Below are 57,262 nucleotides of genomic sequence, written 5' to 3'. Positions count from 1 at the left end.
AGGCTAGCCGCCTGTTGCCGCCGCCGGGGCGCTCATCCAGACTGTGCCCATGATTCGATTTCCTACTGCCTTCGCTGCGTCCCTCGTGCTGGTCTCCAGCCTCACCGCCTGCGGCTTCCATTTGCGCAATTCGCTTGCGTTGCCTCCCGACACCCCGGCAGTGAAGGTGCAGTCCGCAGTGCAGTACAGCGAACTGGCCAAGTTGCTGCGGCGCGGCCTCAAGGCGGCTGGCGCCACGCTGGCCGATGAAGATGCCAAGACCGGCTTTGCGCAGGTGCAGGTGCTGTCCGAGCGGTGGGGCGACCTGCCGATCGCCATCGACAGTCAGGGCCGTGCCCAGGAATACAGCCTGCGCTATGCCGCCATCTTCACCGTCACCACGGCCAACGGCTCGGTGCTGGTGCCGCAGCAGGTGATCGAACTCTCGCGCGACTACGTGTCGCCACCGGTGGATGCCACCGGTACCGCCACCGAGCGCGAGATCCTGGCCGACGAACTGCGCAAGGACATGTCCGCATCGATCCTGCGTCGCATCGACAGCGTGGTGCGTGCGCGTATCCAGCGCGGCGAAAGTCTGGAGAGCACCCCGACCGCGCCGCTGCCGCAGGCCACTACGCCGCCGGTGCAGCCGTCCACGCCCGAGTCGAGCGTGCCGGCGTCGCTGCCACCGGCGCCGACCTCGAACAACTGAGCGCGTGGGTATCGATACGACGACGCAGTGGCCAGGCAGGCACCGCCGACTGGCGCCGGCTCGCGCGCTGGCGGCGGCGCGACTGCTGACTCAGCGGGCCATGACGCGCCAGCGGCGCCTAGTCGCTGCCAGTCTGCACGCGCGGTCGTAGCCCATGGAACTTCGCCCAGAACAGCTGGCCGGCCAGTCCAGCCAGCCCTTGCAGCCGGCCTATCTGATCGCCGGCCCGGAAACCTTGCGTGTGCTCGAAGCCGCCGACGCCATTCGTGCGCGCGCGCGCGCCGAAGGCATCGGCGAGCGTGAGGTGTTCGATGCCGATGGCCGTGATTTCGACTGGAACCAGCTGGATGCCAGCTTCAACGCGCCCAGCCTGTTCAGCCCGCGCCGTCTGGTCGAGGTGCGCCTGCCCAGCGGCAAGCCCGGCAAGGACGGCGCCGAGGTCATCACCCGTTTCTGCGCCAATCCGCCGCCGGACGTGGTGCTGCTGATCACCGCCAACGACTGGAGCAAGGCGCACCAGGGCAAGTGGGCCGAGGCCGTGGGCCGCATCGGCACCATCGCGGTGGCCTGGGCGATCAAGCCGCACGAATTGTCCGACTGGATCGAGCGCCGCCTGCGTGCACACGGCCTGCGTGCCGACGCGGCCGCCGTGCAGCGGCTGAGCGAGCGGATGGAAGGCAATCTGCTGGCCGCCGCGCAGGAAATCGACAAGCTCGCCCTGCTGGCCGACGGCAAGACGCTGGATCTGGAGGCGATGGAATCGCTGGTGGCCGATGCCGCGCGTTACGACGTGTTCCGCCTGGCCGAAACCACCTTCTCCGGCCAGCCGGTTGCGGTAGTCCGCATGCTGGCCGGGTTGCGCGCCGAAGGCGAGGCAGTGGCCGCGCTGATGCCGATCCTGATCAAGGAACTGCTGCGCACCGCCGCGCTGGCCAAGGTGCAGGCCAACGGCGGCAACCTGGCCGCCGAGATGAAGTCGCAAGGCATCTGGGAAGCGCGCCAGGCCCCGTTCAAGCGCGCGCTGCAGCGCCACCCCGAACCGCGCCGCTGGGAGCGTTTCGTCGCCGAGGCCGGCCTGGTCGACCGCATGGCCAAGGGGCGCGCCGACGGCGATGCCTGGGTCGGCCTGGAACGCCTGCTGGTGGCGGTCGCCGAAGCGCGTGCGGTGAGATTGCTGGCGTGAAGGTCGGGAGAGCCGGGACCCGGGACCCGGGACCCGGGTCCCGGGAAGGGCACGGGCAGCGAGCGCATTCCGATCACCTTGTGCAGCCCAGCCTTGTAACCGGCTCTCCCGGGTCCCGGGTCCCGGGTCCCGAGTCCCGGCTCCACCTCTACTACGGCGGCACCTTTGACCCGATCCACCTGGGCCATCTCGCGATCGCCTGTGCGGCGCGCGACGAGCTGCAGACGCGCGTGCAGCTGATCCCGGTGGCCGATCCACCGCACCGCCCGGCGCCCGGCGCCACCGCCGTGCAGCGCGCGCACATGCTGGAGCTGGCGCTTGCCGATCGCCCGGGGCTGCTGCTGGATACCCGCGAACTACAGCGCGCCGCGCATAGCGGTGCGCCGTCCTACACCGTGGACACCTTGCGCGACCTACGTGCCGAACTTGGCCCCGGCGCGCCGATCGCCTGGCTGCTCGGCGCCGATGCGTTTGTCGGGCTTGAGCATTGGCACGAGTGGGAGGCCTTGTTCGGGCTGGCTCACCTTGTGGTGGCCGCACGTCCGGGCACCGCGCTGGAGCTGGCCGAAGCGCCGCAGCTGGCTGCGGCGGTGCAGGGCCGCTGGGTCGCCAGCGCCGACGACCTGGTCACTGCGCCGGCGGGTCGCCTGTATCTGCTGCATCAACCGTTGCGCGGCGAATCGGCCAGCGCCGTGCGCTCGCGTATTGCTGCGGGCGGCGCCTGGCAGGCGCTGGTGCCGCCGTCGGTGGCCGGAGTGATCCAGCGCGAGGGCCTATATGGCAGCGCCCGGCCGGCTAGCTGAACACGCGTCCGCCCGGACCGGCCTATAATTCACGCCAATTCCATCGAGTCGCCGCTTTGACCAGCCAAGCCCAAGTCATCAAGACCTCCCTTCCGAATCCGCCGCCGTCGGTGCCGGCCCTGTTGGCCACCGTGCGCGAAGCCGTCGAGGAACTGAAAGCCAAGGACGTGGTCGAGATCGATGTGCGCGGCAAGTCCAGCGTCTGCGATTACATGGTGATCGCCTCCGGCACCTCGACCCGCCACGTCAAATCGATCGCCGACGAAGTGGTCAAGTTCGCCAAGCGTCTGGACGTGATGCCGCTGGGTGTGGAAGGCGAGCGCGAAGCCGAGTGGGTGCTGGTCGACCTGGGCGATGTGGTGGTGCATGTGATGCTGCCGCGCGTGCGCGAGTTCTACGCACTGGAACGTCTGTGGACCGTGGGCGATCAACGCCCGTCCGACGAAGACGAGTCCGGCGCAGTCCAAGACTGACAACGCCCGGCATGCCGAAAAAAGCCCGCGTATCGCCGGCTTTGCCCGATTCGCAGGCATTACGGCAACTGCGCGGCCAGCCTGCGCAGGCGGGCGGTGCGCCGCTATCGCCGGCGCGCAAACGCTTCGACCGGCTGCTGCACGATCTGCAGGGCCACCGGTCCCAATTGCAGGCCTGGCAGGTGGCGCTCGCCCAGTGGCGCGAGCGCTATCACGGCGAACTGCAGCCCTTGTTCGACCTCCGCCGCGAGGCCGACGTTGCCCTGGTCGAACAACTCGACCGCGCGTCTGTCGCCATCAAGTTGGGCAAGGCCGAACGGCAATTCCTGTCCGAGCTGTTGTGCGATATCGCCGCCCCGTTGATCGAGGCCGGGCACGAGGCGCTGCGGCCGATTTACGATCGCCATAGCGCGGTGAGCTATGCGCAGGAAGTGTCCGAATCCGACGCGCTGATGAGGCAGATTCTTGGCGACGCCTACGGGCTGGATGCCGACGAACTGGATGGCATCGATTCGCCCGAGGAGCTCTACGAACGCGTCAGCGAGCGCTTGCAGCAGGAACACGCGCAGCAACAGCAACGCGAGACGCAACGTCGCACGCGCGCCGAAAAGAAAGCGGTGGCCGGCAATGCCGAACCGCCTCCGCTGCGCGAGCTATACCGCAAGCTGGCCGGCAATCTGCATCCCGACCGCGCCAAGGACAGCGACGATCACGCATCGCGCACCATCCTGATGCAGCGGCTCAATGCCGCCTACAAGGCCGGCGATCTGCTGGGCCTGCTCGAATTGCAGGCAGAAATCGGCCTGCTGGATGCGCAAGGCGTGGACGCAATGAGCCCGGCACGCTTGCAGGACTACAACCGCGAACTGGATCGGCAGTGCAAGGCGTTGCAACAGCAGGTCGCGCAGCAGGCGACGCAGTTCTGCCAGGAGTACGGACTGGAGCTGCCATCGCGTCCCAAGCCTGAGCGGCTGTCCCGGTTGATGGCGCAACTCAAGCGCGATGTCGAGGAGGATCTGTGGGATGCCCAGCAGAGCCTGCGCGAGCTCGCCGACCCGTCGGCGTTCAAGCGCTGGCTCAAGCTGCAGCGCGCCATGGCGGGCATGCCCGACGTGCCCTGGTTCTGACGGACGCGCATTCGCCAACCAGCGGAAGTCGGCCGATCCCGCAGCTCACCTGAGCGATGCCGGACGCAACACCTTGTCCGCCCGGCATCGCTGGTTTTGCAACACGCTCATGAATACGCGTATAGCAGCCTTCGCAAGGCGGCTGGGCAACGTCAACCGCCGACTGCCGCTTTCCGCCAATGACCGGCCAATCATGGCCGGACATTCACGACCGGCCATGATCGCGCGGGTCCACCGCGACGTTTACAACGGGCCGCGTTCCCACGGCCCGGTGATCGCCAGGGTGATGCCCGGGGTCTGGATATTGACGAACAAGGTGCGCGCCAACGGGTCCCAGCACGCACCGCAGAACTCGGTGTCGCGGTAGTCGCCTTCGGCAATGGTCTTGCCGGCATCGGCGATCTGCTGCGAGGTGAGTTGCACGTTGTTCTTGGCCAGATAAAACGATTCGCCGTTGCGGGTCAGGCCCAACAAGCGTGCGCCGGGGCCGTATTCGTCCGGGCTTTCGCCGCCGTCTTCGCACAGCACCACGCCGCCGCGCGCGCTGACCGTCACGTTGTCCGGGTTATGTGCGGCCAGCTGGTTGCCGCTGACGAATAGTGCGCTCAGGCGCTGGGTAAACAGGTCCAGCACCCACACCGCGCCATTGCCGTAACCGCGACGTCCCTGTGCATCCACGCCGGTGCTGGTGTCCACGATGAACATCTTGCCGTAGCTGTACCAGATGCCTTCGCCGCGGCTCATGCGCAGCGCGCCATCGGCCCAGGCCTGTGCGAACGGCCCGCTCAAGGTGTCGTTGGCGCCGATGTCGGCAAAGCCGGCCGGTGCGGCGATGCTGTCCAGATCGGGCTCGGCGATATCCACCCACTCCAGCTGGAACTGCTGGCCGATGCTGGCCACGGTCAGGTCGGCATTGCGACGCCCGCGCACGCGTGCGGCCTGCAGCCGGCCGCCGTTTTCCAGCGAACCGTTGCGGCCGCGCCGGTCGTTGGGGATGAAGCGATACAGGCCGGCCTTGTTGCGGTCGTCTTCGGTGAGATAGACGATGCCGGTGCGCGGGTCGATCGCCACCGCTTCGTGGCTGAAACGGCCCAGGCCTACCAACGGGCGGCCGGTGGTGCGATGGCTGTCGGGGTCCACTTCGAACACGTAGCCATGCTTGCGACCGGTGCTGGACACCGCGTTGGTCTTGATTTCTTCGCAGCTCAGCCAGGTGCCCCAGGGGGTCGGGCCGCCGGCGCAGTTGACCAGGGTGCCGCCCAGGCTGGGCTCCAGGCTGCCCCAGCCGCGCCGGCCGTAACTCAGCGTGGTGGTGCCGCCGCCGGCCTGCTGGGTGCCGCTGACGATGCCGGTGTCGTACATCGCCGGCGCGCGGAACGGCGTGGTGGCGCCGCGTTCGTGGTTGCGGATCAGCACGTATTCCAGGCCGCGCAGCGGATCGCTGCCCGGGCGCCAGTCGGGCCGGCGCAGGCCGACCACGGCCATGCCGTCGTGGCGGTCGGGGCAGGGCTGCCCGTCGTCCATGCGGTCGCCGCTCCAGCCGAACGAGCGGTAGCTGAAACCGCGTGGCAATTGCAGCAATGGCAAGCCGGTGCTCTGGTCGGCCACCGGGGCGAGCGGACCGTAGCGGCTGGGAACCGGCGCAAGCCGCGACGACGGCGAGGTGGCGGCCTGGGCCTGGCGCGATTGCAGCGCACTCAGGCTGCCAAGGGCGCCAGCGGCCATGACGGCAGCACTGCCCTTGAGAACCTGGCGGCGGGCGGGATCGAAAATCGGCATCGAACGACTCCTGCGGGGCTGGGTGGTCGGGCGACACTAATTGCCGGCTGTAACGACACCATGACACGCAGCGACACATCGGCACAGACTGCCCAGGCTGTGACGCGGATATCATGTCGCCATGAAATGCCGACTCATCGCCACCGGCGAGCGCGCACCGGCCTGGGTGGCGCAAGGTTTTGCCGAATATCAAAAGCGTCTGTCGCACTGGATGCCGCTGGAGCTGGTCGAGATCGAACCCGGCCTGCGCGGCAAGGGGCGCGACGCGCAACGCGCCATCGATGACGAGGGCCGCCGCGTACTGGCCGCACTGCCCAAGAACGCGCATGTCGTGGCGCTGGATGTGCCCGGTCGCCCCTTGAGTTCAGAGCAGCTTGCCCAGCGGATGGAACATTGGCGCGGGCAGGGCCGCGATCTGGCGTTTCTGATCGGCGGCCCGGAAGGGCATGCGGCCGAGGTCTTGAAGAGCGCCAACGAAAGTTGGTCGATCGGCCCGCTCACGCTCCCGCACATGCTGGTGCGCCTGATCGTGGCCGAACAGCTGTATCGCGCCGCGGCGATGCTGGCCAATCATCCGTACCACCGCGCGTAAGCGGTGGGCGCCTGGTGGCTCTTGGCATGGCTGTATCTGTGCCGGCCCGAGGCAGGCTGCCAGCGGTCGGCCGGCACAGGAATGGCTACCGAACCTGATTGCGCACGGCCATCCGCCCCCGATTGACGGTCACGCGTCTGCATGTGACCGTACGCCCGACTGCCGGTCACAGGTATCCACTGGCTGGCAGGTAGGGCGCGTCGGCGCCGTCTCGGCATTAGACATGACGCTATCGGGCATCTTTGCTGGGAACGGTGGAGCCTGCTACGCGCGCGTCATCGACATATCGATCGCTACTTTGTCGCCAGGATTCGCGCCTGCGTGGCGCTCTGCCGTGGCTGGTTCCAGACCATGGCCTTACGCCGGAGTGGTAGGCCGATGCCCTGCGCAGCGCATCGAAGACGGTGACCCGATGCCCGGGCCACCGCATTCGACCACTCATCAATTCAACGAGAAACTCACCGGCACCAGGCCGTAGGCCTGCACCGCCTGGCCGTTCTGCATGGCCGGCTGGAAGCGCCAGCTACGCAGCACCTGGCTACGTGCGGCCAGATCGAGCACCCGATGGCCGCTGCTGGTCTGCACGCTCACTTCGGCCGGGCGTCCATCGGTGCCGACCAGTACGCGCAGCAGTACCGTGCCTTGCTGGCCGGCGCGCAATGCGGCCGCCGGGTAGCTCGGCGCTGGCGAACTCAAATACTGCAATTGGCCTGCTTCGATCGGCCCGCTGGGCGCAGTTGTCGTCGGGGTGCCTTCTGCGACCACGTCGGAGACCGTTGCCGGAACTGCAAACGCTGGGTTATCGACAACGGGCTCCTGACTGACCACCGCGGTCTGCACCGGTACCGTTAGCGTTTTGGTGGGCGAATGTGTTTTCGGCTTGAACGTCACTTCGACCGGAAACACCGGTGGCGGTGGCGTCGGGATGCTCATCGGCATCACCCACCTCTCCTTCGGCACGGTCTGCTGCGGAATCGCCCGATGCGAGAGCGGAATCAACAATAGGCCACCGGCCAGGAGATGCAGTGCCACGGCGGTGCTCATCGCCAGGACGCGCGAGCTGTCGATGCCAAGGGGACGGGAAGAAACCTGCGATTGCGTGCGAACCATCATCCACCTCCAGAACGGAACTGCGGAAAGGACCAGCGCGGCCCGGACGCCATACACCATCCGGTAGCGTAGGTTTACCGCAGCGCGCACACCGGCACAAGCACGGCGCAGACATTCGTCTGGCGCAACGGATCGGCACGGGCCTGCGGATGCACTCCATCAAGGTCGCGGCGTCAATCCGCCGGCATTCTTCGAGGTGCCAGCTTTGATCATGTCGCCACTGAAAACGCCCAGCCGACGCCGGGCGTTCTGGCAGAAAAGCCCGGCCCCTTGCAGGGCCGGGGGAAACGACAGTGACGGGAGAGGGCGTCAGTAGTCGTAAGACACCGAGAACATGGCGTAGCGCGGCTGGGTGAAAAACCGGCCCATGTTGTAGGTGTTGGACAGCGTGAACGTGTCGTCTTCCCAGGTGGAATCAACCTGCAGCGGCTTGCGCTCATGTTGAAGGCCTGCAGGGCCACCGCAAGCTTGTTGTCTGCAAAGGCAGGCGGTAGGTCAGGCCCAGGTCGACGATCTTGGTCCAGGGCAAGTTACCGACCCTCACATTCGAACGAATTTGATCGCCGGCAGCGAGCGGCTGCGATGGTCCTTGGCCGATGACCCGTTCACGCCCACAAACGACACTGCCCTCCGAAGAGGCAGCGAGGAACGGCGATTGGCGGGAGTCCGTTTTCTTAGCGACCGAGCTCGAACGTCACGTCCAGAGTGATCGAGAGCGTGCTTTCGCCGGGGGCCACCGGGGTATCCATTTCGGCCTTGGCCGAGCGCATCGAGGCGGCCATCATCATCGGGCGCACGCCGCCGCCACTGCGGCCTTCGGAAATGCTGACGATGCGGCGCACCTTCAGACCCAGCGATTTGGCGTAGGTCTCGGCGCGGGTCTGCGCCTTCTTCAGTGCGGCGACGCGGGCTTCGTCATACACCGGTTCGGGCTGGTCGATCGAGAAGCTGGGACCATTGATGTCGTTGGCGCCGTGAGCGACCAGGGCGTCGAGCACCTTGCCGAGCTTGGCGATGTCGCGGACCTTGAGGCTGACCGTGTTGCTGGCCTGGTAGCCGTTGATCTTGGGCGCCTCGTTTTCCTTGTAGGTGTACTGCGGGCTCAGGTTGATGCCGCTGGTCTGCACGTCCTTGTCGGCGATGCCGGCCGCCTTCACGGCGCTCATGACCTTGCTCATCTGCTCGGCGTTCTGGCGCATGGCGGCGTTGCCGTCGGCGGCCTGGGTGACGACGCCGGCGGACAGCGTGGCGATGTCCGGCACGCGCTTGGCCTCGGCCTCGGCCGACACGTTGAGCAGGGTGCCGTCGTTGGGAATGGTGTAGCTCGGGGCAGTCTGGGCGTGGGCGGTCATGGCGGTTCCGGCGGCGATGGACAGGGCCAGCAACAACGGCTTGAGGGTGGTACGCATGGGATCTCCTTGTCTGTGGCAAGAGCGTGTTGGGAGGTCGATGAATATGTTGTGAGCCGGACGCCACCGCGCAGCGCGGACGCGCGTGCCGAGTCAGCGGGCGGGCACGGGCAACAGGTATGCTGGGCGGATGCTCTATCTCGCCTCCCGCTCGCCGCGCCGACAAGAACTCCTGCAACGCCTGGAGGTGCCGTTCCAGACACTGGAGCTGGACGTGCCCGAGCTGCGCGCGCCGGACGAATCGCCCGAACACTACGTGCAGCGCGTCGCGCTGGACAAGGCGCGCGCCGGGCTTGCGCAGGTGCGCGCGCGCGACCCCGACGCCATCGTGCTGGGCTCCGACACCGAGGTGGTGTTGGGCGATCGGGTATTCGGCAAGCCGGTCGATGGCGACGATGCGATCGCGATGCTGCGCGTTCTGTCCGGGCGCACCCACCAGGTACTCACGGCGGTGGCTCTAGTCTGCACGCAGCGGACGCCGGCGCAGGCCTTGGTGGTGTCGGAGGTGACCTTCGACACGCTCGATGACGCGCAGATCGCTGCCTACGTCGCCTGTGGCGAGCCGATGGGCAAGGCCGGCGCGTATGCGATCCAGGGGCGCGCGGAGCGTTTCATTCGCCATCTGTCCGGGAGCTATTCCGGCGTGATGGGATTGCCGCTGTATCACACCTCGCAGTTGCTCACAGCCTTCGGAGCGCATTGATGTCGGAAGAGATCCTGGTCAACGTCACCCCGCGCGAAACCCGCGTGGCGGTGATCGAGAACGGCATGCTGCAGGAGCTGCATATCGAGCGCGGTTGGCGTCGAGGCGTGGTGGGCAACATCTACAAGGGCAAGGTGCAGCGGGTGATGCCGGGCATGCAGGCCGCGTTCGTCGAGGTGGGGCTGGAGCGCGCCGCGTTCCTGCACGCCAACGACGTGGTGCGCCCGGCACCGGCGCCGGCCAGCGTGGTCGATACCGAAGAAACCCCGATCCCGCCGCCGCCGCCCGCTGCGGTGCCGATCGTGGAGCTGCTGCGCGACGGTCAGGACATCGTGGTGCAGGTGGTCAAGGATCCGATCGGCACCAAGGGCGCGCGGCTGACCACGCAGATCAGCATTCCTTCGCGCTATCTGGTGCTGCTGCCGCAGTCCAAGGTCGTCGGGGTGTCGGCACGGATCGAGGACGAGGCCGAGCGGCTGCGCCTGAAGACCATCGTCAGCGAGGTCTCGGCCCAGCACGGCGGGTTCGGCTACATCATCCGCACCAACGCCGAGGGCCAGCCGGCCGAAGCGTTGGCCGAGGACATCGCGTATCTGTCGCGGGTCTGGAATGTGGTCGAGCGGCGCGGTCGCGAAGCGCCGTCGTGCAGCATCATCTATGAAGACCTGAGCCTGCCGCTGCGGGCGGTGCGCGATTTGATCCGGCGCGACGTGGAGAAGGTCAAGGTCGATTCCAACGAGACCTTCGCGCAGCTGCAGGCGTTTGTGGCCAAGTACATGCCGGTGCTGGCCGAGCGGCTGGAGCTGTACACCGGCGACCGGCCGATCTTCGACCTGTACGGGGTCGAGGACGAGATCGGGCGTGCGTTGAACAAGCAGGTGCCGCTCAAGTCCGGCGGCTATCTGGTGATCGACCAGACCGAAGCGATGACCACCATCGACGTCAACACCGGCTCGTTCGTGGGGCAGCGCAATCTGGAAGAAACCGTGTTCCGCACCAACCTGGAGGCGGCGCAGGCAGTGGCGCGGCAGCTGCGGCTGCGCAACCTGGGCGGCATCATCATCATCGACTTCATCGACATGGACGACCCGGAGCACCGCCGCCAGGTGCTGCGCACGCTGGAGAAGGCGCTGGCGCGCGACCATGCCAAGACCACCGTGTACGAGTTCTCGCCGTTGGGCCTGGTGGAGATGACCCGCAAGCGCACCGTGGAAAGCCTGGAGCGTCAGCTGTCGGAAACCTGTGGCCAGTGCGGCGGGCGCGGCACCATCAAGACCGCCGAAACGGTGACCTACGAGATCTTCCGCGAGATCACCCGCGCCGTGCGCCAGTTCGACGCCGCGCGGCTGCTGGTGATTGCCTCATCCAAGGTGGTCGCGCGCATCACCGACGAGGAATCGGCGGCCGTGGCCGAGCTGGAGGAGTTCCTCGGCAAGAGCATCCGCTTCCAGTCCGACGACCAGTACCTGCAGGAGCAGTTCGATGTGGTGTTGCTGTGAATCCGGGATTCGGGAATCGAGATTCGGGATTGGTCAGCGCCCGCTCTTGTGGCGTGGCCTGGTCCGATAATGGCCGTTGAAGGCAGCGTGCGCGGCCTTGCTTTGACCAATCCCCAATCTCCAATGCCCAATCCCCGCCTCTGATGCCCACCCCGCTGCGCCGCCGTCTGCGACTTTTCCGCCGTTATGCGATCACTGCCGTTGCGCTGGCGGTGGTGGCGGTCGCGTTGTTGGTGGGCGCGGCCAGTCAGGCCTTGCCGCTGGCCGAGGAGCATCCGCAGCAGATTGCCGCGTGGCTGAGCCAGCGGGCCGGGCAGCAGATCGCCTTCGATCATCTCGATACCGAGTGGACCCGGCGCGGGCCGTTGCTGCGGCTGGACGGCCTGCGGATCGGCCCGCACGGCGAAGTGCGCGTGGGGCAGGCCGAGATTCTGCTGGCCATGTATGCGGGCCTGCTGCCCGGGCAGTCGCTGACCGAAGTGCGGCTGCGCGGGCTGGCGCTGACCCTGCAGCGCAGTGACGACGGCGTGTGGTCGGTGCAGGGCCTGCCGAGCGCCCGACGCTCCGATCCGCTGGAGGCCCTGCGCCGGCTGGGCGAGATCCAGCTGGCCGAGGCGCGCCTGCGCGTCGCCGCGCCCTCGATCGGCCTGGACGCCACCCTGCCGCGCATCGACCTGCGCCTGCGCGTCAATGGCTCGACCGTCCGGGTCGGCAGCCGGAGCTGGATCGATCTCAAGCGCGCGCCGTTGACCGGCGTGCTGGCGTTCGACCGCGACAGCGGCGATGGCAGCGTCTATGCACAGGCCGACCCGGCCGATCTGGCTGCCTGGACGTCGCTGCTCACCGTTGGTGGCCTGCGGGTGGAAGGCGGTAGCGGACGCGTGCGAGCCTGGGCGCAGTTGCGCGCGCGCCGGATCACCGGCGTCACCGTGGATGCGGACCTCACCCAGCTCGCGCTGTCCGGCGCACCGCTGGCGGAGGAGACCGCGCGCCGCACGCTGCATTGGGAGCGGCTGCAGGCGCGCGCGCGCTGGCAGACCATCGATGGCGGCTGGCGACTGGACGCGCCCCGGTTGCGGCTGGGCCAGGCCGGCACCGTGCAGCAGCTGGACGGGCTGAGCATCGCCGGTGGGCGCCGCTATGCGGTGGCCGTCGGCAAGGCGGATGTCTCCGGCCTGATCGCCGCAGCCGCGCTGAGCGACCGGCTGTCGCCCGCACTACGGCGCTGGCTGACCTTGTCCAAACCGCAACTGCGGGTGGCCGATGTGCAGATCGCCGGCGAGCAGGGCGGGCCGGTGCGCGCGCAGGGGCAGATCGAAGAACTCGGGTTTCTGCCGGTGGGCAATTCCCCCGGCATCAGCGGCCTGCGCGGCCGCGTCGACGGCGATGCGCAGGGCGGCGAGCTGGACACCGCGCCCGACGCCACGGTGCGCTTCGACTGGCCTACCGGCTTTGGCGTGGTCCACGAGATTCAGCTGGCCGGCAAGATCGTCGGCTGGCGCGACGGCGCAGGCTGGCAGGTGGCCACGCCCGCGCTGCGTGTGCAGGCCAGGGAATACGGCGCCAACGTGCGCGGCGGCTTGTGGTTCCAGAACGACGGTAGCCGCCCACGCATGCAGCTGGCCGCGCAGCTGGACGATGTCGCCCTGCCGGTAGCGCGCAAGTTCTGGATCCGCTCCAAGATGAGCAAGGCCGCCATCGACTGGCTGGACATGGCCGTGGCCGGCGGTGTCGTTACCGGCGGCACCGGCCTGGTCAGCGGCGATCTGGACGAGTGGCCGTTCGACAACAACGACGGGCGCTTCGAGGCGTTTGGGCACATCCGCGATGGCGTGATCCGCTTCCAGCCGGACTGGCCGGCGATGGAAAAGGTGCAGGCCGACCTGCGCTTCGTCGCCAACGGATTCTCCTTGCAGGGCAGCGGCGATCTGGCCGGCACCCCGATCAGGCAACTGGAGGCCGGCATCCCCAGCTTCACCACCTCCGAGCTGTACGTGCGCGCCTCCACCCAGGCCGATGCCGCGCAGCTGTTGGGCATGCTGCGCAAGAGCCCGTTGGAGCGCCGCTACGGCGACACCTTGCGCAATCTCACGGTGTCCGGCCCGGCGGCGGTGAGCTTCGATCTGCTGCGGCCGTTACGCACCCACGGGGTGGGCGGTCACCTGCAGGGCACGGTGGCACTGCAGGGTGCCAGGCTGGCCGACGCGCGCTGGAACCTGGCCTTCGACCAGGTCAGTGGCCAGGCCGAGTATCGCGACAGCGGCTTTGCGGCCGAGCAGCTGAGCGTGCAGCACCAGGGCCGCAGCGGCACGCTGGCGCTGCGCGCCGGTGGCTTCGTGCAGGACCCCGGGCAGGCGTTCGAGGCGCGGCTGGGTGCCACCCTGGATGCCAAGGAGTTGTTCGACCGCGCACCGCAGATGGAGTGGCTGCGCCCCTACGTGCATGGCAGCGCGCCATGGCAGGTGGGGGTGGATGTGCCCCTGCCGACGCCCGGCCAGCCGGATGCGCAGGCCATGCTGACGCTGCGGTCCGAGTTGGTGGGCACCACCCTGGACCTGCCCGCGCCGCTGGACAAACCCGCCGCCCGGCCGCTGGATACCCAGGTCAAGGTGGCGCTGCCGGTGGGCGATGGCGATATCGATGTGGCGTTCGGCAAGCTGGTGGCGCTCAAGGCCAGCAGTCACGGCGAGCAGACCGGCGTGCGCGTGGTGATGGGCACCGACACGGTGAGCGAGCGCCCGCCCGCGAACGGGTTGGTGGTGACCGGCCGCACCGCCTCGCTGGATGCGATCGACTGGATCAGCCTGGCGCGCGGCAGCAGCGCTGCAGACATGCCGCCGCTGCCGGGCCAGCCGGCCACACCCAAAAAAGATGCCGTTCCCCTGCAGCAGGTCGACGTGCAGGCAGACAGGTTGCTGATGATCGGCGGCGTGTTTCCGCAGACGCGGCTGCGGTTGCGGCCGACCCGCGATGCAGTGGCGGTGACGCTGGATGGCCCCTCGCTGGCCGGCCAGCTGACCGTGCCCAATGCCGACGGCGGCACCGTGCAGGGCAAGCTCGGCACTGTGCGCTGGCAGCCGGTGACCGAGGCCCCCGAGCCTGCGGCGCCGGAGCCCGGCGACCCGCTGGCCGGTGCCTTGCCAGAGCCGGCGCGACGGGCGGTGGCCGAGTTCGACCCGGTGTCGATCCCGCCGCTGGCGCTGGATATCGATGACCTGCGCGTGGGCAAGATGACCTTCGGCGCGGCCACCCTGCGCAGCAGCCGGCTCACTGATGGCATGCAGGTCGATCAGCTGCAGCTGCGCTCGGAGGACCAGAGCATCGGCCTGACCGGCGCCTGGCGCGGCAAGGGCGAGGCGGCCAGCACGCGGCTGTCGGCGCGGGTGGACAGCCGCAATCTCGGCAATCTGTTGCAGAACCTCACCCTGGGCGGCCAGCTGCGCGGGGGCGAGGGCCAGCTGGAACTCAATGCCGGCTGGCAGGGCTCGCCGACCGGCTTTGCGCTCGGCTCGCTGGACGGCAACCTCAAGGTCGATGTCCGCAATGGCCAGCTGCTGGAAGTGGAGCCGGGCGCCGGGCGCGTGCTGGGCCTGCTCAGCGTGGCGCAGCTGCCGCGCCGGCTGATGTTCGACTTCCGCGATTTCTTCTCCAAGGGGCTGGCCTTCAATACGCTGGACGGCGAGGTGCGCTTTGGCGAAGGCTTCGCGCGTACCGACGCCATCCGCATCGCCGGCCCGGCGGCGGATATCGCCATCCGTGGGCAGACCGACCTGCGCGCGCAGACCTTCGACCAGACCGTGGACGTCAACCCCAAGGCCGGCAATCTGCTGACCGTGGTCGGCGCCGTGGCTGGCGGCCCGGTCGGCGCGGCGGTGGGCGCGGCCGCCAACGCGGTGCTCGGCAAACCGCTGGGTGCGATCGGTGCCAAGACCTACCACGTCACCGGCCCATGGAAGGACCCGCAGGTGGATGTGGTCGAACGCGACGTGCGCGAGCGTGCGCCGGGCAAACCGGCTGCGCCAACGACAACCCCAGGCACCCCCGGTCGGTCGCCACGCTGACGCGCTCGATTGCGTCAGCGTCGGCGAGGATCGGTGCTGATTGTTCCAGGCCCTCAATCCGCGCGTCCATCAAATGCAGTACGCGCCAGCCGGCAAGCCATGCATGCTGACGCATTGCCGCATTTATTCGGCGGGGCTATCGCTGTCGGCGCGGCTGAACATCGGCAGGCGCAGCCGCGAGCGGTGCCCAGGCGCCGGCGGTTGCCCAGGCGCGGGCACGCCCAGAAAGTAGCCGCGTTGCCATTTTTCACGCGCCGCCGCCGATTGCGCATCCGGCAGTGCATCCAGAAAGCGCGTACGGCTGTGGGTCCAGTCGGCATGTTGCTGCGCCAGCTGCGGCGCTTCGGAAAGCGGCTTCCATTGCGGCTGCACCTGCTCGATCAACTGCCGCTGCAGCGGGAACAGATGGCAGAACGGCTCGCCCGCTTCGAAGCGCACCCGCCCGGGCCGGGTGAAGCGCCAGTTCATGGTGAAGGTGTGCGGGCTCCAGTCGGTTTCCACCAGGCCGCTCAACGCGCCGATGCCGTCCTTGGGCCGGTTCAACGGGCCGGTGACGAACAGGTCGATGCCGGTGTCGGTGCGGAACAGGCAGGGCACATGGAAGGTCAGCACGCCATAACCGAAGTGGCTGATCGCCGGCGCGACCGTCTCTGGATCAGCGTTGATGGTGATTGCCGCCAGCGCATCGCCGCCGTCCCACTCGGCGTCAAAACCGGACTGGCACAGCAGCTCCCAGCCGTGCGCATTGGCGATCGCCAGCGGCAGGCAACGGTAGGCGTAGCGCTGGTCGGTGGCATCCATCCACGCGCGCTCATGCGGGGCGGGGCGGATGTCCAGCGTGTGGCCGTCCAGAACGTGGGCGATGAGCTTCATGCGCGGGCGATCGATAACGAGCTGGCGGCGATGATAGCGGCGCCGCATGTTCAGCCGAACGACTTGTCTCCCCGGCGCGCGGGCCCCATCCTGACCGCATGACCGATCACGCACTCACTCTGGCCGAAACCCGGCTGCTGCTTCCTTCCGGCCTGGATGCCGGCCATCTTGACCGCACCTTCGGCGCCCTGCTGGGGCCGGGCATCGACTTCGGCGATCTGTATTTCCAGCATTCTCGGCGCGAGAGCTGGAGCGTGGAGGACGGCATCGTCAAGGACGGCGCGCATTCCATCGAACAGGGCGTGGGCGTGCGCGCCATTGCCGGCGAAAAGACCGGGTTTGCGTATTCCGACGACATCCAGCGCGAGACCTTGCTGGAAGCGGCGCAGTCGGCCCGTGCGATCTCGCGCGACGGCGGTGCGCAGTCCACGCGCGCGCTGGTGCGTGGCAATGGCCGGGCGTTGTACCCGGCCACCGATCCGATCGACGACATGGACAGCGCCACCAAGGTGGAGCTGCTGCGCCGCATCGACCAGTACCTGCGCGCCGCCGACCCGCGCGTCAAGCAGGTGATGGTGAGCCTGTCCGGCGGCGTGGACACGGTGTTGATCGCCCGCAGCGATGGCGTGCTGGCCGCAGACGTGCGCCCGCTGGTACGCCTGAACGTGCAGGTGATCGTCGAGCACAACGGCCGCCGCGAATCCGGTTATTCCGGCGGCGGTGGCCGGTATGGCTACGCCGAGCTGTTTGCCGAGGGCCGCCCGGAAGGGTTTGCGCGCGAAGCGCTGCGCCAGGCGCTGGTCAACCTGGAGGCGATACCGGCGCCGGCCGGCGTGATGCCGGTGGTGCTCGGCCCCGGCTGGCCCGGCGTGCTGTTGCACGAGGCGGTGGGCCACGGGCTGGAAGGCGACTTCAATCGCAAGGGCACCAGCGTCTACGCCGGTCGCATCGGCGAGCGCGTGGCGTCGCCAGGCGTGACCATCGTCGACGACGGCACGCTGGACGGACGCCGCGGCTCGCTCAACATCGACGACGAAGGCACGCCCAGCCAGTGCACCACGCTGATCGAAGACGGCGTGCTGGTGGGCTACATGCAGGACAGCCACAACGCGCGCCTGATGGGCGTGGCGCCCACCGGCAATGGCCGCCGCGAATCGTTCGCGCACCTGACCATGCCGCGCATGACCAATACCTACATGCGCGCCGGCCAGCACGACCCGGAAGAGATGATCCGCTCGGTCAAGAAGGGCATCTATGCGGTGAACTTCGGCGGCGGCCAGGTCGACATCACCAGCGGCAAGTACGTGTTCTCGGCCACCGAGGCCTACCTGATCGAAGACGGCAAGGTCACCGCGCCGGTCAAGGGCGCCACCTTGATCGGCAACGGCCCGGAGACCATGCAGAAGGTACGCATGATCGGCAACGATCTGGCGCTGGACGAAGGCGTGGGCGTGTGTGGCAAGGACGGGCAGAGCGTGCCGGTGGGTGTCGGCCAGCCGTCGCTGTTGATCGACGGCATTACGGTTGGTGGGACGCAGGCCTGAGATGCGGGGATTTGGGATTCGGGATTCGGGATTCGCAACGGCAGGAGCGCAGAGCAGTGCGTCGGGCGTTTGCGGTTTGCCGGTTCAGCAGACGGGAATCGGGAGTCGGGATTTGGGAGTGGCAACGGCCGGGATGGCCATTGCCTCGATTGATGGATCGGGCAGATCCTTATTCGTCGCCTTCCGACGCCCATTCGTCGTCGTCCAATCCCGAATCCCCACTCTCCAATCCCTGCTCTTGAGACAGCTCGCGCAGCACCTGGAACAGTTCGCGGTACGCACGCGGGGGTTTGTTCTTGGCGCGTTCGTGGATCGCGTTGCGCACCAGCTGGCGCAGTTGCTGGCGGTCGGCGGCCGGGTAGGCTTCCAGCAGTTCGGCCAGCGCGACGTCGCCTTCGGCGAGCAGGCGCTCGCGCCAACGCTCGACCCGGTGGATCGCGGCCACCTCGCGGCGCGCGGTGTCGCTGTTGGCGTCCAGCGCATCGCGGATCGCGGCCAGGGTTTCGTCGTCCTCGCGGCGCATGTGCTTGGCCAGAAACGCCAGCTGTCGCTTGTGGGCGATGTGTGAGGTGATGCGCTTGCTTTCTTCGATATGCGGGATCAGCGACTCGGGCACCGGCAGCTTGGCCAGCTGCGCCGGGGTCAGCGCCACCAGCTTTTCGCCCAGGTCGAAGATTTCCAGCGCCTCGCGCCGCTGCTGGCTGCGGCTGGCGCCGCGAAATTCACCGGTCTCTTCATCACGTCCGCGCATTGCCACTACATCCCGAAACTTGGTTAGTTGACTTTCCGGCCACGAACGGCCGGACTCCGGCGGAAGACTCCGCACCCAATTCAGACACTCCGGCCATGGATGGCCGAGCTTTCGCGGACGGATCCGCATCCAAATTCAGACAGTCCGACATGGATGGTCGGGCTTTCGCGGACGGATCCGCATCCAAAGGATAAAGCATTGAACGCACTCTCCTCCGAAACCCGTGTCGCCGACGACAGCCTGCAGCGTTTGGACGCATTGACCAATATCTCGCAGCGCCTGCTCGAGCGCGCCCGTGCAGCCGGCGCCACCCAGGCCGAAGTGAGCTGTAGCGAAGAGCGCGGCCTGGACGTCAACGTGCGCCTGGGCGAGGTGGAAACGGTCGAATCCACCCGCGACCGCGGCATTGCAGTGACCGTCTACTTCGGCAAGCGCAAGGGCAGTGCCAGCACCGCCGACCTGCAGGAGTCCAGCCTGGAAGCCACCGTCGCGCAGGCCTGTGCCATCGCGCGCTACACCGAAGACGACGTGGCCGCCGGCCTGGCCGATCCGGAGCTGATGGCGCGCGAGTTCCCCGATCTCGACAGCTGGCACCCGTGGGCGCTGGACGCCGACACTGCGGTGGATCTGGCCCTGGCCTGCGAAAGCGCCGGACGCGACGCGGACGCGCGCATCAGCAACTCCGACGGCGCCTCGGCCAGCACCGGGCTCAGCCTGTCCGTCTACGCCAACTCGCATGGGTTCATCGGCCGCGAACGCGGCACCCATCATTCGATCAGCTGCGCGTTGATTGCCGGGCAGGGCGACGGCATGCAGCGCGACGGCTGGTACAGCAGTGCCCTGGCGCGCGAGGACCTCGAAGCGCCGGAGGCCATTGGCCGCCACGCTGCCGAGCGCACCCTGGCGCGTCTGCAGCCGCGCTCCCTGCCCACCGGGCAGTTGCCGGTGCTGTTTGCGCCGGAGGTGGCGCGTTCGCTGGTCGGCCATCTGCTCGGTGCGGTGTCCGGTGGCGCGCTGTATCGCCGCGCCAGCTTCCTGCTCGACAGCGTCGGCACCAGGCTGTTCCCGGACTGGTTCAACATCGAAGAGCTGCCGCATCTGCGCCGCGGGCTGCGTTCGGCCGCGTTCGATGGCGAAGGCGTGGCCACGCGGCAGTCGGCGCTGATCACCGACGGTGTGCTGCAGCGCTACGTGCTGGGCAGCTATTCGGCCCGCAAGCTGGGTCTGCAGACCACCGCCAACGCCGGCGGCGTGCATAACCTGCAGGTCAGCGCCAACGCCGGCGATCTGGCCTCGCTGATCGGCGGCTTGTCGCGCGGGCTGTTGGTGACCGAGCTGATGGGCAACGGCGTCAACCCGGTGACCGGCGATTACTCGCGCGGCGCCGGCGGCTTCTGGATCGAGAACGGCGCCATCGCCTATCCGGTGGACGGGCTCACCATCGCCGGCAACCTGCGCGAGATGTTCGCCGGTATCGAAGCGGTGGGTAGCGATGTCGACCCGCGCTCGCACGTCAAGATCGGCTCGGTGCTGATCAACCGTATGACCGTGGCGGGCGATAGCTGAGCTAGGCGTTCCTCCGTTGGATCACTGCGCCGCCTGCGCTCGGGCGCAGTGACGCCTGAATCATGCAGGCGCCTGTCTCGCAAGTGGTGGGTGGGGACGTCGGGTTCGGGTGGTGCGCGCTGCACGGACCGGACCTGGCTGCCGTGAGAGACCATGTCTTCCCGCACTGGTGGCTGGCTGAATCGTTGTTATAGTCCGCCGCACCACAATCATGTTCGGGGAAACATATGAGCGAATTCGACACCCACACCGCACCGCCACCGCCGCCGATCGGCACCAGCACGCCGTCCGAAGAACGCACCCTGGCGCTGGCTGCGCATCTGCTCGGCATCCTGACGTCCTTCATCGGTGCGTTGGTGATCTGGCTGATCAGCAAGGACGCCAGCCCGTCCAAGCCGTTCGCCACCGACCAGGCCAAGGAAGCGCTGAATTTCCAGATCACCGTGATCATTGCCTATGTCCTGGCGGTGATCCTGACCATCGTCTCGTTCGGCATCCTGTTTTTCGTGCCGACGCTGGTCTGGGTGGCCAACCTGGTGTTCTGCATCCTGGCCGCGGTCAAGGCCAATAACGGCGAGCATTACCGTTACCCGTTCGCGCTGCGCCTGATCAAGTAATCGGCGCGGTGCGAACAGCAAAGGCCCGGCATCGCTGCCGGGCCTTTGTCGTTTCAGACGGTGACGCGATCAGTTCTGCGCCGGGGTGTTCTCGGCAAAGTACTCGTGGCTGTCGGCATTGGTGATGGCCTGGGCAGGATTACTCTGGGCCAGGCTGCGCGCGCCAGACTGGCCATAAACGCGGTCCTGGGTACCGGCCACCACGGTGAAGTGGCTGGTCTCGTGCACCAGCGTGCCCGCCTTGGAGTCGGTGCCGGTGGTAGACGCGCTCCAGAACGCGTTGCAGACATGGATCTCGTACGGCTGGTTCGGATAGACGTAGGCGAAGGCGTCCGCCAGATCCGCTTCGCAGCTGCAGTTGATCGTCAGCTGGCCGTTGTTCTGGTCCAGCGCGTTGTCGATGTTGACGAAGTTGGAGCTGACCCGGCTGTAGCGCGAGGCGTTATAGGCGCCGAACCAGGTGGTGTAACGCGCGCCAGTGCTGCCCGCATTGAGGTAGTTGCGCGAGTTTTGCGAGTAGTTGCGCGCGGCAGTGACGGCACTGGCGGCCTGGTTGGTGCGGGTGGTGCTGCAGTTGAGGTAGTTGATGCCGTTGACCACGGCGGTCGGGCCGACTGCGAGCTGGCGCTGCACGCCGCGGCGTGCGCCGTCCAGCCACACGGTCAGCGGGGTGCTGGTGGCCACCGCGGGCAGGCCGTTGGCGGCTTTCATCAGGCTGCCGTCGGACAGCGAGGCGTACTGCAGGGTGGAGCGCACCTGGATGGTGTAGTTGCCGCTGGTGGACAGGTCGTAGGCGCCGGCCAGATCGACCTCACCTTTCACGCTCTGGCCCGGCTGCAGGATGGTGAAGTCGGCCGCCTTGGGCAGGCCGCGCTTGACCAGGCGCCCGGTGTAGTCCACCGGCGTACCATCGCGGCGCACTTCCAGAATGCCGTTGTCCAGCGACTTCAGCGGCAGCTGATAGGTCGGCACGCGTGCGATCTGGCTGCCGTTGTTGGTGACGGTGACGGCGATCTTGCCTTGATGACGGCCAGCCTGATCGGCCACTGGCGACAGTTCGATGGTCAACGGAACCGGGCCGCGCACGGACTGCGCCTGCGCCGAACCGAGCACACCGACAACGGCGAGCGTGCCTGCTGCAAACGATGCGAGAAAAACATTTTTCACCAGTGACTCTCCTTGGTCGGGGGATGCCTGCGAGTGCGGGCCCGCCAAACCTAGGTAGCGCGAGCGGGCGCGACAAGTCATTCAATTAGCGATATTTCTGATGACAGACGATCCAGAAGTCAAAGTAGATTGCTGCTGATGTCGATTATTCAGGAATAAAGCGTGATGTCCGTCGTCTCTTGAGGCTGGGCGTGTGTCAGCGGCTGACACAAACCTCGGTGATAAAAGTTTCATTTTGTGACCTTCTTCTCCGGTCGCTTGATCGCCCTCACGGCTGCAACCGTGCGCTGGCGCACGGAGTGCGCAGATTGGGTCGCCTTCGTCAGTGCGAGCCGATCAGCCCGGCTGCCAGCGGGATGCCGGAAGTCGGCGACATGCGTGGCGGGCCGCCTGCTTCGGCGCCGTGTTGGAATGCACCCAAGCGTCACTGCGATGCTCGACGGCAACCGCGAGCAGGTCGGCCGGCCATGTCGCAGCCACCGGCGTCGGGTCGTGCCGATGCACCGGGCAGCCCCTGCGTGCGTTGACCCGCTTGTATGCGCCAGCGCTGGCTCGTGGCGCCGGCGCAGCGGTGCTCTGCGTCTGTCGGTAACGCAGTGAACGAGCAGCGCTTCGGCGCACCGTCTCTCCCGGCCGAGCACAACTGTCCAATGTGAGGAGTGTGGTCGGGCACCACCGTCGCCTGGCTGACGACAGTGGCCGTGGCGAGGTGCTTCAGTGCGCGCGGTCTACCGCGAACCGACCCAGGCTGGCCAGGGTGTCGCCCGGCTGGCCATAGGGCTGCAGGATGTCGTGCATGCGCGTCGCCAGCTCCGCCAATTTGGACTTGGCGCCGTCCATGCCAAGCAAGGCAGGGTAGGTGGACTTGGACTGTGCGGCGTCCTTGCCGGCGGTCTTGCCCAGCTGCGCCGAGCTCGATTCCACATCCAGGATGTCGTCGCGGACCTGGAAGGCCAGGCCCAGTGCGTCGGCAAAGTCGTCCACGCGCTGCTGGTCGGCCGCGCCGGCATTGCCGGCCAGCGCGCCCATGCGCACCGCCGCGCGGATCAGGGCACCGGTCTTGAGCGCATGCATGCGCTGCAAGGCGTGCAGCGATTGCAGCTGGCCGGTGGCATCGATATCCAGTGCCTGGCCCCCGCACATGCCGGCAGCACCGGCAGCAGTGGACAGGCTCTGCAGCCAGCCCACACGCAGCTCGGCACTGACAGGTGCGGCGGCCAGCAGCTCGAAGGCGCGGGTCTGCAATGCATCGCCGGCCAGGATGGCGGTTGCTTCGTCGAAGGCGATATGCACGGTGGGCTGGCCGCGGCGCAACGCGTCGTCGTCCATCGCCGGCAGGTCGTCGTGCACCAGCGAGTAGGCGTGGATCAGCTCCACGGCCACCGCCGGTGTGTCCAGCAGGTCTTCCTCGGCGCCGAACAATGCGCCGCTGGCATACACCAGCAGCGGGCGCATGCGTTTGCCGCCGCCGAGCACGGCGTGCCGCATCGCGGCGTGCAGCCGCTGCGGCGCCAGTGCGGCATCCGGCAGGCCGGCTTCGAGGCTGCGTTCGGTACGGGCGACCCAGTGTTCGAACAGCGCGGAACTCACCTCAGCCGCCGTCCAGCGACGGCGGCTCGAACGCTTCGGCAAGCTCGGGGCGGGCGGGGTCGGTCAGCAATCGCACGCGCAGTTCGGCCTGTTCCAGCGCCTGCTGGCAATCGCGGTACAAGCCGATGCCACGTTCGTAGGCGGTGAGCGATTGCTCCAGGCTCAGGTCGCCGACTTCCATTTTCTGCACCAGTTGCTCGAGTTCTTCCAGCGACTGTTCGAAGCGGGCAACCGGGGATGTTTCGTTCAAGGACTTCTTGGCCATCGCTAAAGTGTGCGGCGCGCGCGCAGGCGGGTCAATTCGCCGTGGTGTCCGCGCGCCAGACCAGACGCGCTGCATTGGCCTGCAACCAGTGGCTCAACGTGGCCGAGACGATGCAATCGCCCGCGGCCAGGACCTGGTCGCCAGCCCACAGGATCGGCAGGCGATCGCGCTCCCACGGCGGCAGATCCGAGGCCTGCAGCAGATGCTTGAGCCGATGCGAATGCGCGCGCTGCGGCAGCACGATGCGCTCGCCACCGTGTCGGCCACGCACCAGCAGCGGTTGCGCAAAGCGCAGCCCCTGCGCGCCCAGCAGCTGCAGCTGCGCGCCATCGGGCAGGCAGAGCGGCTGCGCGCCGTCCCATGGCGCAGACCAGTGCGCCGGCCATGGGACGGACGGGCGGCGCAGGTAGAGACGGTGCCGCCAACGGCGCACTTCGACCTGCTGCCACGCAAAACAGGCCTGCCGGTCGGCGGCGTGGTGCTCGATCTCCTGCTCCAGGACTGCCACGCCGTGGGCGGGCAGCGGTGGCGCGCCGGCTGCGCTTGCCCATGCGCGCAGCAACCGCGGCCGGCGTGCCGCGGGCTGTGCGCGCAGCAGCTGCAGGTCCAGGGCGCCCGTGGCCGTCTGCATATCAGGCAGCAGTCTCAGGTCCTCGTGCAGCAGCAGCTCACCGGCGTCGGCACTCAGCTGCGCGCTGCGCGCCAGTGCGTCGGCCGCCTGCGGCCAGCGTTGCTGCAGCAACGGCAGCACACGGGTCCGCAGGAAATTGCGGTCGTAGCGCGCATCGGCATTGCTCGGGTCTTCGATCCAGTGCAACCGGTGCACCTGTGCATACGCCTGCAGGTCGGCGCGTGCCCGCGTCAGCAACGGGCGCCACGCCATGCCGTCGGCGAAGCGCCGCTGCGCGCGCATGGCACCCAAGCCATCCGGGCCGGAGGCGCGCAGTGCGCGCAGCAGGAAGGTCTCGGCCTGGTCGTCGCGGTGGTGGGCCAGTGCCAACCATTCGCCGGGCGCAAGGCTTTCGGCAAAGGCGGCATGGCGGGCCTGGCGCGCGGCCGCCTCCAGGCCCAGCCCGCTGTCGCGCGCGACCTGCACCTGCACGATGCGCAGCGGCACCTGCAGCGCCGCGCAGGTGTGCTGGCAATGCAGCGCCCAGGCATCGGCGTCGGCATGCAGGCCGTGGTGCACGTGCAGCGCCCGCAGGCCGCGCGCACGGTAGGCCGGAATCGCAGCCAGCGCGTGCAGCAAGACCGCCGAATCCATGCCGCCGCTGTAGGCGATCACCACCGGGCCGGGGGGAGTGGCGGGCAGCAATGTGGTGGCGTCGGTCACCGGGTGCTCACCGAAGGCCGAACGCCGCGTCGCACGCGAGCTGCCGGTGTCTGCGAAGCAGCGGTGTGCCAGGCGGGTGTGGATCGCACCGCCTGGCCCGCGCACATGGCGGTGCCATGGCCATCGCGGTCTGCCGCGCATCGGCAAGCACAAGCCGATGCAGCCAGTCGCCCAGGCCGCTGCGCGTCATGCCCACCGCCGTCCGTTGATGCGTCAGACACGCCGGCAAGGTGAGGCTGGTCGCCGGCCCACCGGCCGTCATCGCGCCGCAAGCCGCCCATCAACGCGTGGCCGCCGCCTCGAACGTGGCCGGCTTGGGCAGCTCCACCGGCACGCCGGCGCTGTTGCAGGTACCGGCCTTGCACAGGCGCGCGCGCAGGCGCGGGGTGGCCTGCACGATGACGTGGTAGATCACGTTCTCCTCCAGGGTGCCGCGGAAAGCCGCGCTGCCCGGGCCGGTAGCCCAGATGCCGACGTCTTCGCCGCCATGGCTTTCGGACTTGGTCGGCACCAGCGACTCCTGCATGTAGCTGGGCGCCTCGGTGTCGACGTGGGTCAGGTCCGGGCGGCCGGCGGCCGGCTCGCTGTTGCTGGGTTCGTGCGGGTACTTCTTGGGGCCGGCCGGCTGCGCGTTGCTGGCGCCGGTATAGCCCGGGCCGTTGGCATAGCTGAGCGTGGTGTAGGGCTGGCCGGCCAGGTCGGTGGCCAGCTGGGTGCGGTCGCCTTCTTCGCCGCCGGTGCCGCGCACCTTGCCCAGAATCGGATTGCCGCGCACCGGGTAGCCGACGAAGTTGAGCGTGTGCGAATGGTCGGCGGTGACGATGATCAGCGTGTCCGGCGGCGCGGTCTGCACGGCAGCGCGCACCGCATCGGACAGCGACACGGTTTCATCAAGCGCGCGGTAGGCATTGCCGGCGTGATTGGCGTGATCGATCCGGCCGCCTTCGACCATCAGCACGAACCCGTTCGGGTCACGCGACAGCGACTGGATCGCGGTGCGTGTCATCTCGGTCAGGCTGGGCTCGCCCTGCGGGGTGCGGTTGCGGTCGTGGTCGAACTGCATGTGGTCCGGTTCGAACAGCCCCAGCAGCGCCGGCGCGCCGGTTGCCGCTTTCAATTGCTGCTCATTCCAAACATACGCGCCCTGCGGATGCGCCTGCTTCCATTCGGCCACCAGATCGCGGCCGTCCAGGCGCAGGCCCACCTTGTCGTCGTATTCGGGGTCGCGCTCCTGCACGGTCTGGAACTGGCTGCGTCCTCCGCCCAGCACCACCTGCGGGCCACGTCCGTAGCGGGCGGTGGACAAAAGCTGCTGGGCGATGTCCTGGCAGCCGGCGGTGCGCGCGGACTCGGGAAGATCGGTGTCGTTTTCCCAGTTGCGGTCCGGCGAATGCGCATACGTTGCCGCAGGCGTTGCATGGGTCAGCCGCGTGGTGGTGACGATGCCGGTGGCCATGCCGGCGCTGTCGGCCAGTTGCAGCCAGCTCAGCAGGCCCTTGTTCAAGCTGTCGGCGCAGTCGCTGCGATTGCCGCTGCTGACCCCGATCGCGCCCATGTGCGACTTCACACCGGTGGTGATGGAAGTCATGGTGCCGGCTGAATCCGGCGTCTGCGAATCGGTGTTGTAGGTCTTGCTGAAGGCGGTGGCCGGGAACTGCTCCCACGACAGCAGGTTCTCCTCGCCGGGCCCGCCCTTGCGTTGGCCATCGAGGATGCGTGCAGCCGCCACGGTGGTCAGGCTCATGCCATCGCCCAGGAACAGGATCACGTTGCGCGCCTTGCCGGCCATGGCGCCGTTGCCGGCGGCGCGCGCCGCACCGGAGCGATACCACCATTGCGGGGTCTCGCCGGCCGGATGGGTCACGGGTGGCACATCCACGTTGACGGCAGCGGGTGCAGAGGCGCTGCGTCCGGCAGTGGAGGCGCAGGCGGCAACGCAGAGCGTGGTGAGGGCGGCGAGGGCAGGCAGGCGGTAACGCATCGGGGTCGAACTCGTGGCTGAATCAGCGCCCATTATGCCGGCCCGCGTCCGTCGCACAGATGACACGCCGCTGTTCCAGTCGTGGCCTCGCGGGCAGGCCGGGCCTGCGATAAGGTGCATGCACTCTCCCCCGGATGATTCGACGACATGAGACTGGTTGCGGGCTGGTTGCGCATTCCGTTCTGGCAGCGCGTGGTGGCCGGCTTCGTCCTGGGCGCGCTGGCTGGCTGGGCCATGGGGCCGGCGGCCGACGTGTGGTTCGGTCCACTGGGCGATCTGTACGTCACCCTGATCAAGATGATCGCCGTGCCGCTGGTGTTCTTCGCGGTGATCAATGCGATCTCCTCGCTGCACGGGCAGAAATCGGTGGCTGCACTGGGCGGGCGCACCTTCCTGTGGTTCGTGATCACCGCGGCCTTGGCCGTCGGCGTGGGGCTGGCGGTGGGCACGCTGCTGCAGCCGGGCGCCGGCCACTTCAATCTGAGCGTGGACTCCACCTGGAAGCCGCGCGATGTGCCCAGCCCGATCAAGGTGCTGCTGGACGTGGTGCCGTCCAATCCGTTCTACGCACTCACCGGCATCGGCACCAAGACCAATGCCGCTGGCGAAACCGTGCTGGTGGCCGGGCGCGGCTCGATCCTGCCGGTGATCTTCTTTGCCGGGCTGCTGGGCTTTGCGATGGTCAAGCTCGGCGAACGGGTGGCCGAGGCGCGCAAGCTGACCGGGCAACTGAGCGACATCATGATCCAGGTCACCCGCTTCGTGCTGGAGATGACCCCGCTCGGCACCTTCGGCCTGATCGCCAGCCTGGTCGGCAGCTACGGATTCGCCAAGCTGTTGCCGTTCGGCAGTTTCGTGCTGGCGCTGTATGTGGCCTGCGCGATCCATATCCTGGTGGTCTACAGCGGCCTGTTGCTGGTGCATGGGCTCAACCCGTGGAAGTTCTTCCGCGGCGCTGCGCCGGGCATGCAGGTGGCCTTCGTCAGTTCGTCGAGCTTTGCCGCCATGCCGGTGGCGATGCGCTCGATCACCCATAACCTGGGCGTGAGCAAGGACTACGCCGCGTTTGCGGTGCCGTTGGGCGCCAGCATCAAGATGGATGGTTGCGGCGCGATCTTCCCGGCGCTGTGCGCGGTGTTCATCGCGCAATACACCGGCGTACCGCTGACCGCCAACCAGTACTTCGTGGTGCTGATCGCCTCGGTGTTGGGCAGCTTCGGCACCGCCGGCGTGCCGGGCACGGCAGTGATCATGGCCACGGTGGTGCTGAGCGCGGCCAACCTGCCATTGGAAGTGATCGGCTACCTGTACGCCATCGACCGCATCCTGGACATGATGCGCACCATGACCAACGTGACCGGGCAGATGCTGGTGCCGGTGCTGGTGGCCAAGGAAACCGGCCTGCTCGACAAGACCATCTACGAGTCCGCCTCCACCAATGTGGGGCTGGAAGATCCGCCGGCGGACAGCGCCAAGCCGCTTCGCTGAGCGCCCTCGATGACGGCAGGATTTCCCGTGCTGCGCGAGCGCCTGGCGCAAGTGACCGAGCTGGAGATGGTCGACGGTGTGTTCGTGCAGCGCAGCCTGGCGCCGGATCCGTTCGAGGACCGCTACCTGCAGGTGCGGCGCAAGGAAGGGCGCCTGTATACCGATGCGCAGGTCCGCAGCCTGCCGCGCCCCGGCGGCAAGCTCGGCGCCAGCCTGGAATGGCAGGTGCGCGCGCTGTCCAGTGACTTGCTGGTGCAACACCTGCGCGCGCGCGTAGGCGAAGGCGCCATTCTTGAACTGGGCTGCGGTAATGGTTGGCTGTCGCAACGGCTCGCCCAGTCGCTGCAACGCGACGTGTGCGGCATCGACGTCAATCGCACCGAACTTGCGCAGGCCGCACGCGTGTTCGGTCACGACCAACGCCTGAGTTTCGTTGCCGCCGATATCCACACCCTGGCACTGCCGCAGGATGTGTTCGACGTCATCGTGGTGCCGGCGTGCATCCAGTATTTCGCCGACCCTGGCGCGCTGCTGGTGCGCCTGCTGGCGCAGCTGCGCGATGGCGGCGAGCTGCACATCCTCGACAGCCCCTTGTACGCAAGTTCGCAACGCGCCAACGACAGCGCCGCGCGCAGCATACGGTATTTCACCGGGTTGGGCGTGCCTGCATTGGCCGAGCAATATCACCAGCACACCTACGCCACCTTTGACCGATTTGCAGTGGAATGGCGGTTCGATCCGCGCCGGCTGGGTGCGCGGGTGCGGCGCCTGCTGGGGCTGCAACAGCCGCATTTCCCGTGGCTCTGCCTTCGCAAGCAGGACAACGTCGCGGCGGCGCGCGCGACGGCCTAGCGTTGCCTGCAAGCCGCATTGGACGAGGCTGCGATATGGCGGCCGGTGCGCAGGCCCGTCGCTTGCGGACGTCGAGAGCCAGGTGGGTGCCGCGTCGACATCGCAATGGTGGCCGGCGTTGCGGTTCTGCTCGCAGGCTGCAGAGCTCGCGCCGGATCAGCGCAGGTTACCGCCTTGCACGTGGGCAACGTCGCCCAATGTTGCGAGCAGTGGACACTGCCGCGCAACGCGTGCCCGCCGTTGCAGCCACATGGCACACTGCCGGCTCATCCATTGAGGGAGGCGGGCGGTGACCGGCCAACAGCGTGATCTGACATTTCGATTTCTGGCCGAGCCCAGCGACGTCAATTTCGGCGGCAAGGTGCATGGCGGCGTGGTGATGAAGTGGATCGACCAGGTCGGCTTCGCGGCGGCCAGTGGCTGGAGCGGGCATTACTGCGTGACCGTGGCGGTGGGCGGCATCCGCTTCGTGGCGCCGGTACGGATCGGCGACCTGGTCGCGGTATCGGCCAAGCTGGTCTACACCGGGCGCAGCAGCATGCACTTCGCCATCGATGTGCGTGCGCGCAGCCCGATGGGGGGCGACTCGCGCCTGTGCACGCACTGCATCATCGTGTTCGTGGCGATGGACCCGGACGGCGTCACGCCGGTGGAAGTGCCTTCCTGGCGGCCGGATACGCCAGAGGATCAACGCCTGGCCGCGTACGCGCTCAAGGTGATGGAGCTGAGCAAGGGCATCGAGGACACCATGGCCCATTACCAGGCCGATACCTCGCGGTAAGCGGCACCGCAGGCCGCGCTGCCGCTGGGGTACACGCATGCCCAAGATGCCGCACGTAGCGTGAGGCCCGGCGCGCGCAGTGCAGCCGGCGGCGGGTGTACCCGTTGCCACGCAGCGGTCGCGGGCGATGCAGGACTGCAACGTGCCACGGCACTGCAACGAAAAGGCCGCGGATCGCCGCGGCCTTTGTCATGCAATCGACGCAGTGTCTATACCGGCAATCAGAGCACCCGGCGTGCCTGGATGAACTTCTCGCTCCAGTAGCCGCTGGCCAGCGAATCCACACGCACGTCCTTGCCGCGGCTGGGCGCGTGCAGGAACTTGCCGTCGCCGACCACCAAGCCGACATGATCGATGCGGCCACGCTTGCCGAAAAACACCAGGTCGCCGGCCTTCAGCGCGTTCGGGTCCTTGATCAGCTCGGCCGATTCGTCGCGGGCAATGTCGCGCGAGACGCGCGGCAGGTCGATACCCAGCGCGGTCTTGAAGACGTAGCCAACCAGGCCACTGCAATCAAAACCTTCGGTGGACTCGCCGCCCCAGACGTAGGGGGTGCCGAGCAGGGCCATGGCGCGTTGCAGGATCACCTGCACGCGGCTGTCGGCCACGGCATTCTGCGCAGCGTTGGCGGCGCTCTGCGACACGTCGTAGTTGGCCAACAGGCGGCTGAGGTCGCCGGCGAACATCGCCGAGCGGTCCATCAGCGGAATGGCGTCGTTGGCGGCCAGGTGCGGAAGCAGCGCGGCCAGTGTTGCGGTGGCAGCGGCGTCGGCGCGGCTGCGGGTTGCGGCTTTCTCGGCGGCGACGGCGCTGTCTGGCGTGGTCGTCTGCGGAGTGGATGAGGCGCTGTTGGCGGTCTGCGCCAGAGCGGGAAGTGCAGCAATCCAAAGGGCGGTGGCGCAAAGCAGGCGGAGCGGTTTCCGGAGCGGAAGCGGGGCGGCGCCAGGGCTGATCTGTTCGTCGTTCGTCACGCGGGAATCACAATTCTGCTGTCGATGCGGGATGATGCCCTGGTGAACGAATCGTTACGTTCAAAAAAAGTTAACTTTCCGTTTGATGACTTGTGATGTTAATCACATTTCAGTGTAAAACCCGCTTTGAACCTGAATAATGGTCACGCCAGTAGGCGCCATCCAGGAAATCCAAGCGGACCGTACCGCCGGTGGTTGGGGCATGCACGAAGCGACCTTCACCCACGTAAATGCCGACGTGGGTCACGCTGCCGCCGGCTCCGAAGAACACCAGATCGCCGGTGGCGAGCCGTTCTGGCGGGATTGGCGGGCCCTGGATCGCAGCCAGCTCGCGCGAGGTGCGCGGCAGCATGACGGCCGCCACGTCCTTGTAGACATAGGTGACCAGCCCGCTGCAGTCGAACCCGGTCTCCGGTGTGTTGCCGCCAAATCGGTAGGGGGTACCGACTAGGCCCAATGCACGCATGAGGATGTCGTTGGCCGCCGCAGGGTTGGCCGGCGCCACCTGCGGCCAGACGCGCGGCGGCGGCGGGGGCGCGGCGGCCGGCCGCCGCACCGGGGGCTGCTGCGCGCATCCGCCCAGCAGGAACAGGCCCAGCAGCAAACAGGCCGCGACGCGACGGGTGCGGGCGGCGAAAACTGGCGTGATATGCATGGAGCCGGGATAATGGGCGGTTCGAAAGGTCGCCATGATGGCGGCGCACCCGGCGGCCGACAAGCCGTCCTCAACCGTCTGCCACCGGGCAGCCCATTCAGAGCCAGGCATGAAGATCGAAAAAGACAGCGTCGTCCGCTTCCACTACACCGTTTCGGAGATCGGCCAGGAGCCGATCGAGAGCTCCAAGGAGCGTGACCCGTTGGCGATCCTGATCGGCCACGGCAACATCATCCCCGGCCTGGAAGCGGCCATGATGGACAAGGAAGCCGGCGAAAGCTTCGGCGTGGACGTCAAGGCGACCGAGGCCTATGGCGAGTACCGCGAAGGCCTGAGCCAGCGCGTGCCCAAGAAGCATTTCGGTGCCACCAAGCTGGTTCCGGGCACCCAGGTGGTGCTGCAGACCAACTTCGGCCCGCGTGCGGTCACCGTGCAGAAGGTCGGCATGAGCGTGGTCGATGTCGACCTCAATCACCCGATGGCCGGCAAGGACCTGCACTTCGATGTGGAAATCATCGAAGTGCGCGAAGCAAGCCAGGAAGAGCGCGACCACGGGCACGTTCACGGTGACGGCGGTCATCACCACTAAGCACCGCGGGCAGGGTGTCAGCGTTGCCGGTGGCGGTGAACGGCTGGATTCCGGGTTCGGTCTGCACCTCGGGTGCGTGCCGGGCCGCCGGAGCGGCCGCTTCCTTGCCAGCGGGCACGCGCTGCGCCACGCTCGATGCAGCCGGTAACGGCGGCGTTTCCGACGGCCCGCCCTCCAGGTGGGCCGTTTGCGTTGTGCGGTGTATGCCATCGCACCCGATGGCCTGAGTTGCAATGACCCGACCCGATCTGCTCCCCATTGCCGCGACCGAGCGCATCGTCGTGTTGGACGTACTGCGCGGTTTTGCATTGCTCGGCATCCTGCTGATGAACATCGAGGCCTTCGTCGGACCGCTCGATCTGGCATTGAGCGGCGTGGAGCCGCACTGGCACGGCGCCGATCGCATCGCCGATGCCCTGGTCTATCTGTTCGTGCAGGGAAAGTTCTACACCCTGTTCTCGATGTTGTTCGGCATGGGCTTTGCGGTGATGGCGCAGCGCGCCGACCAGGCAGGGCGCGGGTTGATCGGCATGTACCTGCGCCGCACTGCCGGCTTGCTGGTGATCGGTCTGGCGCATGCGCTGCTGCTGTGGTCCGGTGACATTCTGGTGACCTATGCCGTGCTGGCGGTCCTGCTGCTGAGTGTGCGCAAGTTGCCGACGGTGACGTTGCCGTGGCTTGCGGCGCTGGTGTACCTGTGCGCGCCGGCGCTGGTGATGCTGTACGGCAGTGCGATCGCGCTGATGCAGTCCGATCCGGCAGCAGCGAGCGACTGGAACACCGCCATGGCCGACGCCGCGCAGCAGGCAGCAGCCAACGTGCAGGCGCAGCGCGCCGCGTTTGGACACGGCACCTACCTGCAGGCCACCGCGCAGCGTTGGCATGACCTGCGCCAGGCGATGAGTGGGCTCAGCATCAATGGCCCGGCCATGCTGGGCATGTTCCTGTTGGGCAGCTGGTTCGTGCGCAGCGGCGCGATCGCGGCGCCCGAGCGCTTTCCACAGCTGTTTCGCGCGTTGCGCTACGGGGCCGTGCCGCTGGGGCTTGCCGTCATGGTGGTCAGCTACGCGCTGGAACCATGGATGGACCCTGCGCGTGCGACGCTGCGCCTGTCCGGCGCGTTCGCGTTGGCGTTGATCGCGGGGCCGCTGATGAGCCTGGGCTATGCGGCATGGGTAGTGCGCTTTGCGTCGCGTCTGGCGTGGCTTGCGCCTGCCGGCCGCATGGCGCTGAGCAATTATCTGTTGCAGTCGGTGCTGTGCACGTGGGTGTTCTACGGGTACGGGCTGGGCTACTTCGAGCAATTGCCGCGCGTGTGGCAACTGCCGTTCGCACTGGCGCTGTTCGCTGCGCAGGTGGTGCTGAGCCACCTGTGGCTGCGCTGGTTCCGCTTCGGGCCACTGGAATGGGTCTGGCGGAGCGTGACCTACCTGCGCGTGCCGCCGATGTGGCGCAGCAACGCCCGGGCCGGGTAGCCGCAGGTGAACGCCGTGCGCGAGGACGTAGTGGTGATTGGTGCCGGCGCGATCGGCCTGGCCACTGCGCTGGCGCTCGTGGAAGCTGGCCGTCAGGTGCGCGTGCTTGATGCCGGTGCGTTGGGCGCTGCCACCTCGCACGGCAACTGCGGCACGATCACACCAAGCCATGCGCCACCGCTGGCGGCGCCGGGCATGATTGCGCAGGCGGTGAAATGGATGCTGACGCCGGACGCGCCCTTGTACATCCCGCCACGCCTGGATCCGGCGTTGTGGCGCTGGCTGTTGCGGTTCGCACAGCGCTGCAATGCGCGCGACTGGCACGCCAGTGCGCATGCCCGTGCGGCCTTGCTGCACGACGCGCGCCACCGCCTGGACGACTGGGTGAAGCGTTACGCGCTGGACTGCGACTACCGGACCGATGGGCTGGACTATGTGTTCGGCGACGCACGCCGCTTTGCGCAGTACCGCGCCGAATGCGAGGTGTTGGCGCAGTGGGGCATCCAGACGCAGGTGATCGATGGCGCCGACTACGCGCGGCAGGATCCGGCATTTCGCGATGGCATCGCAGGTGCGATCCATTTCCCTGGCGACGCGCATCTGCGCCCGGAACGCTACACCGCGGAACTGGCCAGGGTGCTGCGCGCGCAGGGGGCGGTGGTCGATGAGCACTGCCGCGTGCATGGCGTGCTGCCGGAGGCATCCGGTGTCTGCGTGCACACCGACCCGGCGGTGCTGCACGCACGTGAGGTGGTGATCGCCACCGGGCCGTGGTCGCCGCAGTTGGCTGCGCAGCTCGGGCTACGCCTGCCGGTGCAGGCCGGCAAGGGCTATTCGATCACTTACAGCGCACCACCGTTGATGCCGCGCTGCCCGGTGGTGCTGAAGGATCGCTGGGTGTTCGTGGTGCCGTGGCGCGACCGGCTGCGCATCGGCAGCACGATGGAATTTTCCGGCCACGACACCCAGCTCACGCCCGCGCGCCTGGCTGCGCTGGAACGTGCGGCCGCCGAATATCTGCATGCGCCATGCGGGCCGGCAGTGATCGAACGCTGGTATGGATGGCGACCGATGACCTGGGACGATGTGCCGGTACTGGGTGCCGTGCCGGCGCGTCCTCACGTCTGGCTCGCGGCCGGCCATGGCATGCTCGGGATCAGCATGAGCACTGCAAGCGGAAAACTGATGGCCGACCTGATCACGGGCCGCGCACCTGCGCTGGACCCGCATCCCTACCGGGCGGAGCGATTTGCATGAGTGCGCGTTACGACTACGACGTGGTGATTCTGGGCGGCGGTTCCGGTGGGCTGGCGGCTGGTTTTCGCGCGGCAAAACACGGTGCGCGCGTGGCGATCATGGAGCCCGGAGAGCTGGGCGGGACCTGCGTCAACCTGGGTTGCGTGCCGAAAAAAGCGATGTGGCTGGCGGCCGATCTGGCCGGCAAGATCGAGCGGGCCGGCGCGCTGGGGTTCGATGTGCCGCGACCCGCGTTGGCATGGCAGGAGCTGGTCACGCATCGGCAGGGCTACATCGCCAATATCCACGCGAGTTATCGGCGGCGTCTGAACGAAGATGGCGTGGTCCTGATCCCGCAGCGCGGCGTGTTGCAGGACCGTCATACCATCCTGGGTGGCGACGGCGTGCCAGTTACTGCCGAGCACATCGTCATCGCCACCGGCGCGCACCCGCTGCGCCCGGGCGTGGACGGCGCCGAGCATGGCGAGGTTTCCGACGATTTCTTCAACCTCTGTCATGCGCCAGCGCACGTGGCGATCGTTGGGGGTGGCTATATCGCGGTGGAAATCGCCGGCCTGTTGCAGGCACTTGGCAGCCGCGTGCACCTGTACGTGCAAAGCGATCGTCTGTTGGAGCGCTTCGATGCGGAGTTGACGCTGCAGTTGGCCGACAACCTGCGCCACCTGGGCGTACGCCTGCATTTTGGTTTCACCACTACCGGTCTGGAGCGCGATGCGCAGGGCGGGCTGCGCGTGCATGGTCATCCTGCGCATCCGCGCGAGCAAGGCAACGACGTGTTCGACAAGGTGTTCTTTGCCATCGGCCGGCGCGCCAACACGGCCGGCCTGGGCCTGGATGGCGTCGGTGTGACGCTCGGCGACAAGGGCGAGGTGGTGGTGGACGACGGGCAGACCACCAATGTGCCCAACATTCATGCGATCGGCGATGTGGCTGGCAAGGTCGGGCTGACGCCGGTGGCGATTGCGGCGGCGCGCAAGCTGATGGACAGGTTGTTCGGCAACCAGCCCGATGCGCGCATGGACTACGACGGCGTGCCCAGCGTGGTGTTCTCGCACCCGCCGCTGGGCCATGTCGGGCTGACCGAGGAGCAGGCACGCGAACGCTACAACGGCGAGGTGCGCGTCTATCGCAGCAACTTCCGCCCGATGCTGCATGCGCTAGCCGATGCGCCGCAGCGCAGCCTGTTCAAGCTGGTATGCGCAGGCCAGGAGGAGCGCGTGGTCGGCGTGCATCTGCTGGGCGAGAGCGCCGACGAGATGCTGCAGGGCTTTGCGGTTGCGGTGAAGATGGGCGCGACGAAGCGCGACTTCGACGAGACGGTGGCGATTCATCCCACCTCGTCGGAAGAGATCGTGTTGATGCATTGAGGGATGGCGGCGCGGGCGTCGCTATCGATGCTTGGTTGCCATGTGGCGGTGCATAAGGCGATGCCACGTTTAATGCCAGACTGCGATCTCCAGTGGCAGCCGTACCCGCATCCGGCACTGGGCCACCTCTCTCTCATCATGGGGGCAGTGTCCCGATGGGAGCAGGATTGAAGCCTCTGCCAGCGGGGAGAGGCCTCAGCACAAGCGACTCATTGATCGAGCTCGATCTGATGCTCAAAGCTTGTTGTACTCTCATCGGGCGAATGACGACATATTGCGTTGCCTGAGCGGTTTGCTTGCTGCGCCCGTACCCTCACCCCAACCCCTCTCCCGGGGGGAGAGGGGCTTGCAACTTTCTCTTAGCCTACGGGGCGATCCGCACGCGCATATGCACCGCCGTCAGCTGGCATGCTTGCGCGATGTCCAGATCTCGCTTTTCAACGCCATATCTATCCGCCACCTCTGCAGGGCATGCCGCCTCCAAGGGTGAGTCACTGTCCGGCGAGCAGGCGCGGCTGCGGATTCTCCAGGTGATCCGCGCGATTCCCGTGGGCGAGGTCGCCGGTTATGGGGACGTTGCCCAGCGCGCCGGCTTGCCGGGCCGTGCGCGGCTGGTGGCGCGCGTGCTCAGCGGCAATGACGACCCGCAGCTGCCCTGGCACCGCGTGGTGCGCAGTGACGGCCGGATCGCGCTGCCCGAAGGCTCGGCAGGCCATCGCGAGCAGTGTCAGCGGCTGCGAGCCGAGGGCGTCCAGGTGGAGGGGGGCCGTGTGCGCCGGGCCAGTGCCGCACAGCGGCTGGATGCGGCCGTGTGGGGGCCTTCATAGGGCTGCCGTTATCATCTGCAGCATTCTGAAGGAATGCCGCCATGCCCCAACTGCCGCCCGTCACCAAAGCCTTATTGATCGCCAACATCGGCCTGTTCCTGCTGCAGTGGGCGGTGGGCGACCTGGGTGCGGGCATGCTGCCATCCGATAGCACGCTGTCATGGCTGATGCTGTGGCCGCTGTCCAATGGCTTCGATGCGTTTTCGCCCGGTGCCAGCTTCATGCCGTGGCAGTTGCTGACCTACGCCTTCCTGCATGGCGGTTTCAACCATCTGTTCTTCAACATGCTGGCGCTTTTCATGTTCGGTGCGCCGCTGGAACAGACCTGGGGCCAGAAGCGCTTTCTCACCTATTACCTGGTGTGCGTGGCCGGAGCCGGCGTGTGCCAGTTGCTGATGGCCTGGTTCACCCAGAGCGGTGCGCCGGTGGTGGGGGCCTCGGGCGGTGTGTTCGGGCTGTTGCTGGCCTACGGCATGCTGTTCCCGAACCAGCGCGTGATGCTGCTGTTCCCGCCGATTCCAATGAAGGCGCGCACCTTTGTGATCGTGTTTGGCGCGATCGAATTGTTCCTGGGCGCGACCGGCTGGCAGCCGGGCGTGGCGCATTTCGCGCACCTGGGCGGCATGCTGTTCGGCTGGCTGATGATCCGCTATTGGCGCGGCCAGCCGCCGTTCGGTGGCAGCGGCGGCCGCAAGGGCGGTGGCAAGGGCCGCAAGCCGCCGTTGCGCGTGGTGCGCTGAGGTCGGGCTACGCATCGAGTCGCAGGAGCGGACCCGGCCGCCACGGCGGTTACCGGTAAAGCCTCGTCGCGGCCAGGTCCGCTCCTACGTTCAGCGTGTTTCAGCTGGTCGGTAAATCGACAAACGCGGAGACAAAAAAAGAGCGCGGATTCCGCGCTCTTTTTCATTGCCTGCCACTGCGTGTTGATTGCCAGTGACTTCCTGGCGCGTGAATCAACGCCAGATCTTGATCTGGTCGGCATCCACGCGCTGCATCGGCTGGCCCGGCTTGCAGGTGAATGCTGCTCCGAACTCCGGCAGGTTCGACAGCGGGCCATTGGTGCGCCACTGGCCCGGTGCACGGATGTCGGCGCTGGCGCGCTGCACCGCTTCGTTCGGCGACAGCTGCTGTGCCCACAAGCCGGCCCAGGCAGTGAAGAAGGCCTGCTTGTCGGCTTCGGTGGCGGCGGGTTGTGCCTTGCTGAAGGCCTGCCAGGCCAATTCGACGCCGGCCAGATCGGCCAGGTTCTCTTCGGCGGTCTGCGCGCCGTTGACCTTGGCATTGGGCACGCCCGGGTACGGATAGGCAGCGAACTGATTGGCTACCTTCCCGGTGAGCAGCGTCCAGCCGGTCTTCTCGGCCGGCGTCCACCAGCTACGCAGCTCGCCCTTGGCATCGACGAGCGAGCCCTTGGCGTCGATCGCGCGGGTCAGCTCGTGTGCCACCAGCGCACCGTAAGCGCCGTAGTGGGCCGCCGGCGTACTGCCGCTGGTCAGCACAGGTGCCTGCAACACGGCAGCGGTGACGATCAGGCGGTTCTGTGCGATGTCATAGGCGACGGCAGGCTGCTGCGGCAGCACGTCCCAGCGACGGTCGGCGTTGCCCTTGCCGATGCGCTTCATTTCCTCGCGGTGACGCCAGGTCGAGGCGATCAGCATGTTGCCGCCGAAGCTGCCACGGCCCATCGGCTGCACGGTGTAATCCAGATCGCGACGCGGTGCGCCGACTTCGATCTTCATCGCGGTCAATTTGGCCTTGGCTTCTGCCACTGCCTCGCCGTTGCCCCAGCCGGTGCGCTCCAGCGCGGCCAGCTGTGCGTCGCGCACCTGGTCGGCGATGGCTTCGGCCTGGCGGCGGGTGTCGCTGCTCAGGTAACGCGCCACGTATTCGCGACCGAGCATCGGGCCGGCAGCCACATTGATGGCATCCAGCACCTGCTGCCAGCGCTGCGGCGCCACGGCGTCGCCACGCAGCAGGCGGCCGCGGAACTGGTATTCGGCATCGTGGAAGCTCTTGGACAGGTACGGCGCCATCGCATCGCCCACGCGCCAGCGCAGGTAGGCCTTCCACTGCTCCGGCTTGATGCTGACGATCATGCTGTCGAGCTGCTTGAACATGGCCGGGTCGGCCATCGACACCAGGTCGTCCTTGACGCCCTGGGCCTCCAGGAAGTCGGCCAGGCGCAGGTTCTTGTACTGCTTAGTCAGCTCCTTGGTGGCGATCGGGGCGTAGTTGTTGAACGGGTTGTTGATGCCCTGCACCGACTGCGCGCTACGCGCCAGCGCGGTTTCGATCTGCAGCACGGAGGCGGCATCGGCGTCGAGCTTGTCGGCCGGGGTGCCAGTCAACGCCAGGATCTGCTTGACGTAGGCGCGGTAGCGGCCCATCAGCGCCTGGGTGTCGGCATCGGTGCGGGTATAGAAGGCCGGGTCGGGCAGGCCCATGCCGCCCTGCATGAAGTAGCCGATATGGCGGTCCAGCGCCTTCAGGTCCACGTCCGGGCCGAAGTTGAAGCCGACCGGAATGCCGACCTGGTGCAATGCGGCGATCGAAGCGGGCACATCCTTGGCCTTCTTGATCGCGTCGATGCGCGACAGCAAGGGGGCGATCGGGTTAGAGCCGTCCTTTTCCACGGTGGCCTCATCCAGGCCGCTGGCCCAGAAATCGCCCAGCAGCTTCTGCACATTGCCCTGCGGCGCCTTCATCGAGGCGTCCAGCAACTCACGCTGCTGCTGCAGTGCACGGTCGGACAGTTGGCCCAGCGCGGTCACGGCGCCGGCCTGCGGCACCGGGTTGGCCTTCAGCCAGCCGGCATTGGCGTAGTCATAGAAATCGGTGCAGGCCGCGGAGACGGCCGGGGCCTTGGGAGCTGCCTTCTTCTTGCGAGCGGCGTCGGCGTCGGGGGCGGACAGCAGCGTGATCAGGCTGAAGCCAAGAGCGAGGGCAAGCGGGCGAATGGTGGGCATCGAGAAGACAGGTGGCCAGAGTAAAGTCGGCGGAGTTTAGCAAGGCTGCGTGCTGCGCAGGCGTGCGCCCGCCGCCGTTCGTCTCCGGTACCGGCCGTTTGCATGAACGCGACAGGCCCGCGTGTGCGGGCCCGTGCGTGCGCTCATGGGTTGGAAGCGCTTGCAGGCGCTTACCAGATCACCACGCGGTCCTTGTCCGGGCGCACCATCGCATCGCCGGGCTTGCAGGAGAACGCCTGGGCGAATTGCGGCATGTTGGACGGCGAGGCGATGGCACGCAGGTGGCTTGGCGAATGCGGGTCGGAGGCCAGATAGACCAGCTGCTGCTGCTCACGGACCTGTTCGCGCCAGTTGCGCGCAAAGCCCAGGAAAAACCGTTGTTCCGGGCGGTAGCCATCGACCGTACGGGCACGCTCGGGATGCGTGCGCAGTGCGGTCTGCAAGGCGTCGTAGGCAATGTTGAGGCCGCCCAGGTCGGCAATGTTTTCGCCCAGGGTGAGCTTGCCGTTGACGTGCAGGGTTGGATGGTTCGGCAGCGGCACATAGGCGTCGAATTGCTTGACCAGCACATCGGTGCGCGCTTCGAAGGCTTTGCGATCCTGCGGCGTCCACCAATTGACATTGTTGCCCGCGCCATCGAATTGGCTGCCCTGATCGTCGAAACCATGCGAGGCCTCATGGCCGATGATCGCGCCGATCGCGCCGTAGTTCAGCGCGTCATCGGCGCTGGCATCGAAGAACGGCGGTTGCAGGATGGCGGCCGGGAAACTGATGGAGTTTGTGCTGGGGCTGTAATACGCATTGACCGTCTGCGGCGTCGTCGTCCAACGCTTGCGGTCGGTGGGTTTGCCGATCTGCGCAATATCGTAGTGATAGTTGAACTTTGCCGCGGCCTGCAGGTTGCGGTAATACGCGCCGGGCACGATCTCCAGCCCGGACCAGTCGCGCCAGGTGTCCGGGTAACCGATTTTGGGCAGGAAGGTTTCCCACTTCGCCAAGGCCTTGGCCTTGGTCTGCTCGCTCATCCAGTCGACGTGCTCGATCCGTGTCTTGAGTGCGGCACGGATGTTGTCCACCAGTTCGGCGGCGCGTTGCTTGGTGTCGGGCATGAAGACCTTGGCGACGTACAGTTCGCCCAGGCTTTCGCCCATGGCTCCGTTGACCGCACGAAGAACGCGCTTCCAGCGCGGCCGTTGTTCGGGCTGCCCGGACAGCGTCTTTCCATAAAAGGCAAAGTTGTTGTCGACGAACGCCTTGCTGAGCTGCTTAGACGCCTCGTCGATGGTGTGGAAGCGCAGATATGCCTGCCACTGCGCCACCGGCGCGGTGGCTAATTGTTGATCGAATGCCGCAAAGAAACGCGGTTGCGACAACGAGAAGCCAGGGCCGACATCCACGCCCTGTGCGGCGAAGAATGTTGTCCACGAAAAGTGCGGCGTGAGCTTGTCGGCATCGGCGACGCTGAGAAAGTGGTATTGATTCTTGGGTTGGCGGGCGTCGGTCGGCGCAAGCGATGCAGCGGCCAGGCGCGATTCGAGCGTCATGACGTCTTTGGCCTGGCGTTTGGCCGTGTCGGCATCGCTGCCGGTGAGTTCGAATGATTTGGCGATGTAGGCGAGGTAGGCTGCGCGGATGGGAGCGTATTGCGCAGCGGTGTAATAGTCCTTGGTCGGCAGGCCCAGACCACCTTCCTGGGCGAACGCGATCTGCTGCTCAGCCTTGTGGAAATCGGGGCCGGCACCGAACTCGAACACGAGTGCGTCGCCTTCTGCGTAGCGTTTGGTGATGTAGTCGGCAATCGCGGTGCTGGAGTTGAGTGCGGCAATTGCCTCCAGCTGCGGACGAATGGGGTCGTAGCCCGCTGCTTCGATGGCGCGTTCGTCCATGCCCGAGGCGTACAGCAAGCCCAGCTTGCGGGCCAGGGGATCAGTCTGTTGGTCCACCTGCTTTGCAGCGGCTTCGACAATCTGTCGCTGCGTGGCCAGGCTTCTTTCCACGAGCTCGTCGAACACCCCCCAGCTGGTCTGGTCGGGCGGAATCGGATTGGCCTTGTCCCACTTGGAATTGACGAAGGTATCCAGATTCGTGCACGCGCTTGACGCGGTATCCAGCTCTTCGATATCGAAGGCCGGCTTGGATGGAGTGGCGGCCGCAGTGGGTGCCTGCGTCGGTACGCTGCTGTCATCGGATGCGCGTTTGCAGCCCGTCAAAGCGACCAGCAGGGCAAGGGCGAGTGTGGAAGTCTTGATGGCTGACATGGCAGAAAGTGGCAGGAAGGAACACCGAGAATAGGCGGGCTCTGCCGTGCTGGCACATGCGTTGAGCTTTGTTGAGACTTGTAGTTAGGGTGTTGATTGCTGGGCAACAGATGTCTGATGGCGCAAGAAAAAAGGGCAGCGGGCTTGCCCCGAATCCGAACTAGCCGTCGCAAACGTCAGCGGTGCGGTGCAGATCAACGCATGACCGCACGAACCATCTGTCGCCGATGCGTGCACCTGGTGCTTGCCGGGACCTGATGCGTGCAGTCAATGCATCGTGCACGGCGCTGGCCCGGCGCGTGAAGGCGCGGACCGCATTGCGCAGCGTCACAAGGCATCCCCAAATAAAAACGGGCGGCGACCTCTTGATCGCCGCCCGTCGTTTACAACGACCACGCAATTACCAGATCACAACCTGCTTGTCGCCCTGACGCACCATCGCATCGCCCGCCTTGCACGAGAACGCAGCGGCGAACGCCGGCATGTTCGACGGTGCACCGATGGCGCGGAAGTTGGCCGGTGCGTGCGGGTCGGTCTTCAGGCGCACGACGAGTTCTTCCGGGGTGAAGTTGCGGCGCCACACCGTGGCCCAGTTGAGGAAGAAGCGCTGGTCGCGGGTGATGCCGTCGGCCTTCGGGTCGTCCTTGCCGGCAGTGGCGGTTTTCATGGCGTCGTAGGCGGTATTGAGGCCGCCCAGGTCGGCAATGTTTTCGCCCAGGGTCAGGTCGCCCTTGACCTTGTCACCGGCCGGCGTGCGGTAGCTGTCGAACTGCGCCACCAGCTTGCCGGTGCGTGCCTTGAACGCGTCCAGATCCTTCTGCGTCCACCAGCCCGGATCGGGGATGAAGTTGCCATCGGCACCGAAGCGGCTGCCCTGGTCGTCGTAGCCGTGGGTCATCTCATGGCCGATCACCGCGCCGATGCCGCCGTAGTTCATTTCCTCCGGCGCATTCGGGTCGAAGAACGGCGGCTGCAGGATGGCGGCCGGGAACACGATCTCGTTCTGCAGCGGGTTGTAGTAGGCGTTGACCGTCTGCGGGCTCATGCCCCATTCGGTCTTGTCCACCGGCTTGCCGATCTTGGACAGGTTCCACTTGTAGTTGTATTCGGCCGCAGCCTGCACGTTGCCCAGGTAGCTGTCGCGGGTGGTGGTCAGACCATTCCACTCACGCCACTTTTCCGGGTAGCCGATCTTGGGCGTGAAGCTTTCCCACTTGGCGATCGCCTTGGTCTTGGTCTCCGGGCTCATCCAGTCCAGCTTTTCGATGCGGGCCTTGAGCGCGGTGCGCAGATTGGTCACCAGGGTTTCCATCTTGGCCTTGGACTCGGCGGGGAAGGCGACCTTGACGTACATCTGGCCCAGCGCTTCACCGGTCTGGCCGTTGATGGTGGCCAGCACGCGCTTCCAGCGCGGCTTGATTTCCTTCTGGCCGCGCAGGGTCTTGTTGTAGAACGCAAAGCTCTCATCGACGAAGGGCTGGCTCAGGTACGGCGAAGCGCCATCGACGGTGTGGAAGCGCAGGTACGCGCGCCAGATCGCCGGGTCGGTGTCGGCAATCATCTTGCTCACTTCCTGGTGGAAGGCCGGGATCGCCAGCGAGAACATCTCCGGCGCGGTCACGCCCTGCGATTTGAAGAACTCGGTCCACGACCAGTTCGGGGTCAGCTTGTCGGCGTCGGCCGGCGAGATCGGGTTGTAGGCCAGCGAGGCATCGCGCGACAGTTGCGTGCTGGTCTTGGAGACCTTGGCGAGACGGGTCTCGAACGCGACCACCTGCTTGGCCTGCGCGGCGGCATCGGCCGCGGCCACGCCGGACAGTTCCAGCACCTTGGCGACGTGCGCCTGGTAGGCGTCCAGCTTGGCCTTGTTGCCGGCGCTGGTGTAGTACTCCGGGTCCGGCAGACCCAGGCCGCCCTGCATGGCGTAGGCGATGTTCTGGCTGGACTTCTTGAAGTCCGCCTCGGCGCCGAAACTGAAGAGGTCGTTGTTGCCCTTGGCCGCGCTGCTGCGCAGATAGTCGACCAGCTTGGCCTGGTCGCTGATGGCGTCGATGGCAGCCAGCTCCGGCTTCAGCGGCTCGATACCCTGCGCGTTGATCTTGGCTTCGTCCATGCCGGTGGACCACAGGTCGCCGACGATCTTCTCCACGCCGGTGGCGCTACTGTCGGCCGCGGCCTGTTCCACCAATTGCTGCTGGACCGCATTGGAGCGCTCGTCGAGCATCTCGAACGCGCCCCAGCTGGTGCGGTCGCCCGGCACCGGGTTGGCGGCCAGGACCTTGGCATTGGCGTAGGCGTTGAGGTCGTTACAGGCATTGCCGTTGGGGTCGAGGTCTGCCGCAGTGAACTGGTTCACCGCCGGCAGCTTGCTCTGGTCCAGGGTCAGCGTCTTGGGCGCCGCAGGCGCAGTGGTTGCCGCAGGTGCGGCGTCGCCGGCCGGGGCCGCCGGCGCAGCGTCGTCGGATTTCTTGCAACCACTGAGCGCGGCCGCCACGGCCAGGGTCAACGTCAATAGATGAGGTGTTCGAATCACAAAGGCTCCAGGAGCAGCAGTCGATTGGGAAGCTCCGTCGCCGGAGCCGTGGCCGGCACTCTACGCCTCGCCAGCCGGATGGCATGGTGTCGAAGGTCATGGGTGCGGGGTGTGTAGAGGGCCGGTTGGCGGGCTCCGACGCAGCTGCAGCAAGGGACGCACTAAAAAAACGGCCCCTTTCGGGGCCGTGGAGAAGTGCGTGTTCTAGTTCTGAACGCTGCGCTTAAAAGTCATAAGCCGCAGAGAGACGGACGAAGCGCGGTGGGTTGAAGTAGGTGCCCATGCCATAGGTGTTGGACACCGTGTAACGGTCGTCCCCGTACACCGCTTCCGTACGTGTGGCATCGCGGTCGTTGAGTACGTTGAAGACCTGCAGCCCGATGGCGAGCTTGTGATCGGCAAACGACGGGCGATAGGTCACGCCCAGATCCAAATTCGTCAGCCAAGGCGTGCGGCCTGCGTCGCCCGGACGAGAAGGGGAACCGGCGCAATAGTGGTAAGCCGACTCATAGCCAATGGGATCCTGCTCGCCCTCGCCAAAATAGCCCAGGCACGATTTTGGTGTGCCGGACAACACGCGCACCGTGGCAGATGCCATCCATTCCGGTGTGAACTGATAGGCACCGAATGCCTTGAACTGATGGCGGCGATCATTGGCCAGACTTCCACCTGCGTAGTACATCAGCTCTGCCGAGTCCCAGTCCTGCGTCTTGGAAACGTCAGCCTGCCCCAGATCGGATTTCACCTGGCCTTCGGTGTTGCCGTACAGATGCGACCAGGTGTAATCGACGCGGCCGAACCACTTTTCGTCGAACGGATGTTCCAGGAACAAGTCGACCGACACGTAGTTACGCTTGGCACCGCTGGTGAATCCCCAATCCTCCTGAGACATACGCACCTGCGTGCGGCCCGAGCCGTCGACATTGGCCAGGTTGTAGGTGTTGGTTTCGCCAGGGTTGAACATCACGCAACCAGGAATGGCGACCGATGAGGCGTCAATGCCACCGGCTGCGAGCTTGTCGGCGATCCGGCCTGTATCGCAGACGTCATCGATCGCGGTCTGCAGCTTGCGATAGGTCACCTTTGCACCCGAGTTCCACTTCTCGCCGAGCGTCTTTTCAAAGCCCATCAGGAACTCATCCTGGTACTGGGACTTCAGATCGCTCGGTGCGAACGAATTCGGGTCGGGCGTCTGGCCGTATTCGCCGTTCGAAGACACCGGGCCCGGGCCCAACGCTCTCAGACCGGTCGGCTCTCCGTTTGCGTCCAACCCGCTATACGCGAAATATTCGTCGGTGTAGGTGGACGCAGACGCTCCACGCACTGCAACACTGTTTGGCAGCGCCAGGTAGTAACGACCGAGGTTGGCATACAGCTTCAGCGACGAGTCGCCAAACACATCCCAGCTCACGCCCAGACGTGGTGCCCACTGGTCACCACTGTCAACGTACGGAGCGCCGGCACTATTGAAGTTGGTGAACTTGTCGTTGCGGATGCCAAGCAGGACCAGCCACTTATCGGTGACCTGCCAGCGATCTTCCAGGTAGTACGCCTTCTGCTCGACGGCCATGCTGGTGGTCGTGGTGAAGATACGGCGCTGCGCATAGTAGCCATTGCCGCCCGATGGGCCGACACCCAGACTAGGACGGATGTCGACGGCCGGGTTGGACTGTCGTGCGAACAACCACTGGTATCCGGGGCCAGTGGTGCGAACACCTTCATCAGACGCATTGAAATACATGTTGTCCACGCCAGCGGTCAGGTCGTGGTCACCGAGCCGGTATTCGAGTTCAAGCCGTAAGCTGCGGGTCTTGTTCTGTGGGCGATCGGCCTTGGTGCGGTTGCTTGCCTGATCATTGGTGATCGGCGTACCCCCGGTCAGTGCAGGATCCTGATTGGTCACGTTCTGCAGGTAGGGCAGGTTGGAAACGTACGGATTGCCCTGCAGATTGTCCTGGCGGCTACGGCCCCAGGTGGCGTTCAAGGTCAGGTCATCGGTGAGATACCCGGTGTACTTGAAGATGTCGTAACGGTCTTTGATCTTGTAGGTATCGGCGAACGTCCCGCTACGACCACCACCGGACAAGGTGTCGTAGTCGAAATCGGTGTAATAGCCCGCGCGACGATCAGTGCTTTCGATGCGGGTGTATTCCAGAATGTTGCTGTCGTTGATGTTCCAGTCGATCTTGCCGTAAAACTTCGGTGCGCTGTACGAGTAATTGTTGCGACCCAGAATGCTTGCCGCGCTGGAGTTGGTGGACACGCCGTCGGTCTTGTCGGATTCGCCGGCAACAAATACGAAGAGCTTGTCTTCGATCAACGGGCCGCCCGCATAAGCGCTATAGACGGTACGGTTGGCGGCGTCGTCTTTGCGGCTACGGTAGAGCGTTCCCGGCTGGTCTGCATTGGTGTATTCGAAATCGGCCGGCAGTGTGTTGTTGGGGAAGCGCACGTTCTCAGGCGAGCTTGCGAGCGCTTTAGGCTCCCAGACGGCCTGAGCACCAAAATGCCATTCGTTGGTGCCGCGCTTGCCTACCTGATTGATCACGCCGCCGGTGGAGCGACCGTAACGCGCGCTGTAACCGCCGGTGTAGGTTTCCTGCTGGTCGATGGCACCGTACGGCAAGCTAACGCCACCCAGGTTGCTGAGCGGATTGCTGACGTTGAATCCGTTGATGTAATAAGCATTTTCGGTAACGCCCGCGCCGCCGAATGAAACGACCGAGCGTGAGCCGTTATCGAACGCGCCGCTTCCCGCGACAGCACCAGGTGCTAGCAGCGCAATTGCCTCAGCGCTGCGTCCAAGTGGCAGGATCGCAAGCTGCTGGGAAGTGATGACCGACCGTGCACTCGTCGAGCTCACATCGATCTTCGGTGCATTGGCGGCAGTGACAGTGATCGCGCCCAGCGTTGTTGCATCGGCGCTGCCTGCGGCGCTTGCGCCAGCAAACGACACTTCAGTGCCCGAGCCGACGCGCAGTTGCACGTTCTTGCGGGTATCGACGACCTGGTCGCCGCGCTTCAGGGTAACGGTATAGGCACCCACCGGCAGCGAGCCGAGGTTGTAACGGCCATTTGCATCGATGGTGATGGTGCGGCTGAGGCCGGTATCGCTCTGTACAACGATGGTGCTGCCGGCTTCGGACGGGGCGCTGCCGTAGATGCTACCGGTGGTGCTTTGCGCGTTGACCGCGCCGTTGGCTAGGCAGGCACCGAGCACGACGGCGAGGGCGGTGCGCTTGAGGACCTGGCGACGAAATTGATTGCTCATTCCTGACCTTTCAACTGGATTTCGGATAAGGGGCGGTCATCGGGGAGTCAGATGGCCTTAACCCGAACGTAATGAATCTGTGTCTGAGGGTGCAAGCGATTGAAACCATTTCTTAATGAAAGAGATGAGATCCGCGTTAGAAGCGATGAATTCGGCACAAACGGGCGGCAGAGAGCACGCTGAAACAAACAACCTCAACAATTGCCAGCGTGAGCTAGTTACATTCGATACAGATATGCCGGCCCGCCGGCAGCAAGCTCGACCTGCTGAGGTGGTTGCGACCGGCGCACCCGCTGCACAGGGCACTTTGCTGCGACGTCTGCAAAAAAAAGAGCCCCGACCAGCGGGGCTCTTCCTCCTCACAACCCTCAGAACCGCACGGTCGTCCCCAAATAGAAAAACCGGCCCACGTTGTCGTACAACGCGGAGTTGAAGTCCGAGCCGAAGTAATTACGCGGCGGGTCTTTGTCGAAGGCGTTGTCGATGCCCAGGTAGACGTCGATCTTCGAACCGGGGAACTGATAGCCGAACTGGAAGTTGTGGTAGACGTACGAGCCGTTCTTGATCGGGCTGGCCGAGCCCGGATTGCTGTTGTAGCTTTCCGGGGTCACGCGCAGGTTGCCGTCCACGTAGTTCATGTCCCACGACGCGCGCCATTCGTTCCAGTTGTACTTGGTCTGGAACTGCGCGCGCCAGCGCGGGTCGGTCACGTAGGTCACGTACTCGTCGTACTCGGCCGGGAAATCCTGGAATACCCATTCGCGCACTTGATCAATCAGTCGCGTTCGCTAGGTGGCGGCTGAACCAGACCTCGAATTTATTAAGTCCTCTAATCATGTCCGCATTTGTGAAATACGTCGAGACGCGGCAATGAGCGGCTTTGGCCTGCGGCGGTACCGAGAGGGCGGGGGCGTGGACTCAAGCCGGTAAACTGGGAGACTTCGCGGGTGCACCCACGGGCGTGATCCCTCGCAACCGCCTACGAAAACACTGGATAAGCAATGGCAACGATGATTGAAAACGAAGCGTGCCCAGGCACCGGCGGCGCGCAGGACGGCGAGGCATGAGCGCAGAACGCAGGATTCCCGCGCATGCGGTGCAGGGCGCGCTGGCGCCGCACCCGCGTATCCGCAATGTGATTGCGGTAGGGTCGGGCAAGGGGGGGGTGGGCAAGTCCACCACCGCGGTGAATCTGGCGCTGGCGCTGCGGCAGCAGGGCGCGCGCGTGGGCGTGCTGGACGCCGACATCTATGGGCCGAGCGTGCCGGCGATGCTGGGGTTGAGCGGTAAGCCGGACAGCCCGGATAACAAGTCGATCGAACCGCTCCGCGCCTTTGGAATCGAGGCGATGTCGATCGGCCTGCTGGTGGATCAGGACACCCCGATGATCTGGCGCGGGCCGATGGCCACCTCGGCGCTGACCCAGTTGTTCAACGACACGCTGTGGGACGACCTGGATTATTTGCTGATCGATCTGCCGCCTGGCACCGGCGACATCCAGCTGACCCTGTCGCAGAAGATCCCGGTGGCCGGCGCGTTGATCGTGACCACGCCGCAGGACATTGCGACGCTGGATGCGCGCAAGGCGCTGAAGATGTTCGAAAAGGTCGAAGTGCCGGTGCTGGGCATCATCGAGAACATGGCGGTGCACACCTGCAGCAACTGCGGCCATCGCGAGCATCTGTTCGGCGAAGGCGGCGGCGAGCGCATGGCCGCGCAGTACGGCGTGCCGCTGCTGGGGTCGCTGCCGCTGGATGTAAGCATCCGCGAGCAGGGCGATGCCGGTCAGCCGATCGTGATTGCCGCGCCGGACTCCGCGGCCGCCCAGGCCTATCTGGTGGCCGCCAGCCGCTTGTCGGAAGAATTGGGCAAGCGCCCGCGCGCCAGTATCCCGATTTCCGCCTCGCTGCTGTAACGCGTCGGCCGGCTTCCGGTGCCGGCCGCTGCTAGACTTTGCCGTCTTTCGCGCGGGCCGCCCGGCCTGCCGCCTTCCGTCTTCAAGGAACACCGCATGAGCATCAAGAGCGACCGCTGGATCAAGCGCATGGCCGAGCAGCACGCGATGATCGAGCCGTTCGAGCCCGGCCAGATCAAGCACGACGCCGCCGGGCAGCGCATTGTCAGCTTCGGCACCTCCAGCTACGGCTACGACGTACGCTGCTCGCGCGAATTCAAGATCTTCACCAACATCAACTCGACCATTGTCGACCCGAAGCATTTTGATCCGGGCAGCTTTGTCGATATCGAATCGGATGTCTGCATCATCCCGCCCAACAGCTTCGCACTGGCGCGCACGGTGGAGTACTTCCGCATTCCGCGCGACACCTTGGTGGTGTGCCTGGGCAAGAGCACCTACGCGCGCTGCGGCATCATCGTCAACGTGACTCCGCTGGAGCCGGAGTGGGAAGGTCACGTGACGCTGGAATTCAGCAACACCACGCCGTTGCCGGCGCGCATCTACGCCAACGAAGGCGTGGCGCAGATGCTGTTCTTCCAGTCCGATGAAGTGTGCGAGACCTCGTACAAGGACCGTGGCGGCAAGTACCAGGGCCAGACCGGCGTGACCTTGCCGCGGACCTGAGGCACGGGCTGCCGTGGCCTTCAGCAGGTCGCGGCGGCTTTATCGCGGTAGCGCAGCAGCTGGCGCACGCCGGCAGCGATCAGAAAGGCCGGCCACCAGGTGGCGATCAGGTGGCCCACATCCAGATCGGCCAGCCCCAGGTTGTCCAGCAGAACCAACGCGCCCAAGACGATCAGAAACAGGGCAGGAATCAGGCGGTAGTGCATGGCGACATCCTCGGTTGGTGTGAGGCCATGCTGCGCGCGATACGGCTGCCGATCAGGTACCAGAAGTCAACAGTTGCGGATGACAGTCGTCATGTTGCATCCCTACTGAGCGCGTCAGGATGGTTGACCAGGGCATGCAATGCGTTGCCTGTCAGTTTTTTTCGGGCAGATGCGGCAGAGCAAGATGTCCTGACGCAGTGGGCAGCTGGCAAGTGCAGGAGCTTCGCCCGTACCCTCATCCGCCCCTGCGGGGCGCCTTCTCCCCATAAAGGAGGGCAATGTCCCGACGGGAGAAGGGAGCGCCCGGTGATTCGTTTGCAACGCCAGGACCAGAACCGGGCATCACCTCCCTGGAATCACAGCAAGCCGCCGAACGGAGAACCTTGTTTGGACGGAGAACCTTCAGCGCAAGCACGCCGCTTTGACGATTCCCCAATCCCGATTCCCGAATCCCCGCCCGACCTACTTGCCGCGCCCGAACAGCATCCCGATGCCGCAGGCGACCAGCGCCGCCGGCCACCAGGTGGCGATCAGCCGGCCAAGACTGAGATTGGTCCAGCCCAGATTGTTGGCCAGGAACAGCAGGCCCACCAGGATCAGGATCAGCGCGGCGACGACATTGGATTTCATGCGAGAAGGCAGGTTGGCGAACGGGCGCCTATCGTAGCCGTTGCGCCCATGCCGCGACACGCTCCCGCAGGGCGTCGGCGGCAAATCGCTGCGCGCTGCCGTTGCCCCAGACCGGCCCGGGCCAGGCCGCATCGCCCGGATGACGGCCGACCAGGTGCACGTGCAGCTGCCGCACGATATTGCCCAGCGCACCGAGATTGAGCTTGCCCACGCCGGGCTCCACGCGCAGCAACTGCGACAGCTGGTTGATTTCGGCCAGCAACAGGCGCTGCTGGCCGCCATCCAGATCGATCCACTCGCTGACATCGGCCACCCGTGGCACCAGCACCAGCCACGGGAAGCGTGTGTCGTCCATCAGGCGGACCTGCGACAACGGCCCGTCGGCGACGAACACCGTGTCAGCCGCCAGGCGCGGATCCAGCTGAAACCCGTCCGCTGCAGCACTGCCGGATGTCGGTGCACTCATCCCAGGTGCGCTTCGAAGAAGCCCAGGGTGCGTTCCAGCGCGCGTTCGGCGCTGTCGGCGTCGTAGTGGGTGGGGTCGATGCTGCGATTGAAGGCATGGCCGGTGGGGTACACGAAGGTTTCCATCTGCGGCAGCTTCTCGCGGTGTGCCTGGATCGCTTCCGGCGGGATGCTGGCGTCCTGCTCGCCGAAGTGGAACATCACCGGTGCCTTGGGGGTTTCGTCCAGCAGCTGGGTGTTGCGGCCGCCGTAATAGCTCACCGAGGGCAGGCCCAGGCGGATGGCCGACAGCAGCGCCACCGAGCCGCCCCAGCAATAGCCCACCGTGCCCACCTTGCCGGCGCGGGTCAGCAGTGTAGCGGCGGATTTCACCACCTCTACCGCGCGCTCCAGGCCGACCGCATTGGCCAATGCCAGACCGCGCTGGAGGCTTTCCTGGTCGTAGGGCAGCTGCACGTCCTTTTCTTCCAGATCGAAGAAGGCCGGTGCCAGCACCTCGTAGCCGCGCGCGGCGTAATCGTCGGCGACCGCGCGGATATGTTCGTTGACGCCAAAGATCTCCTGAATCACCACCAGGCCGCCGCGCGGGCTGGAGGCGGGGGTGGCGTGCCAGGCGGCAACCTGGCCGTCGGGGGTGTCGAGCGTGGTCCAGTGACCCATGGGAATTCCTGATGTGCAGCGGGGGGAGGCGCGCATTATCGACCGGACCGGCATCGTGAAAAGTGAGGGTTTCGCAAAGCCGACCCCGCTAGCGATGCACGGCGGTTCAGGGCGCTGCCCGCGCGCCGCTATAATTGGCCCTGCCCAGGCCCCAGGCCGCTCCACTCCCAGGCTCCTGCTTCCATGTCCCAGCTGAACCCCAAAGTCGGCTTCGTCAGCCTTGGCTGCCCGAAGGCGCTCGTCGATTCCGAACGCATCCTCACCCAGCTGCGCGTGGAGGGCTACGACATCGTGCCCAGCTACGACGCCGCCGACGTGGTGGTGGTCAATACCTGCGGCTTCATCGATTCGGCGGTGACCGAATCGCTGGATGCGATCGGCGAGGCGATGAACGCCAACGGCAAGGTGATCGTGACCGGCTGCCTGGGCAAACGCCCGGAGCAGATCCGCGAGGCCTACCCGCAGGTGCTGGCGGTGTCCGGCCCGCAGGACTACCAGAGCGTGATGGAAGCGGTGCACGCCGCGCTGCCGCCGCGACACGACCCGTTCGTGGATCTGGTGCCGGACTACGGCATCAAGCTGACGCCGCGCCATTACGCGTATCTCAAGATTTCCGAAGGCTGCAACCATCGCTGCAGCTTCTGCATCATCCCCTCGATGCGCGGCGATTTGGTCTCGCGCCCGGTGGACGAGGTGTTGCGCGAAGCCGAACGGCTGGTGCGCGGCGGAGTCAAGGAGCTGCTGGTGGTCTCGCAGGACACCTCCGCCTACGGCGTGGATCTGAAATACGCCGAGCGCCCGTGGCGCGACCGCATGTATCAGACCCGCATGAAGGCGTTGTGCGAAGGCCTGTCGGAGCTGGGCGTGTGGACGCGCCTGCATTACGTCTATCCGTACCCACACGTGGACGACGTCATTCCGCTGATGGCCGAAGGCAAGCTTTTGCCGTATTTGGACATCCCGTTCCAGCACGCCAGCCCGCGCATCCTCAAGCTGATGAAGCGCCCGGGCGCGGTGGACAAGACCCTGGAGCGTGTGCAGCGCTGGAAGGCGATGTGCCCGGAAATTACCGTGCGCTCAACCTTCATCGTTGGCTTCCCCGGTGAAACCGAGGCCGAGTTCGCGTCCATGCTGGACTTCCTGGACCAGGCGCAGCTCGATCGCGTGGGCGCGTTCGCATACTCGCCGGTGGATGGTGCCAGTGCCAATGCGCTGCCGGACCAGGTGCCGGAAGAAGTGAAGCAGGAGCGCCTGGCGCGCTTCATGGCCAAGCAGGCGGAGATCTCTGCGCTGCGTCTGGAAGCCAAGATCGGCAGCGTGCAGCAATGCCTGGTGGATCTGATCGAAGACGACATCGCGGTGGCACGTTCGCGCGCGGACGCACCGGAAATCGACGGCCTGGTGCATATCCAGAACGGCGGCGAGCTCGGCCTGAAGGTCGGCGACCTGGTCGACGTGGAAATCACCGACAGCGACGAGCACGACCTGTTCGGCGATGCGCTGCCGGCCAATGGCGCGATCCAGCAAGGGCGGTCGTTGAATCTGCAGATGGTGTAACCGGCCACGTGCCGGGACACCGCCGCCCGTAGGAGCGCACTTGTGCGCGATGAGGCGTTATCGATGATGCCCCCATCGCGCACACGTGCGCTGCTGCACGCGCCAAGGTCACCCTGACCCCGGCCGCCGAGCGCCAGCGGAATGCGATCACGCGGCTACTGGCCGGTGTAATGGACCGACACCACCACGAAGCTGTGCTTGCCAGACGGCAGTTGCGCGTCGAATTCGTCGTCCACGCGTTTTTTCAGCAGCGCGCGCGCCAGCGGCGAATCGATGCTGATCCAGCCGCGTGCGGCATCGGTTTCGTCCGGGCCGACGATGCGGTAGCGCAGCAGCTCGCCGCTGTCAGCATCTTCCAGTTCCACCTGGGCGCCGAAAAACACCGCCTGCGGGTCGGTGGGCGCGGTGTCCACCACGCGCAGCGCTTCCAGGCGCTTGCTCAGGTAGCGCACGCGGCGGTCGATCTCGCCCAGCTGCTTCTTGCGATAGGTGTACTCCGCGTTTTCCGAGCGGTCGCCTTCCGCAGCGGCCGCAGCCAGTGCGCGCACCACCTCCGGCCGGCGCACGCGCCACAGCTCTTCCAGCTCGGCCTTGAGGCGCGCATGGCCTTCCGGGGTGATCAGTGCGGTGCTTTTTTCGGCAGGCGGGCGCCAGCGGCTCATGGTCGGGCGTGGCATCGAACGGCGGGGGGCGCGATGCTAGCGCGCATGGCGTGCTTGCGCATCTGCCGCCGCACAGCGAAGCTTTCCGCCATTCTCGGACACGGATGTCGTCATGCTGCTCATGCCGCTGCACAAACCCTGGTCGCGCCAGAACATTCCCTGGGTGACGCTGCTGCTGGTGCTGATCAACGTGGTCGTCTACGTCGGTTATCAGCGCAAGGACGATGCGCTGGTCGAGGACGCCGTGCGCTATTACGTCGACTCCGGGCTGGGCACGCTGGAAGCGGCGGCGCACGCCCGCTATCTGGAACAGACCAGCGACCCCAGGTTGCGTGCTGCGCGGCAGGGCAAGCTGGCTGCCGCTCCTGCGCGCCAGCGCACCGCCTATCTGGCCCACCTGACGATGCACGATGTCGCCTTTGCGCAGGCGTTGCGCGGCGGCACGCTGTTCAACAACGAAGAACAGCTGCGCCAATGGCAGGGCTTGCATGCGCCGTACGACGCGCGGCTGTCCAGGGTATTCACGTTGCGCCATCTGCAACGCAGTTCCGAATGGTCGCCTGCGCGCATGCTGTCGGCCACCTTCCTGCATGGAGACCTGAATCATCTGTTCGGCAACATGGTGTTTTTGCTGGCGCTGGGTACCTTGCTGGAAGGTGCGATCGGCAGCGGATGGTTCCTGCTGCTGTACCTGGCAGGCGGTTTCGGCGCCAGTGCGGCGAGCCTGTGGTGGCGTTGGGGCCAGCCCGGTGGCGGGCTGGGCGCGTCCGGCGCCATTGCCGCACTGATGGGCGCATTTTGCGTGGTCTGGGGCCGCCGTCGGGTGCGGTTTTTCTACTGGTTTTTCGTGGTGTTCAACTACGTGCGCGGGCCTGCAATCCTGTTGCTGCCGCTATGGCTGGGCTGGGAAATCTACAGCCTGCTGTGGAGCGAGAACGGCTCGGTGGCGTTCGAGGCGCATGCCGGCGGCCTGGTCAGTGGCGCGCTGCTGGGCGCGATCCTCGTGGGCACGCGTCAGATCCGCCCGGCGTTCATGGACGAGCACGCGCCTGCGCAGGCCGATGACCGCTGGGCGCGCGCGCAGTCGCATCTGGGGCGTATGGAAAACCGTGAGGCAGAGCGGTTGCTGGCCGAGCTGGCCGACGAAATGCCGCAGAGCCTGGAAATCGCGCTGGCGCGCTACCGCGTTGCACGCAATGCCGGGAGCAGGCAGGACACGCTGCGACACGCGCAGACCATATTGCGGCTGCCGTCGCATACGGCAGAACAGACACGACTCCAGCTGGGCGTGGCAGCAGAGCTGGGCAAGGACCTGGCCCTGTGCGAGCTGCCGGCTCGCATGGCCTTGGTCGACGCCTGCCTCGGCAACGGGCTGCTGGCCGATGCCGAGCGTGTGTTGAAGGACTGCGAAAGCGACGCGCCCCGGGCCGAGCTTGCCCAGCGATGGTTCGTGCTGGCATTGCGCCACGGCGACCTGCGCGCCGGGGAGCAGCGCACGCGTTTGCTGCGACTGGTGCTGGACCAGTTTCCCGAGCAGGGGCAGGCGGCCAAGGCACGGTTTCTGCTCGAGAACGGATGAGCGTGGCGAACGACATCGGGCGGCGCGTTGTCAGGTGGGGGGGGGGGACGACGCGGAGAAGGCGGAGTGCGCGCGAGGTATCCGCCGATTCGAACGCATGCCGCGCCCGTCTGGCAATGAGCGCAGTGGTTTTGTCAGCGGCTATCAGTTGGCCGCAGCCATCGGCCGACGTGCCACGCTGACGATCGCTCGCGCCCCTGCGCGGCTGTCTTTACGCCGGCTGGATCGCAACCGCGCGCAATGCCGCATCCAGCTTTGCGCGCTGCGCTGCATCGTCGCAGCGCTCCGTTGCGTGTTGCAGCAGCGCACGTGCCTGCTCGTCGCGGCCGAAGCGCTCGGCCAGCATCAGGCCCGCGTCCAGCGACCAGCTCGGCAGCATCGGGTCGCGCGGCCAGGCTGCGATGGCGGCCAGCAAGCCATCGGTGGCCAGCTGGAACTGCCCGGCCATCTTGGCGCGCTCGGCCAGCAGGGTGGCCTGCTCCGGCAGCAGCGGGGTGAATGCAGGGTCGCTGTCC

General features: G+C 66.4%; 47 protein-coding genes and 2 pseudogenes (1 of these 49 cut by a window edge). 25 read left to right on the top strand and 24 right to left on the bottom strand.

Going from position 1 to position 57,262, the window contains the following annotated elements:
* Positions 1-49: 49 nt before the first annotated feature.
* The 5 genes from ABQZ09_RS10095 (at position 50) to ABQZ09_RS10075 (ending at position 4,277) form a co-directional block, all read left to right on the top strand.
* Positions 50-691: an LPS-assembly lipoprotein LptE gene (locus tag ABQZ09_RS10095; protein ID WP_039563965.1), complete on the top strand. Its 642-nt coding sequence runs from the start codon at positions 50-52 to the stop codon at positions 689-691.
* Between the two features lie 154 nt (positions 692-845).
* Positions 846-1,874: a DNA polymerase III subunit delta gene (holA, locus tag ABQZ09_RS10090; RefSeq protein WP_349776800.1), complete on the top strand. Its 1,029-nt coding sequence runs from the start codon at positions 846-848 to the stop codon at positions 1,872-1,874.
* Positions 1,871-2,677, top strand: a complete 807-nt coding sequence (nadD, locus tag ABQZ09_RS10085) for a nicotinate-nucleotide adenylyltransferase (RefSeq protein ID WP_349776799.1) — start codon at positions 1,871-1,873, stop codon at positions 2,675-2,677. The genes holA and nadD overlap by 4 nt, the downstream gene beginning before the upstream one ends.
* Before the next feature lie 56 nt (positions 2,678-2,733).
* Positions 2,734-3,150, top strand: coding sequence for a ribosome silencing factor (rsfS, locus tag ABQZ09_RS10080; protein ID WP_228314076.1), 417 nt, complete (start codon positions 2,734-2,736; stop codon positions 3,148-3,150).
* A gap of 11 nt (positions 3,151-3,161) precedes the next feature.
* A complete protein-coding gene (locus ABQZ09_RS10075; protein WP_349776798.1) occupies positions 3,162-4,277 on the top strand; it encodes a J domain-containing protein in 1,116 nt (371 codons plus the stop codon).
* A gap of 243 nt (positions 4,278-4,520) precedes the next feature.
* Here ABQZ09_RS10075 and ABQZ09_RS10070 read toward each other — a convergent pair whose 3' ends face one another.
* Positions 4,521-6,056 carry an alkaline phosphatase PhoX gene (locus ABQZ09_RS10070; RefSeq protein WP_047695702.1) on the bottom strand — a complete coding sequence of 512 codons (1,536 nt, stop codon included), beginning with the start codon at positions 6,054-6,056 and terminating at the stop codon, positions 4,521-4,523.
* Positions 6,057-6,177: 121 nt separating this feature from the next.
* Between ABQZ09_RS10070 and rlmH the strand changes: the two genes are divergently transcribed.
* Complete coding sequence (rlmH, locus tag ABQZ09_RS10065; protein ID WP_039411730.1) at positions 6,178-6,648, top strand: 23S rRNA (pseudouridine(1915)-N(3))-methyltransferase RlmH; 471 nt, start codon at positions 6,178-6,180, stop codon at positions 6,646-6,648.
* A gap of 441 nt (positions 6,649-7,089) precedes the next feature.
* On the opposite strand, the gene ABQZ09_RS10060 is transcribed toward rlmH, so the two are convergent.
* From ABQZ09_RS10060 to ABQZ09_RS10050, 3 genes and pseudogenes are all read right to left on the bottom strand, one after another.
* Positions 7,090-7,761, bottom strand: a complete 672-nt coding sequence (locus ABQZ09_RS10060; protein ID WP_166751472.1) for an energy transducer TonB — start codon at positions 7,759-7,761, stop codon at positions 7,090-7,092.
* A 306-nt stretch (positions 7,762-8,067) separates the two neighbouring features.
* A pseudogene (locus tag ABQZ09_RS10055) lies at positions 8,068-8,293 on the bottom strand (hypothetical protein); the annotation flags it as partial.
* Positions 8,294-8,432: 139 nt separating this feature from the next.
* The gene (locus ABQZ09_RS10050) at positions 8,433-9,167 is read right to left on the bottom strand and encodes an SIMPL domain-containing protein (RefSeq protein WP_349776797.1); all 735 of its coding nucleotides are present in this window, start codon (positions 9,165-9,167) and stop codon (positions 8,433-8,435) included.
* Between the two features lie 130 nt (positions 9,168-9,297).
* On the opposite strand from ABQZ09_RS10050, the gene ABQZ09_RS10045 reads away from it, so the two are divergent.
* From ABQZ09_RS10045 to ABQZ09_RS10035, 3 genes are all read left to right on the top strand, one after another.
* Positions 9,298-9,870 carry a Maf-like protein gene (locus ABQZ09_RS10045; RefSeq protein WP_349776796.1) on the top strand — a complete coding sequence of 191 codons (573 nt, stop codon included), beginning with the start codon at positions 9,298-9,300 and terminating at the stop codon, positions 9,868-9,870.
* The gene (gene rng, locus ABQZ09_RS10040) at positions 9,870-11,369 is read left to right on the top strand and encodes a ribonuclease G (protein WP_047695708.1); all 1,500 of its coding nucleotides are present in this window, start codon (positions 9,870-9,872) and stop codon (positions 11,367-11,369) included. The genes ABQZ09_RS10045 and rng overlap by 1 nt, the downstream gene beginning before the upstream one ends.
* 143 nt (positions 11,370-11,512) lie before the next feature.
* On the top strand, positions 11,513-15,430 hold the full coding sequence (locus ABQZ09_RS10035) for a YhdP family protein (protein ID WP_349776795.1): 3,918 nt from the start codon (positions 11,513-11,515) through the stop codon (positions 15,428-15,430).
* 123 nt (positions 15,431-15,553) lie between these two features.
* Here the strand turns inward: ABQZ09_RS10035 and ABQZ09_RS10030 are convergent, their stop codons facing one another.
* The gene (locus tag ABQZ09_RS10030) at positions 15,554-16,303 is read right to left on the bottom strand and encodes a DUF6065 family protein (protein WP_039411750.1); all 750 of its coding nucleotides are present in this window, start codon (positions 16,301-16,303) and stop codon (positions 15,554-15,556) included.
* A gap of 98 nt (positions 16,304-16,401) precedes the next feature.
* Here ABQZ09_RS10030 and tldD point away from each other — a divergent pair, with 98 nt between their 5' ends.
* Entirely contained in the window at positions 16,402-17,847 is a 1,446-nt protein-coding gene (gene tldD / locus ABQZ09_RS10025; protein ID WP_349776794.1) for a metalloprotease TldD, read from the top strand.
* Between the two features lie 169 nt (positions 17,848-18,016).
* Here the strand turns inward: tldD and yjgA are convergent, their stop codons facing one another.
* Positions 18,017-18,598, bottom strand: coding sequence for a ribosome biogenesis factor YjgA (gene yjgA, locus ABQZ09_RS10020; protein ID WP_349776793.1), 582 nt, complete (start codon positions 18,596-18,598; stop codon positions 18,017-18,019).
* Between the two features lie 198 nt (positions 18,599-18,796).
* Between yjgA and pmbA the strand changes: the two genes are divergently transcribed.
* On the top strand, positions 18,797-20,164 hold the full coding sequence (pmbA, locus tag ABQZ09_RS10015) for a metalloprotease PmbA (protein WP_349776792.1): 1,368 nt from the start codon (positions 18,797-18,799) through the stop codon (positions 20,162-20,164).
* Between the two features lie 227 nt (positions 20,165-20,391).
* A complete protein-coding gene (locus tag ABQZ09_RS10010; RefSeq protein WP_039563956.1) occupies positions 20,392-20,781 on the top strand; it encodes a DUF4870 domain-containing protein in 390 nt (129 codons plus the stop codon).
* A gap of 69 nt (positions 20,782-20,850) precedes the next feature.
* Here the strand turns inward: ABQZ09_RS10010 and ABQZ09_RS10005 are convergent, their stop codons facing one another.
* The 5 genes from ABQZ09_RS10005 to ABQZ09_RS09985 form a co-directional block, all read right to left on the bottom strand.
* Positions 20,851-21,948: a M35 family metalloendopeptidase gene (locus ABQZ09_RS10005; RefSeq protein ID WP_349776791.1), complete on the bottom strand. Its 1,098-nt coding sequence runs from the start codon at positions 21,946-21,948 to the stop codon at positions 20,851-20,853.
* Between the two features lie 714 nt (positions 21,949-22,662).
* A complete protein-coding gene (locus ABQZ09_RS10000; RefSeq protein WP_349776790.1) occupies positions 22,663-23,538 on the bottom strand; it encodes a polyprenyl synthetase family protein in 876 nt (291 codons plus the stop codon).
* Between the two features lies 1 nt (position 23,539).
* Positions 23,540-23,803: an exodeoxyribonuclease VII small subunit gene (locus ABQZ09_RS09995; protein WP_039411772.1), complete on the bottom strand. Its 264-nt coding sequence runs from the start codon at positions 23,801-23,803 to the stop codon at positions 23,540-23,542.
* Between the two features lie 31 nt (positions 23,804-23,834).
* Positions 23,835-25,136 carry a tRNA lysidine(34) synthetase TilS gene (gene tilS, locus ABQZ09_RS09990; RefSeq protein ID WP_349776789.1) on the bottom strand — a complete coding sequence of 434 codons (1,302 nt, stop codon included), beginning with the start codon at positions 25,134-25,136 and terminating at the stop codon, positions 23,835-23,837.
* Between the two features lie 280 nt (positions 25,137-25,416).
* Positions 25,417-27,150 (bottom strand): alkaline phosphatase family protein, encoded by a 1,734-nt coding sequence (locus ABQZ09_RS09985; RefSeq protein ID WP_349776788.1) that lies wholly within the window; start codon positions 27,148-27,150, stop codon positions 25,417-25,419.
* Positions 27,151-27,264: 114 nt separating this feature from the next.
* On the opposite strand from ABQZ09_RS09985, the gene ABQZ09_RS09980 reads away from it, so the two are divergent.
* The 3 genes from ABQZ09_RS09980 (at position 27,265) to ABQZ09_RS09970 (ending at position 30,238) form a co-directional block, all read left to right on the top strand.
* Positions 27,265-28,605, top strand: coding sequence for a dicarboxylate/amino acid:cation symporter (locus ABQZ09_RS09980; protein ID WP_349776787.1), 1,341 nt, complete (start codon positions 27,265-27,267; stop codon positions 28,603-28,605).
* A 9-nt stretch (positions 28,606-28,614) separates the two neighbouring features.
* Complete coding sequence (locus tag ABQZ09_RS09975; RefSeq protein WP_349776786.1) at positions 28,615-29,457, top strand: class I SAM-dependent methyltransferase; 843 nt, start codon at positions 28,615-28,617, stop codon at positions 29,455-29,457.
* Between the two features lie 289 nt (positions 29,458-29,746).
* On the top strand, positions 29,747-30,238 hold the full coding sequence (locus ABQZ09_RS09970; protein WP_349776785.1) for an acyl-CoA thioesterase: 492 nt from the start codon (positions 29,747-29,749) through the stop codon (positions 30,236-30,238).
* A gap of 221 nt (positions 30,239-30,459) precedes the next feature.
* Here the strand turns inward: ABQZ09_RS09970 and ABQZ09_RS09965 are convergent, their stop codons facing one another.
* Together ABQZ09_RS09965 and ABQZ09_RS09960 are read right to left on the bottom strand one after the other, a co-directional pair.
* On the bottom strand, positions 30,460-31,209 hold the full coding sequence (locus tag ABQZ09_RS09965) for a C40 family peptidase (protein ID WP_184555179.1): 750 nt from the start codon (positions 31,207-31,209) through the stop codon (positions 30,460-30,462).
* 109 nt (positions 31,210-31,318) lie between these two features.
* The gene (locus tag ABQZ09_RS09960) at positions 31,319-31,864 is read right to left on the bottom strand and encodes a C40 family peptidase (RefSeq protein WP_349776841.1); all 546 of its coding nucleotides are present in this window, start codon (positions 31,862-31,864) and stop codon (positions 31,319-31,321) included.
* Positions 31,865-31,973: 109 nt separating this feature from the next.
* On the opposite strand from ABQZ09_RS09960, the gene ABQZ09_RS09955 reads away from it, so the two are divergent.
* The 6 genes from ABQZ09_RS09955 to ABQZ09_RS09930 all read left to right on the top strand — a co-directional run bounded on the left by ABQZ09_RS09955 (position 31,974) and on the right by ABQZ09_RS09930 (position 38,119).
* Positions 31,974-32,453 carry an FKBP-type peptidyl-prolyl cis-trans isomerase gene (locus ABQZ09_RS09955; RefSeq protein ID WP_039406090.1) on the top strand — a complete coding sequence of 160 codons (480 nt, stop codon included), beginning with the start codon at positions 31,974-31,976 and terminating at the stop codon, positions 32,451-32,453.
* 233 nt (positions 32,454-32,686) lie between these two features.
* The gene (locus ABQZ09_RS09950; RefSeq protein WP_349776784.1) at positions 32,687-33,928 is read left to right on the top strand and encodes a DUF418 domain-containing protein; all 1,242 of its coding nucleotides are present in this window, start codon (positions 32,687-32,689) and stop codon (positions 33,926-33,928) included.
* A gap of 6 nt (positions 33,929-33,934) precedes the next feature.
* Positions 33,935-35,185, top strand: coding sequence for an NAD(P)/FAD-dependent oxidoreductase (locus tag ABQZ09_RS09945; protein ID WP_349776783.1), 1,251 nt, complete (start codon positions 33,935-33,937; stop codon positions 35,183-35,185).
* The gene (gene gorA, locus ABQZ09_RS09940; protein WP_228314049.1) at positions 35,182-36,552 is read left to right on the top strand and encodes a glutathione-disulfide reductase; all 1,371 of its coding nucleotides are present in this window, start codon (positions 35,182-35,184) and stop codon (positions 36,550-36,552) included. The genes ABQZ09_RS09945 and gorA overlap by 4 nt, the downstream gene beginning before the upstream one ends.
* Positions 36,553-36,971: 419 nt before the next feature.
* Complete coding sequence (locus tag ABQZ09_RS09935) at positions 36,972-37,379, top strand: MGMT family protein (RefSeq protein ID WP_349776782.1); 408 nt, start codon at positions 36,972-36,974, stop codon at positions 37,377-37,379.
* A gap of 41 nt (positions 37,380-37,420) precedes the next feature.
* Positions 37,421-38,119 carry a rhomboid family intramembrane serine protease gene (locus tag ABQZ09_RS09930; RefSeq protein ID WP_039563949.1) on the top strand — a complete coding sequence of 233 codons (699 nt, stop codon included), beginning with the start codon at positions 37,421-37,423 and terminating at the stop codon, positions 38,117-38,119.
* 213 nt (positions 38,120-38,332) lie between these two features.
* Here the strand turns inward: ABQZ09_RS09930 and ABQZ09_RS09925 are convergent, their stop codons facing one another.
* From ABQZ09_RS09925 to ABQZ09_RS09905, 5 genes and pseudogenes are all read right to left on the bottom strand, one after another.
* Positions 38,333-40,345 carry a M13 family metallopeptidase gene (locus ABQZ09_RS09925; RefSeq protein WP_349776781.1) on the bottom strand — a complete coding sequence of 671 codons (2,013 nt, stop codon included), beginning with the start codon at positions 40,343-40,345 and terminating at the stop codon, positions 38,333-38,335.
* 170 nt (positions 40,346-40,515) lie between these two features.
* A complete protein-coding gene (locus tag ABQZ09_RS09920; protein ID WP_349776780.1) occupies positions 40,516-42,603 on the bottom strand; it encodes a M13 family metallopeptidase in 2,088 nt (695 codons plus the stop codon).
* Between the two features lie 400 nt (positions 42,604-43,003).
* Positions 43,004-45,115, bottom strand: coding sequence for a M13 family metallopeptidase (locus tag ABQZ09_RS09915; protein ID WP_349776840.1), 2,112 nt, complete (start codon positions 45,113-45,115; stop codon positions 43,004-43,006).
* A gap of 244 nt (positions 45,116-45,359) precedes the next feature.
* Complete coding sequence (locus ABQZ09_RS09910; protein WP_228314043.1) at positions 45,360-48,407, bottom strand: TonB-dependent receptor; 3,048 nt, start codon at positions 48,405-48,407, stop codon at positions 45,360-45,362.
* A gap of 368 nt (positions 48,408-48,775) precedes the next feature.
* A pseudogene (locus ABQZ09_RS09905) lies at positions 48,776-49,192 on the bottom strand (TonB-dependent receptor); the annotation flags it as partial.
* Positions 49,193-49,470: 278 nt separating this feature from the next.
* Here ABQZ09_RS09905 and apbC point away from each other — a divergent pair.
* Complete coding sequence (gene apbC / locus ABQZ09_RS09900; protein WP_349776779.1) at positions 49,471-50,322, top strand: iron-sulfur cluster carrier protein ApbC; 852 nt, start codon at positions 49,471-49,473, stop codon at positions 50,320-50,322.
* A gap of 96 nt (positions 50,323-50,418) precedes the next feature.
* Positions 50,419-50,988, top strand: a complete 570-nt coding sequence (gene dcd, locus ABQZ09_RS09895; protein WP_010366727.1) for a dCTP deaminase — start codon at positions 50,419-50,421, stop codon at positions 50,986-50,988.
* A 20-nt stretch (positions 50,989-51,008) separates the two neighbouring features.
* Here dcd and ABQZ09_RS09890 read toward each other — a convergent pair whose 3' ends face one another.
* The 4 genes from ABQZ09_RS09890 to ABQZ09_RS09875 all read right to left on the bottom strand — a co-directional run bounded on the left by ABQZ09_RS09890 (position 51,009) and on the right by ABQZ09_RS09875 (position 52,949).
* A complete protein-coding gene (locus ABQZ09_RS09890) occupies positions 51,009-51,194 on the bottom strand; it encodes a LiaF transmembrane domain-containing protein (protein ID WP_228314039.1) in 186 nt (61 codons plus the stop codon).
* 462 nt (positions 51,195-51,656) lie between these two features.
* Positions 51,657-51,824: a LiaI-LiaF-like domain-containing protein gene (locus ABQZ09_RS09885; protein WP_003486900.1), complete on the bottom strand. Its 168-nt coding sequence runs from the start codon at positions 51,822-51,824 to the stop codon at positions 51,657-51,659.
* Positions 51,825-51,852: 28 nt separating this feature from the next.
* On the bottom strand, positions 51,853-52,290 hold the full coding sequence (locus tag ABQZ09_RS09880; protein WP_228314038.1) for an HIT domain-containing protein: 438 nt from the start codon (positions 52,288-52,290) through the stop codon (positions 51,853-51,855).
* On the bottom strand, positions 52,287-52,949 hold the full coding sequence (locus tag ABQZ09_RS09875) for a dienelactone hydrolase family protein (protein WP_039406157.1): 663 nt from the start codon (positions 52,947-52,949) through the stop codon (positions 52,287-52,289). The genes ABQZ09_RS09880 and ABQZ09_RS09875 overlap by 4 nt, the downstream gene beginning before the upstream one ends.
* A 183-nt stretch (positions 52,950-53,132) precedes the next feature.
* Between ABQZ09_RS09875 and rimO the strand changes: the two genes are divergently transcribed.
* Positions 53,133-54,506 (top strand): 30S ribosomal protein S12 methylthiotransferase RimO, encoded by a 1,374-nt coding sequence (gene rimO / locus ABQZ09_RS09870; protein WP_228314037.1) that lies wholly within the window; start codon positions 53,133-53,135, stop codon positions 54,504-54,506.
* A gap of 155 nt (positions 54,507-54,661) precedes the next feature.
* On the opposite strand, the gene greB is transcribed toward rimO, so the two are convergent.
* Positions 54,662-55,168 (bottom strand): transcription elongation factor GreB, encoded by a 507-nt coding sequence (greB, locus tag ABQZ09_RS09865; RefSeq protein WP_228314036.1) that lies wholly within the window; start codon positions 55,166-55,168, stop codon positions 54,662-54,664.
* A 112-nt stretch (positions 55,169-55,280) separates the two neighbouring features.
* Here greB and ABQZ09_RS09860 point away from each other — a divergent pair, with 112 nt between their 5' ends.
* Positions 55,281-56,747, top strand: coding sequence for a rhomboid family intramembrane serine protease (locus ABQZ09_RS09860; protein ID WP_349776778.1), 1,467 nt, complete (start codon positions 55,281-55,283; stop codon positions 56,745-56,747).
* A gap of 211 nt (positions 56,748-56,958) precedes the next feature.
* On the opposite strand, the gene ABQZ09_RS09855 is transcribed toward ABQZ09_RS09860, so the two are convergent.
* Positions 56,959-57,262 carry the 3' end of a hypothetical protein gene (locus tag ABQZ09_RS09855; protein WP_349776777.1) on the bottom strand. The gene runs 968 nt beyond the window's last position, so the window shows 304 of its 1,272 coding nt (coding positions 969-1,272); its start codon lies off the right edge, out of view; it ends in the stop codon at positions 56,959-56,961.

The sequence above is a fragment of the Xanthomonas sp. WHRI 6106 genome (genome assembly GCF_040202405.1).
Lineage (GTDB): Bacteria > Pseudomonadota > Gammaproteobacteria > Xanthomonadales > Xanthomonadaceae > Xanthomonas > Xanthomonas cannabis.
This window is presented reverse-complemented; position numbering and strand designations above follow the sequence as displayed.

What these genes read in the sequence shown, in the direction of transcription:
- ABQZ09_RS10070 (WP_047695702.1), bottom strand. Translation starts at nt 6,056, where the DNA reads ATGCCGATTTTCGATCCCGCCCGCCGCCAGGTTCTCAAGGGCAGTGCT.
- ABQZ09_RS09925 (WP_349776781.1), bottom strand. Translation starts at nt 40,345, where the DNA reads ATGCCCACCATTCGCCCGCTTGCCCTCGCTCTTGGCTTCAGCCTGATC.
- ABQZ09_RS10030 (WP_039411750.1), bottom strand. Translation starts at nt 16,303, where the DNA reads ATGAAGCTCATCGCCCACGTTCTGGACGGCCACACGCTGGACATCCGC.
- ABQZ09_RS10095 (WP_039563965.1), top strand. Translation starts at nt 50, where the DNA reads ATGATTCGATTTCCTACTGCCTTCGCTGCGTCCCTCGTGCTGGTCTCC.
- ABQZ09_RS09935 (WP_349776782.1), top strand. Translation starts at nt 36,972, where the DNA reads ATGTCCAGATCTCGCTTTTCAACGCCATATCTATCCGCCACCTCTGCA.
- ABQZ09_RS09995 (WP_039411772.1), bottom strand. Translation starts at nt 23,803, where the DNA reads ATGGCCAAGAAGTCCTTGAACGAAACATCCCCGGTTGCCCGCTTCGAA.
- ABQZ09_RS10060 (WP_166751472.1), bottom strand. Translation starts at nt 7,761, where the DNA reads ATGATGGTTCGCACGCAATCGCAGGTTTCTTCCCGTCCCCTTGGCATC.
- ABQZ09_RS09985 (WP_349776788.1), bottom strand. Translation starts at nt 27,150, where the DNA reads ATGGGCGCTGATTCAGCCACGAGTTCGACCCCGATGCGTTACCGCCTG.
- ABQZ09_RS10010 (WP_039563956.1), top strand. Translation starts at nt 20,392, where the DNA reads ATGAGCGAATTCGACACCCACACCGCACCGCCACCGCCGCCGATCGGC.
- ABQZ09_RS09930 (WP_039563949.1), top strand. Translation starts at nt 37,421, where the DNA reads ATGCCCCAACTGCCGCCCGTCACCAAAGCCTTATTGATCGCCAACATC.
- holA (WP_349776800.1), top strand. Translation starts at nt 846, where the DNA reads ATGGAACTTCGCCCAGAACAGCTGGCCGGCCAGTCCAGCCAGCCCTTG.
- rlmH (WP_039411730.1), top strand. Translation starts at nt 6,178, where the DNA reads ATGAAATGCCGACTCATCGCCACCGGCGAGCGCGCACCGGCCTGGGTG.
- ABQZ09_RS09910 (WP_228314043.1), bottom strand. Translation starts at nt 48,407, where the DNA reads ATGAGCAATCAATTTCGTCGCCAGGTCCTCAAGCGCACCGCCCTCGCC.
- ABQZ09_RS09980 (WP_349776787.1), top strand. Translation starts at nt 27,265, where the DNA reads ATGAGACTGGTTGCGGGCTGGTTGCGCATTCCGTTCTGGCAGCGCGTG.
- ABQZ09_RS09875 (WP_039406157.1), bottom strand. Translation starts at nt 52,949, where the DNA reads ATGGGTCACTGGACCACGCTCGACACCCCCGACGGCCAGGTTGCCGCC.
- rng (WP_047695708.1), top strand. Translation starts at nt 9,870, where the DNA reads ATGTCGGAAGAGATCCTGGTCAACGTCACCCCGCGCGAAACCCGCGTG.
- ABQZ09_RS09950 (WP_349776784.1), top strand. Translation starts at nt 32,687, where the DNA reads ATGACCCGACCCGATCTGCTCCCCATTGCCGCGACCGAGCGCATCGTC.
- ABQZ09_RS09920 (WP_349776780.1), bottom strand. Translation starts at nt 42,603, where the DNA reads ATGTCAGCCATCAAGACTTCCACACTCGCCCTTGCCCTGCTGGTCGCT.
- ABQZ09_RS09880 (WP_228314038.1), bottom strand. Translation starts at nt 52,290, where the DNA reads ATGAGTGCACCGACATCCGGCAGTGCTGCAGCGGACGGGTTTCAGCTG.
- ABQZ09_RS10045 (WP_349776796.1), top strand. Translation starts at nt 9,298, where the DNA reads ATGCTCTATCTCGCCTCCCGCTCGCCGCGCCGACAAGAACTCCTGCAA.
- ABQZ09_RS10035 (WP_349776795.1), top strand. Translation starts at nt 11,513, where the DNA reads ATGCCCACCCCGCTGCGCCGCCGTCTGCGACTTTTCCGCCGTTATGCG.
- ABQZ09_RS10050 (WP_349776797.1), bottom strand. Translation starts at nt 9,167, where the DNA reads ATGCGTACCACCCTCAAGCCGTTGTTGCTGGCCCTGTCCATCGCCGCC.
- ABQZ09_RS09885 (WP_003486900.1), bottom strand. Translation starts at nt 51,824, where the DNA reads ATGAAATCCAATGTCGTCGCCGCGCTGATCCTGATCCTGGTGGGCCTG.
- gorA (WP_228314049.1), top strand. Translation starts at nt 35,182, where the DNA reads ATGAGTGCGCGTTACGACTACGACGTGGTGATTCTGGGCGGCGGTTCC.
- greB (WP_228314036.1), bottom strand. Translation starts at nt 55,168, where the DNA reads ATGAGCCGCTGGCGCCCGCCTGCCGAAAAAAGCACCGCACTGATCACC.
- ABQZ09_RS09860 (WP_349776778.1), top strand. Translation starts at nt 55,281, where the DNA reads ATGCTGCTCATGCCGCTGCACAAACCCTGGTCGCGCCAGAACATTCCC.
- dcd (WP_010366727.1), top strand. Translation starts at nt 50,419, where the DNA reads ATGAGCATCAAGAGCGACCGCTGGATCAAGCGCATGGCCGAGCAGCAC.
- yjgA (WP_349776793.1), bottom strand. Translation starts at nt 18,598, where the DNA reads ATGCGCGGACGTGATGAAGAGACCGGTGAATTTCGCGGCGCCAGCCGC.
- ABQZ09_RS10075 (WP_349776798.1), top strand. Translation starts at nt 3,162, where the DNA reads ATGCCGAAAAAAGCCCGCGTATCGCCGGCTTTGCCCGATTCGCAGGCA.
- ABQZ09_RS09960 (WP_349776841.1), bottom strand. Translation starts at nt 31,864, where the DNA reads ATGCATATCACGCCAGTTTTCGCCGCCCGCACCCGTCGCGTCGCGGCC.
- rimO (WP_228314037.1), top strand. Translation starts at nt 53,133, where the DNA reads ATGTCCCAGCTGAACCCCAAAGTCGGCTTCGTCAGCCTTGGCTGCCCG.
- ABQZ09_RS09975 (WP_349776786.1), top strand. Translation starts at nt 28,615, where the DNA reads ATGACGGCAGGATTTCCCGTGCTGCGCGAGCGCCTGGCGCAAGTGACC.
- apbC (WP_349776779.1), top strand. Translation starts at nt 49,471, where the DNA reads ATGAGCGCAGAACGCAGGATTCCCGCGCATGCGGTGCAGGGCGCGCTG.
- tldD (WP_349776794.1), top strand. Translation starts at nt 16,402, where the DNA reads ATGACCGATCACGCACTCACTCTGGCCGAAACCCGGCTGCTGCTTCCT.
- ABQZ09_RS09890 (WP_228314039.1), bottom strand. Translation starts at nt 51,194, where the DNA reads ATGCACTACCGCCTGATTCCTGCCCTGTTTCTGATCGTCTTGGGCGCG.
- ABQZ09_RS09955 (WP_039406090.1), top strand. Translation starts at nt 31,974, where the DNA reads ATGAAGATCGAAAAAGACAGCGTCGTCCGCTTCCACTACACCGTTTCG.